The 54,857-nt window shown below is 74.2% G+C and carries 55 protein-coding genes, 3 tRNA genes, 1 pseudogene and 1 riboswitch (2 of these 60 cut by a window edge); of the genes and pseudogenes, 24 read left to right on the top strand and 35 right to left on the bottom strand.

What is annotated here, in order from left to right; all coding sequences use genetic code 11:
* Window positions 1–918 carry the 5' portion of a glutamate ABC transporter substrate-binding protein gene (locus H505_RS0127485; RefSeq protein ID WP_026404552.1) on the bottom strand. 12 nt of this gene lie to the left of the window's left edge, so only the first 918 of its 930 coding nucleotides appear in the window; the start codon lies at window positions 916–918; its stop codon lies beyond the left edge, outside the window.
* A gap of 50 nt (window positions 919–968) precedes the next feature.
* Window positions 969–1,697: an amino acid ABC transporter ATP-binding protein gene (locus tag H505_RS0127480; protein WP_034520054.1), complete on the bottom strand. Its 729-nt coding sequence runs from the start codon at window positions 1,695–1,697 to the stop codon at window positions 969–971.
* Between the two features lie 116 nt (window positions 1,698–1,813).
* Between H505_RS0127480 and H505_RS0127475 the strand changes: the two genes are divergently transcribed.
* A complete protein-coding gene (locus tag H505_RS0127475) occupies window positions 1,814–2,971 on the top strand; it encodes an ROK family protein (RefSeq protein WP_034520051.1) in 1,158 nt (385 codons plus the stop codon).
* Here H505_RS0127475 and H505_RS44645 read toward each other — a convergent pair.
* A complete protein-coding gene (locus H505_RS44645) occupies window positions 2,968–3,306 on the bottom strand; it encodes an STAS domain-containing protein (RefSeq protein WP_051301223.1) in 339 nt (112 codons plus the stop codon). The genes H505_RS0127475 and H505_RS44645 overlap by 4 nt on opposite strands.
* A 273-nt stretch (window positions 3,307–3,579) precedes the next feature.
* Here H505_RS44645 and H505_RS0127465 point away from each other — a divergent pair, with 273 nt between their 5' ends.
* The gene (locus H505_RS0127465; protein ID WP_026404549.1) at window positions 3,580–3,852 is read left to right on the top strand and encodes a sulfurtransferase TusA family protein; all 273 of its coding nucleotides are present in this window, start codon (window positions 3,580–3,582) and stop codon (window positions 3,850–3,852) included.
* Here H505_RS0127465 and H505_RS44640 read toward each other — a convergent pair.
* Both H505_RS44640 and H505_RS0127455 read right to left on the bottom strand, forming a co-directional pair.
* Window positions 3,849–4,151 (bottom strand): hypothetical protein, encoded by a 303-nt coding sequence (locus H505_RS44640; RefSeq protein ID WP_051301222.1) that lies wholly within the window; start codon window positions 4,149–4,151, stop codon window positions 3,849–3,851. The two genes, H505_RS0127465 and H505_RS44640, sit on opposite strands and share 4 nt — an antisense overlap.
* Entirely contained in the window at window positions 4,148–4,774 is a 627-nt protein-coding gene (locus tag H505_RS0127455; RefSeq protein ID WP_026404548.1) for an FMN-binding negative transcriptional regulator, read from the bottom strand. Before H505_RS0127455 ends, H505_RS44640 begins: the two co-directional genes overlap by 4 nt.
* A 62-nt stretch (window positions 4,775–4,836) precedes the next feature.
* On the opposite strand from H505_RS0127455, the gene ligD reads away from it, so the two are divergent.
* Entirely contained in the window at window positions 4,837–5,793 is a 957-nt protein-coding gene (gene ligD, locus H505_RS0127450) for a non-homologous end-joining DNA ligase (protein WP_026404547.1), read from the top strand.
* 65 nt (window positions 5,794–5,858) lie between these two features.
* Here ligD and H505_RS44635 read toward each other — a convergent pair whose 3' ends face one another.
* Window positions 5,859–6,983 carry a hypothetical protein gene (locus H505_RS44635; protein WP_051301221.1) on the bottom strand — a complete coding sequence of 375 codons (1,125 nt, stop codon included), beginning with the start codon at window positions 6,981–6,983 and terminating at the stop codon, window positions 5,859–5,861.
* Between the two features lie 95 nt (window positions 6,984–7,078).
* Window positions 7,079–7,912 (bottom strand): hypothetical protein, encoded by an 834-nt coding sequence (locus tag H505_RS44630; RefSeq protein ID WP_157433145.1) that lies wholly within the window; start codon window positions 7,910–7,912, stop codon window positions 7,079–7,081.
* Window positions 7,913–8,131: 219 nt separating this feature from the next.
* Here H505_RS44630 and H505_RS0127435 point away from each other — a divergent pair, with 219 nt between their 5' ends.
* The 3 genes from H505_RS0127435 (at window position 8,132) to H505_RS0127425 (ending at window position 9,510) form a co-directional block, all read left to right on the top strand.
* Window positions 8,132–8,500, top strand: coding sequence for a hypothetical protein (locus tag H505_RS0127435; protein ID WP_026404546.1), 369 nt, complete (start codon window positions 8,132–8,134; stop codon window positions 8,498–8,500).
* A gap of 43 nt (window positions 8,501–8,543) precedes the next feature.
* Window positions 8,544–8,924, top strand: a complete 381-nt coding sequence (locus H505_RS0127430) for a roadblock/LC7 domain-containing protein (protein ID WP_026404545.1) — start codon at window positions 8,544–8,546, stop codon at window positions 8,922–8,924.
* A gap of 100 nt (window positions 8,925–9,024) precedes the next feature.
* A complete protein-coding gene (locus H505_RS0127425; RefSeq protein ID WP_026404544.1) occupies window positions 9,025–9,510 on the top strand; it encodes a VOC family protein in 486 nt (161 codons plus the stop codon).
* Window positions 9,511–9,624: 114 nt separating this feature from the next.
* Here the strand turns inward: H505_RS0127425 and H505_RS0127420 are convergent, their stop codons facing one another.
* Window positions 9,625–10,461 carry an undecaprenyl-diphosphate phosphatase gene (locus H505_RS0127420; RefSeq protein WP_026404543.1) on the bottom strand — a complete coding sequence of 279 codons (837 nt, stop codon included), beginning with the start codon at window positions 10,459–10,461 and terminating at the stop codon, window positions 9,625–9,627.
* 287 nt (window positions 10,462–10,748) lie between these two features.
* Here H505_RS0127420 and H505_RS0127415 point away from each other — a divergent pair, with 287 nt between their 5' ends.
* Both H505_RS0127415 and H505_RS0127410 read left to right on the top strand, forming a co-directional pair.
* A complete protein-coding gene (locus H505_RS0127415; protein ID WP_157433144.1) occupies window positions 10,749–11,720 on the top strand; it encodes a hypothetical protein in 972 nt (323 codons plus the stop codon).
* The gene (locus tag H505_RS0127410; RefSeq protein WP_157433143.1) at window positions 11,717–13,006 is read left to right on the top strand and encodes an ABC transporter substrate-binding protein; all 1,290 of its coding nucleotides are present in this window, start codon (window positions 11,717–11,719) and stop codon (window positions 13,004–13,006) included. The genes H505_RS0127415 and H505_RS0127410 overlap by 4 nt, the downstream gene beginning before the upstream one ends.
* A 20-nt stretch (window positions 13,007–13,026) precedes the next feature.
* On the opposite strand, the gene H505_RS0127405 is transcribed toward H505_RS0127410, so the two are convergent.
* The 6 genes and pseudogenes from H505_RS0127405 to H505_RS0127385 all read right to left on the bottom strand — a co-directional run bounded on the left by H505_RS0127405 (window position 13,027) and on the right by H505_RS0127385 (window position 18,403).
* Window positions 13,027–13,542, bottom strand: a complete 516-nt coding sequence (locus H505_RS0127405) for an isoprenylcysteine carboxyl methyltransferase family protein (RefSeq protein ID WP_026404540.1) — start codon at window positions 13,540–13,542, stop codon at window positions 13,027–13,029.
* Between the two features lie 4 nt (window positions 13,543–13,546).
* On the bottom strand, window positions 13,547–13,969 hold the full coding sequence (locus H505_RS52520) for a 3-oxoacyl-[acyl-carrier-protein] synthase III C-terminal domain-containing protein (protein WP_267898541.1): 423 nt from the start codon (window positions 13,967–13,969) through the stop codon (window positions 13,547–13,549).
* A 69-nt stretch (window positions 13,970–14,038) separates the two neighbouring features.
* Window positions 14,039–14,632, bottom strand: a pseudogene (locus H505_RS52515) (type III polyketide synthase); the annotation flags it as partial.
* A 30-nt stretch (window positions 14,633–14,662) separates the two neighbouring features.
* The gene (locus H505_RS0127395) at window positions 14,663–16,465 is read right to left on the bottom strand and encodes a thiamine pyrophosphate-requiring protein (RefSeq protein ID WP_026404538.1); all 1,803 of its coding nucleotides are present in this window, start codon (window positions 16,463–16,465) and stop codon (window positions 14,663–14,665) included.
* A 229-nt stretch (window positions 16,466–16,694) separates the two neighbouring features.
* Complete coding sequence (locus H505_RS44625) at window positions 16,695–17,624, bottom strand: alpha/beta hydrolase (protein ID WP_034520048.1); 930 nt, start codon at window positions 17,622–17,624, stop codon at window positions 16,695–16,697.
* 14 nt (window positions 17,625–17,638) lie between these two features.
* Window positions 17,639–18,403 carry a glucose 1-dehydrogenase gene (locus H505_RS0127385; RefSeq protein WP_026404537.1) on the bottom strand — a complete coding sequence of 255 codons (765 nt, stop codon included), beginning with the start codon at window positions 18,401–18,403 and terminating at the stop codon, window positions 17,639–17,641.
* A gap of 44 nt (window positions 18,404–18,447) precedes the next feature.
* Between H505_RS0127385 and H505_RS0127380 the strand changes: the two genes are divergently transcribed.
* A complete protein-coding gene (locus H505_RS0127380) occupies window positions 18,448–19,044 on the top strand; it encodes a PadR family transcriptional regulator (protein WP_026404536.1) in 597 nt (198 codons plus the stop codon).
* On the opposite strand, the gene H505_RS0127375 is transcribed toward H505_RS0127380, so the two are convergent.
* Entirely contained in the window at window positions 19,045–20,586 is a 1,542-nt protein-coding gene (locus H505_RS0127375) for a FadD3 family acyl-CoA ligase (RefSeq protein ID WP_026404535.1), read from the bottom strand. It abuts the gene before it with no gap.
* A gap of 104 nt (window positions 20,587–20,690) precedes the next feature.
* Between H505_RS0127375 and H505_RS0127370 the strand changes: the two genes are divergently transcribed.
* Window positions 20,691–21,185 carry a flavin reductase family protein gene (locus tag H505_RS0127370; RefSeq protein ID WP_026404534.1) on the top strand — a complete coding sequence of 165 codons (495 nt, stop codon included), beginning with the start codon at window positions 20,691–20,693 and terminating at the stop codon, window positions 21,183–21,185.
* A 9-nt stretch (window positions 21,186–21,194) separates the two neighbouring features.
* On the opposite strand, the gene H505_RS0127365 is transcribed toward H505_RS0127370, so the two are convergent.
* The gene (locus H505_RS0127365) at window positions 21,195–21,761 is read right to left on the bottom strand and encodes a PadR family transcriptional regulator (protein ID WP_026404533.1); all 567 of its coding nucleotides are present in this window, start codon (window positions 21,759–21,761) and stop codon (window positions 21,195–21,197) included.
* Window positions 21,762–21,860: 99 nt separating this feature from the next.
* Between H505_RS0127365 and H505_RS0127360 the strand changes: the two genes are divergently transcribed.
* Window positions 21,861–22,982: an LLM class flavin-dependent oxidoreductase gene (locus tag H505_RS0127360; protein ID WP_026404532.1), complete on the top strand. Its 1,122-nt coding sequence runs from the start codon at window positions 21,861–21,863 to the stop codon at window positions 22,980–22,982.
* A complete protein-coding gene (locus tag H505_RS0127355) occupies window positions 22,979–23,710 on the top strand; it encodes a glucose 1-dehydrogenase (protein WP_026404531.1) in 732 nt (243 codons plus the stop codon). The genes H505_RS0127360 and H505_RS0127355 overlap by 4 nt, the downstream gene beginning before the upstream one ends.
* A 129-nt stretch (window positions 23,711–23,839) precedes the next feature.
* On the opposite strand, the gene H505_RS0127350 is transcribed toward H505_RS0127355, so the two are convergent.
* Both H505_RS0127350 and H505_RS44620 read right to left on the bottom strand, forming a co-directional pair.
* Entirely contained in the window at window positions 23,840–24,760 is a 921-nt protein-coding gene (locus tag H505_RS0127350) for a tyrosine-protein phosphatase (RefSeq protein WP_026404530.1), read from the bottom strand.
* Between the two features lie 67 nt (window positions 24,761–24,827).
* On the bottom strand, window positions 24,828–25,658 hold the full coding sequence (locus H505_RS44620) for an IclR family transcriptional regulator (RefSeq protein ID WP_051301217.1): 831 nt from the start codon (window positions 25,656–25,658) through the stop codon (window positions 24,828–24,830).
* A gap of 139 nt (window positions 25,659–25,797) precedes the next feature.
* Here H505_RS44620 and H505_RS50115 point away from each other — a divergent pair, with 139 nt between their 5' ends.
* The 5 genes from H505_RS50115 (at window position 25,798) to H505_RS44610 (ending at window position 29,663) form a co-directional block, all read left to right on the top strand.
* Window positions 25,798–25,953, top strand: a complete 156-nt coding sequence (locus tag H505_RS50115; RefSeq protein WP_199747770.1) for a hypothetical protein — start codon at window positions 25,798–25,800, stop codon at window positions 25,951–25,953.
* On the top strand, window positions 25,950–26,459 hold the full coding sequence (locus tag H505_RS0127335) for a flavin reductase family protein (protein ID WP_026404529.1): 510 nt from the start codon (window positions 25,950–25,952) through the stop codon (window positions 26,457–26,459). Before H505_RS50115 ends, H505_RS0127335 begins: the two co-directional genes overlap by 4 nt.
* 97 nt (window positions 26,460–26,556) lie before the next feature.
* Complete coding sequence (locus H505_RS50705; RefSeq protein ID WP_026404528.1) at window positions 26,557–26,802, top strand: hypothetical protein; 246 nt, start codon at window positions 26,557–26,559, stop codon at window positions 26,800–26,802.
* A 64-nt stretch (window positions 26,803–26,866) separates the two neighbouring features.
* On the top strand, window positions 26,867–28,018 hold the full coding sequence (locus H505_RS44615) for a 3-ketosteroid-9-alpha-monooxygenase, oxygenase component (protein WP_051301216.1): 1,152 nt from the start codon (window positions 26,867–26,869) through the stop codon (window positions 28,016–28,018).
* A 124-nt stretch (window positions 28,019–28,142) separates the two neighbouring features.
* A complete protein-coding gene (locus tag H505_RS44610; RefSeq protein WP_051301215.1) occupies window positions 28,143–29,663 on the top strand; it encodes a bis-aminopropyl spermidine synthase family protein in 1,521 nt (506 codons plus the stop codon).
* Here H505_RS44610 and H505_RS0127315 read toward each other — a convergent pair.
* From H505_RS0127315 to H505_RS0127285, 7 genes are all read right to left on the bottom strand, one after another.
* On the bottom strand, window positions 29,660–31,363 hold the full coding sequence (locus H505_RS0127315; RefSeq protein WP_026404527.1) for an ABC transporter ATP-binding protein: 1,704 nt from the start codon (window positions 31,361–31,363) through the stop codon (window positions 29,660–29,662). The genes H505_RS44610 and H505_RS0127315 overlap by 4 nt on opposite strands.
* Window positions 31,360–33,009, bottom strand: a complete 1,650-nt coding sequence (locus tag H505_RS0127310; protein ID WP_026404526.1) for an ABC transporter ATP-binding protein — start codon at window positions 33,007–33,009, stop codon at window positions 31,360–31,362. Before H505_RS0127310 ends, H505_RS0127315 begins: the two co-directional genes overlap by 4 nt.
* Before the next feature lie 424 nt (window positions 33,010–33,433).
* Window positions 33,434–33,505, bottom strand: a tRNA-Val gene (locus H505_RS0127305).
* Between the two features lie 18 nt (window positions 33,506–33,523).
* A tRNA-Cys gene (locus H505_RS0127300) sits at window positions 33,524–33,594 on the bottom strand.
* Window positions 33,595–33,622: 28 nt separating this feature from the next.
* Window positions 33,623–33,695, bottom strand: a tRNA-Gly gene (locus H505_RS0127295).
* Between the two features lie 40 nt (window positions 33,696–33,735).
* Window positions 33,736–34,707, bottom strand: a complete 972-nt coding sequence (locus tag H505_RS0127290) for a CHAP domain-containing protein (protein WP_026404525.1) — start codon at window positions 34,705–34,707, stop codon at window positions 33,736–33,738.
* A 104-nt stretch (window positions 34,708–34,811) separates the two neighbouring features.
* Entirely contained in the window at window positions 34,812–35,612 is an 801-nt protein-coding gene (locus H505_RS0127285; protein ID WP_026404524.1) for a universal stress protein, read from the bottom strand.
* Window positions 35,613–35,717: 105 nt separating this feature from the next.
* Between H505_RS0127285 and H505_RS0127280 the strand changes: the two genes are divergently transcribed.
* Window positions 35,718–36,299: a YceI family protein gene (locus H505_RS0127280; protein ID WP_026404523.1), complete on the top strand. Its 582-nt coding sequence runs from the start codon at window positions 35,718–35,720 to the stop codon at window positions 36,297–36,299.
* Window positions 36,300–36,341: 42 nt separating this feature from the next.
* Window positions 36,342–38,087, top strand: coding sequence for an SMI1/KNR4 family protein (locus H505_RS0127275; protein WP_026404522.1), 1,746 nt, complete (start codon window positions 36,342–36,344; stop codon window positions 38,085–38,087).
* Here the strand turns inward: H505_RS0127275 and H505_RS44605 are convergent.
* Both H505_RS44605 and H505_RS0127265 read right to left on the bottom strand, forming a co-directional pair.
* Entirely contained in the window at window positions 38,056–38,748 is a 693-nt protein-coding gene (locus H505_RS44605) for a hypothetical protein (protein ID WP_051301214.1), read from the bottom strand. The two genes, H505_RS0127275 and H505_RS44605, sit on opposite strands and share 32 nt — an antisense overlap.
* A gap of 351 nt (window positions 38,749–39,099) precedes the next feature.
* Window positions 39,100–39,861 carry a maleylpyruvate isomerase family mycothiol-dependent enzyme gene (locus H505_RS0127265; RefSeq protein ID WP_026404521.1) on the bottom strand — a complete coding sequence of 254 codons (762 nt, stop codon included), beginning with the start codon at window positions 39,859–39,861 and terminating at the stop codon, window positions 39,100–39,102.
* A gap of 71 nt (window positions 39,862–39,932) precedes the next feature.
* Here H505_RS0127265 and H505_RS0127260 point away from each other — a divergent pair, with 71 nt between their 5' ends.
* The 3 genes from H505_RS0127260 to H505_RS0127250 all read left to right on the top strand — a co-directional run bounded on the left by H505_RS0127260 (window position 39,933) and on the right by H505_RS0127250 (window position 42,631).
* Window positions 39,933–40,847, top strand: a complete 915-nt coding sequence (locus H505_RS0127260) for a MerR family transcriptional regulator (protein ID WP_026404520.1) — start codon at window positions 39,933–39,935, stop codon at window positions 40,845–40,847.
* Between the two features lie 72 nt (window positions 40,848–40,919).
* Complete coding sequence (locus H505_RS0127255) at window positions 40,920–42,008, top strand: LLM class flavin-dependent oxidoreductase (RefSeq protein WP_026404519.1); 1,089 nt, start codon at window positions 40,920–40,922, stop codon at window positions 42,006–42,008.
* Window positions 42,005–42,631, top strand: coding sequence for a CE1759 family FMN reductase (locus H505_RS0127250; RefSeq protein ID WP_026404518.1), 627 nt, complete (start codon window positions 42,005–42,007; stop codon window positions 42,629–42,631). The genes H505_RS0127255 and H505_RS0127250 overlap by 4 nt, the downstream gene beginning before the upstream one ends.
* An 18-nt stretch (window positions 42,632–42,649) precedes the next feature.
* On the opposite strand, the gene cobN is transcribed toward H505_RS0127250, so the two are convergent.
* Window positions 42,650–46,183 (bottom strand): cobaltochelatase subunit CobN, encoded by a 3,534-nt coding sequence (cobN, locus tag H505_RS0127245; protein ID WP_026404517.1) that lies wholly within the window; start codon window positions 46,181–46,183, stop codon window positions 42,650–42,652.
* Window positions 46,184–46,244: 61 nt separating this feature from the next.
* Window positions 46,245–46,362: riboswitch (cobalamin riboswitch) on the bottom strand.
* A 90-nt stretch (window positions 46,363–46,452) separates the two neighbouring features.
* Complete coding sequence (locus H505_RS0127240) at window positions 46,453–47,613, bottom strand: hypothetical protein (protein ID WP_026404516.1); 1,161 nt, start codon at window positions 47,611–47,613, stop codon at window positions 46,453–46,455.
* 191 nt (window positions 47,614–47,804) lie between these two features.
* On the opposite strand from H505_RS0127240, the gene H505_RS0127235 reads away from it, so the two are divergent.
* On the top strand, window positions 47,805–48,584 hold the full coding sequence (locus tag H505_RS0127235; RefSeq protein ID WP_026404515.1) for a maleylpyruvate isomerase family mycothiol-dependent enzyme: 780 nt from the start codon (window positions 47,805–47,807) through the stop codon (window positions 48,582–48,584).
* A 47-nt stretch (window positions 48,585–48,631) separates the two neighbouring features.
* Here H505_RS0127235 and H505_RS0127230 read toward each other — a convergent pair whose 3' ends face one another.
* The 6 genes from H505_RS0127230 to H505_RS0127205 form a co-directional block, all read right to left on the bottom strand.
* Window positions 48,632–49,426 carry an SAM-dependent methyltransferase gene (locus H505_RS0127230; RefSeq protein ID WP_026404514.1) on the bottom strand — a complete coding sequence of 265 codons (795 nt, stop codon included), beginning with the start codon at window positions 49,424–49,426 and terminating at the stop codon, window positions 48,632–48,634.
* A gap of 103 nt (window positions 49,427–49,529) precedes the next feature.
* Entirely contained in the window at window positions 49,530–50,246 is a 717-nt protein-coding gene (locus H505_RS0127225; protein ID WP_026404513.1) for a DUF899 domain-containing protein, read from the bottom strand.
* Window positions 50,247–50,344: 98 nt separating this feature from the next.
* The gene (locus H505_RS0127220) at window positions 50,345–51,022 is read right to left on the bottom strand and encodes a haloacid dehalogenase type II (protein WP_026404512.1); all 678 of its coding nucleotides are present in this window, start codon (window positions 51,020–51,022) and stop codon (window positions 50,345–50,347) included.
* Between the two features lie 75 nt (window positions 51,023–51,097).
* Window positions 51,098–51,952 (bottom strand): carbohydrate ABC transporter permease, encoded by an 855-nt coding sequence (locus tag H505_RS0127215; RefSeq protein WP_026404511.1) that lies wholly within the window; start codon window positions 51,950–51,952, stop codon window positions 51,098–51,100.
* Window positions 51,949–52,851: a carbohydrate ABC transporter permease gene (locus H505_RS0127210; protein ID WP_245592640.1), complete on the bottom strand. Its 903-nt coding sequence runs from the start codon at window positions 52,849–52,851 to the stop codon at window positions 51,949–51,951. Before H505_RS0127210 ends, H505_RS0127215 begins: the two co-directional genes overlap by 4 nt.
* A 92-nt stretch (window positions 52,852–52,943) precedes the next feature.
* Complete coding sequence (locus H505_RS0127205; protein WP_026404509.1) at window positions 52,944–54,233, bottom strand: extracellular solute-binding protein; 1,290 nt, start codon at window positions 54,231–54,233, stop codon at window positions 52,944–52,946.
* Between the two features lie 289 nt (window positions 54,234–54,522).
* Here H505_RS0127205 and H505_RS44600 point away from each other — a divergent pair, with 289 nt between their 5' ends.
* On the top strand, window positions 54,523–54,857 hold the start of the coding sequence (locus H505_RS44600) for a LacI family DNA-binding transcriptional regulator (protein WP_425248270.1). 739 nt of this gene lie beyond the right edge of the window; the window shows 335 of its 1,074 coding nt (coding positions 1–335); the start codon lies at window positions 54,523–54,525; the stop codon falls past the right edge of the window.

The raw sequence follows: 54,857 nt of genomic DNA, 5'->3' as shown, positions 1-54,857 counted from the left end.
CACGGACCCGATCGCGGGCGGCTCGGGCGCCTCGCCCTCGACGACCGTCCCGATCGAGTTCTTCCAGACCTTCGCCCACAGGCCCGACTTCTGGATCTCGCGGAGCCAGTCGTTGACGAACGTCTTGAACTGCTCGTCGCCGTGCTTCAGCCCGATCCCGTACGGGTCGGTGGTGAACGGCTCGCCCTGGATTTTGATCGAGGTGTCCTGCTTCGCGGTGGCGAGCAGGACGGCCTGGTCCTGGACGTACGCGACGCCGCGGCCCTGCTTGAGCGCCTGGACGCACTCGGGGTCGCTGCCGAACGTGACGATCTTCGCGTCCGGGGCGGCCTTCTCGATCGCCGGGATGGCCGGGGTGTTGGCGCCCGCGATGACCGTCTTGCCGTTCAGGTCCGCCGGGGACTTGATGCCGGTCTCGTCCGCCTTGGTGGCGATGACGAGGCCGGAGCTGTAGTACGGGCCCGCGAACGCGACCTTCTCGGCGCGCTCGGGCGTGATGCTGTAGGTCTGCAGGACCACGTCGACGGTGCCGTTGGAGATCAGCGCCTCGCGGGTCTCCGACGCCGAGTTGACGATCTTCACCTTCGGCTCGCCGATGATGTACTTCGCGAGCAGCTTCCCGAAGTCGGCGTCCAGGCCCTCGACCTCGCCGCTGACCGGGTTCTGCTGGGACAGCAGCGGCGCGTCGAGCGAACCGCCGACCAGCAGCTCCCCGCGCTCCTTGATCTTCGCCATCGCGGAGCCGGCCGGGAGGTTCTCGGCGACCGGCGCGGACGCCAGCAGGTCGTCGGTCGTGCCGCCGCCGGCGCCCGGGACGGCCGGGTCGGAGGAGTCGCCGCAGGCCGCGAGGCCCGTCAGCGTCAGCGCGGCGACCGCGGCGACCGCCGCCCGCCGCATCCCCGCAGGGAAACGCACCATGATCTGGAACCTTTCTGGGAGGCGCGCGGGAGCGCGCCGGAAGGGTGTCGCTAGTGGCTGAGGACCTTGGCCAGGAAGTCCCGGGCCCGGTCGCTGGCGGGGGAGTCGAAGAACGCGGACGGCGCGCCGGACTCGACGATCTCGCCGTCCGCCATGAACACGACGCGGTCGGCGACCTTGCGGGCGAAGCCCATCTCGTGCGTGACGACCACCATCGTCATGCCGTCGCGTGCGAGGCCGGTCATGACGTCCAGGACCTCGCCGACCATCTCGGGGTCGAGGGCGGAGGTCGGCTCGTCGAACAGCATCGCCTTCGGCCGCATCGCGAGCGCGCGGGCGATCGCGGCGCGCTGCTGCTGCCCGCCGGACAGCTGCGCGGGGAGCTTGCCGGCCTGCTCGCCGATCCCGACGCGGTCGAGCAGTTCGCGCGCGGTCCGCTCGGCCTCCTCGCGGGACGCGCCGCGGACCTTCGTCGGCCCGAGCGTCAGGTTCTGCAGGACGGTCTTGTGCTGGAACAGGTTGAACGACTGGAAGACCATGCCGACGTCCGCGCGCAGCTTCGCCAGCGCGCGTCCCTCGGCGGGAAGCTCGCGGCCGTCGATGCGCACGCTTCCGCCGTCCGGCGTCTCCAGCCGGTTCAGGCAGCGGCAGAGCGTGGACTTCCCGGACCCGGACGGGCCGATCACCACGACCACCTCGCCCTTGCCCACGTCCAGGTCCACGTCGCGGAGCGCGATGTGGTCGCCGAAGCGCTTGTACAGGCCGCGAACTTCGATCATTCGGTCACCTACGATCCAACTTCCTTCGATATCGAAGCCAAGAGGGAAGATAGAACGAAAAATCGACGTAAGTCAACGCGTTGCTGTACCAAGTTCGCGCATGCTATCTATCTGGGGTGCGCAACAGCAGAGACGACGGACCGGCGGGGCTCCTGCGGCTGGTGGCCACCGGTCAGGCGGAATCGCGGGCCGAGCTCGCCCGGCTCTCCGGCCTCGCCGCCTCCAGCGTCTCGCTGCGGGTCGAGCAGCTCCTCGACGCCGGGCTCTTCGCCGAGGAGGGCGCCGGGGCCTCGCGCGGGGGCCGGCGGCCCCGGCGCCTGCGGCTCGCCCGGGAGGCCGGCGTCTTCCTGGTCGCCGACCTCGGCGCGCACCACGCCCGGCTCGCCGTCGTCGACCTGGCCGGCACGCCCCTCGCGCTGTCCGACCTGACCTGCGACATCGCGGTCGGCCCCGAGCGGACGCTCGCCGACGTCATCGAGGCGCTGCGCGCCCTCGCCCGCGCGCACGGGTTCGGCGACGTCCCGGTCCGCGGCGCCGGCATCGGGCTGCCCGGCCCCGTCGACCCCGCCACCGGCCAGGTCGTCTCACCCTCCCGGATGCCCGGCTGGAACGACTTCCCGGTGCGCGACTTCGTCACCGCGCGGGCGGGCGTCCCCGCCCTGGTCGAGAACGACGCCAACCTCATGGCGGTCGGCGAGCACCGGCACTCCCGGCCCGCCTGCGACAACCTCATGGTGATCAAACTGGGCAGCGGCATCGGCTGCGGCGTCATCGTGGACGGCAGGCTGCACCGCGGGCGCGGCGCCGCCGGCGACATCAGCCACGTGCGCATCCTCTCCGAGGCCACCGTCGACTGCTCCTGCGGCCACCCCGACTGCCTGGAGGCGCACGCCAGCGGCGCCGCCCTCGCCGCCGCGCTCGCCGCGCAGGACATCGCCGTCGAGCATCCCGGGCAGCTCGTCGACCTCGTCGCCGACGGCGTCCCGCAGGCGACCAGCGCGGTCCGCACCGCCGGCCGCCTCATCGGCGACGTCCTCACCGCGCTGGTGAACTTCTTCAACCCCGACGCGTTGATCATCGGCGGCAGCCTGTCGAACGCCGAACCGCTCGTCGCCACGATCCGCGGCGTCATCTACGAGCGCTGCCTGCCGCTCGCCACCCGCAACCTCGAGATCGACACGTCCGCCGCGGGCCGCGACGCGAGCATCCTCGGCGCCGGGCACCTGCTCCTCGACGCGTCCGACGACTGGATCGACCGCGCCCTCGACCGCTAGCGGCGGACGGGCGCCAGCGCCTCCAGCGCCGTCGCGATGTCCGGGGCGATCGCGACCCGCCGCTGCAGCCCCGCGACCTCGCTGATCCGCCGGACGACCCCGCGCGACGGCAGCACGACCCACATCGGCACGCCCAGCTCCGTCGCCCGCATCTGCGACCGGGTGATGACCGCGAGCCCGCTCGAATCGCAGAACGTGCAGCCGCTCAGATCGATGATCAGCGCCGGGACGCCGGAGTCGAGGAGCGCGACGGCCTGGTCGAGGATCACCGCGGCGTTGGCGAGGTCGACTTCGGCCGGGAACGTCAGCGTGCCGCAGACCTCGCTGCTCTCCACACGTGCGACTCCAAGTTCCATGCCTCGCCCCAGACGTCCGTTGACCTCGACCGAATGACAGCGGGGGTGCGTCACCTGCGACTGTAAGCGGCGTAACTGGACGAAACCTGAAAGGAGAGGTCAAGTCTGGGTCGGCGATCTCCCATGATCACGAGGATCCCGTTAAGAAGAAGTTCGTTGCCCGATGGGAAGTCCGTGGTGAAAGCGTGGATCGTCGGCCTCGTCGCGCGCGCTCGCCGCGTGCTGCTAACCTCGCGCCGAGACGGGAGGACGATGAGCGAACCGGTGGTCATCGACGGCGGCGACCGCGCCTGCGTGCGCCTGCTCCTCGAACTCCGCGGCCGGCTCGCGGACCTCCCGCCCGGGACGGTCGTCCACCTCATGGCCGCCGACCCCGCGGCCCCCATCGACATCCCCGCCTGGTGCCACCTGACCGGGCACGCCTACCTGGGCCCGCTGGACGGCGCCCCCACCCCGACCTACGCGCTCCGCGTGGCCGCGGACGCCGTCCCCACCGCCTCGGAATCCCCCTGGCGGACGGCCTAGCCCTCGGGCACCAGGTAGCGGCCCCAGATCTGCGCCTTCCGGTACGGCCCGTCGCCCGCGCCGTCGTACTGCGGCTCGTCGAACACGACCCAGTACTGGAGCTCCCCGGGCAGCGCCCGCGGATGCCGCACGGGCTCGGGCGGCCCCAGGGAGTCGATCGTCCCGGAGAACTCGTTCCGCCACGGCCCGTCCCAGTCGGGATCGCGGACCACCCGGACCCGCCGGCCCGCGGCGAGCGCCCCGGCCGCCGGGTCCGGGCCGCCCGGTCCGCCCCGGCCGTCCCGCGGCCGCGCGCTCACGACGCGGCACCGGCGCGCCGGACGGCCTCGGCCATGCGGGCGTCACCCGCGGCCGCGGAGCCGGCGGCGACGCCCGCGCGGTCGGCGGCGGACCGGTTCTGGCTCAGCTTCGCCTTCGCCTCCACCCGGGTGATCCGCAGTTCCAGCCCGACGACCGCGCGGAACTGCCCCGCGACGAACCCCGCCGGCGCGTCGTCGACCGACCAGGCGTCCGGCCGTCCGGCCTCGTGCAGGTCGGTGAGCCGCCGCACCAGCGACCCGGTCCATTCGGGATCGTCGTGGACGACGAGGTCCCCGTGGACGTGGGCGGTGACGTAGTTCCACGTCGGGACGACCCGCCCGTGCTCGGCCTTGGACGCGTACCACGACGGCGACACGTACCCGTCGGGGCCGTGCAGGATGGCCATCGCCCCGCCGTCGGCCGGCTCCCTCCACTGGTCGTTGTTCCGGGCGACGTGCGCGAGCAGCGCGCCGTGCTCCCCGGCGGACGGGTCGTAGAGGACGGGCAGGAACGTCGCCAGCAGCCCGCGCGGCGTCGCCGTCACGAGGTCGGCGGTGCGGCAGGTCTCCAGCAGGCTGCGGACCTCGGTGTCGTCCATGGAGAAATGGGCCGGTACGTACATGTTCCTCCCGTTCGTTCGTGCGCGGGTGCGACGGTATCGCGGCGGCGTGCGAAGCTGGACGCGTGAGCGCGGAGGAGGAGCGGGACGGTGTCCGGCTGACGAACCTCGACCAGCCGCTGTTCCCGGACGCCGGGGCGACCAAGCGGGACCTGGTCGACTACCTCGACGCGCTCGCGGACCGGCTCGTCCCGCAGTTCGCGGGGCGTCCGCTGTCGGTGGTCCGCGTGCTGCGCGGCCAGAAGCCGTTCATGCAGAAGAACCTGCCCAAGTACACGCCGGACTGGGTGCGGCGCGTGACGCTGTGGGCCGAGTCGTCGCGGCGCGAGGTGTCCTACGCGCTGTGCGAGGACCGCCGGACGCTGCTGTGGTTCGCCAACCAGCGCGCCGTGGAGTACCACCCGCCGCTGATGCGCGTGGACGCCCCCGACCGCCCGACGCACCTCGTGCTCGACATCGACCCGCCGGAGGGCGGCGGGTTCGCCGTCGCCGCGCGGGCCGCGCACCTGGTCCGCCGGGCGCTGGACGACTCGGGGCTGCGCGGCGCCGTGAAGACGAGCGGCGCCAAGGGCGTGCACGTGTTCGTCCCGCTCGCCGGCGGCGATCCGGTGGAGGACGTCGCCGCCGCGACGCGCGCGCTCGCCGCCCGCGCCGAGCGCCTCGACCCGGAGCTCGCCACGACCGCGTTCATCCGCGAGGACCGGGCGGGCCGCGTGTTCCTCGACTCCACGCGGGCGGGGACCGGGACCGTCGCCGCCGCCTACAGCCCGCGCATCCGCCCCGGCACGCCCGTGTCGTTCCCGGTGCCGTGGGACGGCCTGGACGCCGTCGACCCGAAGGCGTTCACCCTCCGCACGGCGCTCGGGCTGCTCGGCGACGGCGATCCGTGGGCCGAAGCGATGCCCGGCCCGCAGGGGCTGCCCGCCGACCTGGTCGAGGAGGGACGGGCGATCCCGGTCGCCCGCGTCCAGGCGATGCACGAGGGCAAGCGCCGCGCCCGCGCCCGCCGCACCGGCGGCTGACGGGCAGGCCGCACCGGCGGCTGACGGGCAGGTCGCGGCGGCGGCCGACGGGCCGGTCGCGGCGGTCAGGGGAGCTTGTGGCGGACCTTGCGCGCGCCGCGGCGGATCGGGGACTCCTGCGGGTGCGGCTCCGCGAACACGGACGCGAGCGCGAGCGCGGCCTCGGCGCCCGCGGCGGCGACCTCCTCGGGCGTGGGGGCCGGGTCGCCGTCGTGCTCGGGGGCGTAGGCCAGGTCGCCGATGTCGCCGACGACGGCGGCGCCCGTGCCGGGGAGCGCGGCGACGTCCTCCCGGCTCCACTCGGCGACCCGTTCGCGCCACTCGGGCGGCACGGCGACGCGGCCGCCGCGCCGGTCGCGGGACCGGAACCGCTCGATCACCGCCTGCCGGGCGCGGTCGGCGTCGCGGCCGGTTCGGTTCTCCGCCCGCACGGCGTCGTTCAGCGCGGCGACGACGAGGGTCTCGGGCGCCGTCAGGCCGGTGTGCGCGGGCCCCTCCTCCCGGACGGGCGGCAGGTCCGCGAGGCCGGGCGCGCCGATCGCCTCGGCGAACCGGCGCCAGAGCAGTGCGGGCGGGCGGCCGGGCGAGGTGACGACGGTGATCCGGGACGCTCCGGCGGCGGACCAGCGCCGGACGAGGCCGCTCAGCGCGAACGCCCGCCAGATGTGCGCGTCGGGGGCGTCCTCGATGTGGCCGGGGCCCTGGTCGCGGTGCGCGGCGAGGCCGGTGAGGTAGCCGCCGAAGGCGGTGCCGCGGCCGTTGCGGATGTGCTGCTGCCACAGCGACGGGAGGGCGCGGCCCAGGCTGCGGGCCGTGACCACGACCTCGACGTCGGCGGTGCCGAGCGACTCCAGCAGCCGCCGGACGGCCGGGCCGCGCACGACCGACAGGGCCTCGGCCGACAGCAGCACCGTCCCGGGCGACTCCCGCACGTCGTCCCGCAGCTCCGCCCAGCCGGGCGCCTCGCGGGCCGCGCGGGCCTCCGACACCCACGGGTACTCGGTGCCGAGCAGGCCGTAGGTCGACCATTCGTGGTTGGCGACGGTCCGGCGCCCGCGGTCCCAGTCCGCCGGGACCGGGTAGCGGACGCCCGCGTCCGCGAGCGCTTCGGCGTTGCTCTGCAGCATGTGCTGGAGGAAGGTCGTGCCCGACTTCTGCAGGCCGATGTGCAGGATCAGCTTGGACGCCACGGACGACTCCCTCGTGGAAACGGCGACGGCAATCATCGCATCCGGACGGCGCGCCGCTCGGCGCGGGCGGGGCACGGAACCGCGGGGACGTCCCGTCAGCCCTGCGTCCGGCGGCGCCGCCGCGGCAGCGCCCCGGGCGCGCCGAACGAGCCGTGCGGACCGGACGGGACGTCGGGCGGGACGGGCCGCGGCGCGGGCACCGGCGGGGGAGCGGGGGCCGGGCCGTCCGGCCGGGCCTCCTCGACGAGGCCGTCCTCGTACAGCGTCGCCAGGTCGGCGAGCACGGAGAACAGGCCGCGGCCGAGCGCGAACGCGATGTCGCGCGGGGTGCGGCGCCCGTCCGCGTGGTCGAGGACGGCCCGGCGGCCGCCGCCGGCGGGGGCGTGCCGGGCGGCGGCGGTGGCGCGCGGGCGGCTGCGCGCCGACAGCGGCGCGGTGCGCGGCACCGGGCTCCACGCCTCCAGGGCGGCCAGCCGCCGCCGCACCTCCCGCGCGACCCGGTCGGCGGGCAGGCCGGGCTCGGCGGACAGGAGCGGCGCGCCGCCGGTCCCCGCGCTCCCGTCGGGGACGGCCGTGCACGTGCGGACGCCGCCGAGGGCCATCGCGAACACCGCGTCGACGAGGGCCGTGCGGGTGACGACCTGCAGCCCCGCGGCGCCGAGGAGGCCGCGCCGGACGAGTTCGTCCCCGAGGCGCCCGCGGGGCGCGCCGGCCGTGAACGCGGCCGTCCAGTCGTCCTCGGAGATGCGGCCGGAGCGCAGCAGCAGCGGTTCCGGGCCGGGCGCCGCCGGGGTGGCCGCCGCCACGACGAGCCCGCCGCGCATCGCGACCGTGCCGCCGGGCGAGCCGTCCACGCGCAACGTGCCGGTGAATCCCCGGCCGCCGCGCCGCTCCAGCGCGGACGGCAGGATTCCTGCGCCTCTGGTCATCGTCCCTCAGCTCCGGAAACGCCCGCGCCCCGCGGACGAAGGTTATTTACGGTGAGATGTCGCGATCGTCGGAAACAACCTGTACCGAGTGTGCGGACAATCCGCTCCCCGGGATGATCTCCAAGATAGATTGTTGCCCGAAATAGGCGATATGCCGCAGTCGGGGGGCGCCGGGCCGTTCTCCGTGCGCGCCGCTCCCGGGGACGACGGAAGGGCTCCATGAACATCGAGACCGCGCTGAAGGAGGCCATGGCGATCGACGGCGCCCAGGGCGCCGCGCTCGTCGACTACGACAGCGGGATGACGCTCGGCGCCTACGGCGGCGGGCAGGGGCTCGACATGGAGATCGCCGCGGCGGGCAACACCGAGGTCGTCCGCGCCAAGATCCGCACCCTGGAGTCGCTCGGCATCGACGACACCGTCGAGGACATCCTCATCACCCTGCACCGGCAGTACCACCTGATCCGCCTGCTGGAGCGCGGCGGACCCGCCCGCCTCTTCCTCTACGTCGCGCTGGACCGCGAGCGGTCCAACCTGGCGCTCGCCCGCCACCACCTGCGGCGCATCGAGGGCGAGCTCAGCGTCTGAGCGGCCCGCCGGCGGGAGCGGCGGCGACACGAGGGGGAGGGTCATGCGGGAAACGGTGCTCGCCGAGCTGCGGGCGCTGCGCGACGAGGTGGCGGGGGCGACCGACGCCGCCGTGGCGTCGTCGGACGGGATGCTCATCGCCGCCGACACCGGCGACGTCCGGCCGGACGTGCTGGCGGCGATGGCCGCCGCCGCGCTCGGCCTCGGCCGCAGCACGAGCGACGAGGTGGGCCTCGGAGAGCTGCGCGAGGTCGTGACCCGCTGCGGGCGCGGCCACATCGTCGTCTACGCGGTCGGGGAGAGGGCGCTGCTGGTCGTCCTCGGCGACGAGGGACTGGACGTCGCGGACCTGCACCTGCGGTCCCGTCCGGCGGTCGAACGGCTCGAAGCGATCGTCCGGCGGGACGGCGTCCCCGCGGGGTAGTCCCGGACCGGCGCGGCCAGTGGAAAACGGTGCGGCGGCCGCGATGATTTCCCGCCGCGGGGCAGGTCTCCAACGAAGACGCCGCAACGAGGAGGCACCGATGGTCGCCGAGGGATTCACCACCTGCCTGTGGTTCGACGGGCAGGCCGAAGAGGCCGCGAACCACTACGTCTCGATCTTCAAGGACTCCGGGATCGGGCCGATCGCGCTCGCCCCGGAAGGCACGCCGGGCGCGACGCCGGGCCAGGTCCTGACGGTCGAGTTCACGGCCAACGGGCAGAAGTTCGTCGCGCTGAACGGAGGCCCGCTCTTCAAGTTCAACGAGTCCGTCTCCTTCGAGATCCGCTGCGCGGACCAGGAGGAGGTCGACTACTACTGGGACCGGCTGCTCGAAGGCGGCGGCGAGGAGAGCGTCTGCGGCTGGCTCAAGGACCGGTTCGGAGTGTCCTGGCAGGTCACCCCGGAGGAACTGAACCAGATGTTCCTCGACCCCGACCAGGAGAAGACGGCCCGCGTGAACAAGGCGATGATGACGATGCGCAAGCTCGACCTCGCCGCCCTGCGCAAGGCGTACGCCGGCGAGTGACCGCGCGGGCGGCCGCCCGGACCACCGGACGGCCGGGCCGCCGGACGGCCGGGCCGCCGGAAGACGCGTGCGCCCCGGCCCGTCACCGGGTCCGGAGCGCTGCGCGGAGCCCGCTCAGGTCACGATGGCGCCGCCGCTCAGCAGGCCGAACAGCAGCAGGCCGATCACCACGCGGTAGACCACGAACGACGTGAACGAGTGGCTGGCCACGAACTTCAGCAGCCACGCGATCGAGGCGTACGCGACGAGGAACGACACGACGGTGCCGACGAGCAGCGGCAGCACGCTGTTGCCGGTGCCGAGCGCGCCCGGCAGCTGGTAGAGGCCCGCGCCGGTGAGCGCCGGGATCCCCATGAAGAACGACAGCCGGGTCGCGGCGACCCGGTCGAGGCCGAGCAGCAGCCCGGTGGAGATCGTCGCGCCCGACCGGGAGAACCCGGCGAACAGCATCGCGAGGATCTGCGACGAGCCCACCAGCATCGCGTCCTTGAAGCCGGTGTCGTCCTCCCCGCGCTTGTGCCGGCCGTACCGGTCGGCGAGCCACATCACGACGCTGCCGCCGATCAGCGACCCGGCGACCACCCACAGCGACGCGAGCGGCCCCTCGATCAGCGGCTCGGCGGCGAGGCCGACGGCCACGACGGGAACGGTCGCGAAGATGACCCACCACCCGAACTTGTAGTCGTGGTGGTACCGCTCGGACGGTTTGACGATCCCCGTCCCCCACGCCTTCACGATGCGGAGAATGTCTTTGAAGAAGTACACCAGGACGGCGGCGATCGCCCCCACCTGGATCACGGCGGTGAAGCCCACGACCGACTCGTCGTCCACCGGGATGCCCATCAGCCCCTCGGCGATCTTGAGGTGGCCGGTAGAGGACACCGGCAGGAATTCGGTCAGACCCTCCACGATGCCGAGGACGATGGCCTGGCCTACGCTGATCGCGCTCACGTGACTCGTTTTTCCCTCTCATGCCCGGTTACGCGCCGTGAGCCTATCGCCGCCGCACGGGCCGAACCCGCATATCGGCCGCGCGTTATCCCACCGGCCATCGGTTGTTCATCCACCGGACGGCGGCCCAATACGCCTCGCTCGCTCGATCGTCCAGCATAAATGCCTCCGAAGCGGCGGTCCCGTCCGCTTATCATGCTCGCGTGTCGCTCGCCCCGGTCCGTTCCCGCGCCGTTCGTAAGGAATGGAGCACGCCGCGCTGGCTAATGTCAATGCTGGTCTTTTCCGTGGGAATCGCCCTGTTGTTCTGGATCGCCGCGACGGGCGTGCTCGTCGGCGGCCGGACCGCGGTGGAATCCGCGCGGGAAAAGGGCGTCCCCGCGTACATCGGCGCCCGGACGGCCCACGCCGCGCTGTCGGACGCCGACCGGGCCGCGTGGCAGAGCTTCCGGTCGGGCGCCGCGCAGCTCACCGGCCCGGGGCAGCGGTTCCGCGACGACATCACCACCGCGGGCGACAGCCTCTCGCGCATCGCCGAGGTCGACGCCGGCGGCGAGGCCGGCCGCGACCTGCTGCGCTCGGTGAACGCGCAGGTCGTGACCTACCAGGGCCTCGTCGAGCAGGCCGACGCCACCTACCGCAAGGGCCTGGAGGAACTCGGCTACGCCTACCTCACCTACGCCTCCCGCATGCTGCACGCCGACGGCGGGCTCCTCGACCGCATCGACGAGATCGCCGAACGCGACCGCCGCGCCGTCGGCGAGCGGCACGGGTCGTTCTGGGTCACCGACGCCGCCGTGGCGGCCGTCTGCCTGATCGCCGGCGCGCTCCTGGCCGTCCTCGGCTACGTGCAGGCCGCGATGGCCCGGCGCTTCCGCCGCGTCCTCAACCTCCCGCTGCTCGCCGCGTCGGTGCTGCTGCTCGGCCTGACGGCCTGGGTCGCCGCCACGTTCCTGCGGGCCGGCGACGCGTTCGCCGCCGCGGCCGAGCGGGGCCTGCCCGCGTTCGACCGGACGGTCCGGGCGCAGATCGCCGAGGCCGACGCGGGCGCCCGGGCGCTGCGCGAGGACCGGCCCGCCGCGGCCGGGGGCGGGCTCGACCTCGCGGCGGCCGAACGCGCGCAGCGCCCGCTGGCGGCCCGGCTCGGCGGCGCGACCGACACCCGCGGGCTCGTCGCCGGGCTCCCGGCGGGCACCGCCGCCGTCGCGGGCCTCGCCGCGCTGGGGATCTGGCTCCGACTCCGCGAGTACCGGAGGTGACCGTGCGCCCGCCGCCCGCCCGTACCTTGCCCGCCCGCGCCCTGTGCGCCCTCGTCGTGCTGTGCGCGTCCCTGCTCACCGCCTGCGGCGGCTCCGGAGGCGACCGGACGGTCACCGTGCTGGGCTCGTGGACGGGCGCGGAACGCGAGGCGTTCGGCGCGATGCTGGCCGGGTTCGAGCGGGAGACCGGCATCGACGTGAAGTACACCGGCACCCGCGACGCGCGCGCCGTGCTGGCCAGCGAACTGCACGACGGGCACCCGCCCGACACCGCCGTGCTCGCCAACCTCGGCGACCTGCGCGCCTACGCCGCCGACGGCCACCTGCACCCCGTCGGCTCCGCGTCGCGGGGCATCGCCGCCGCGCTGACCACCGCCGCCGGCCCGGACGGCGGCCGCCGCCCGTACGGGATCGTCCTGAAGGCGTCGGTGAAGAGCCTCCTCTGGTACGCCCCGGACACGCTGCCCGGCGGGCTCGCCGAGCGCCTCCGCGACCCGTCCCTCACCTGGGACGACCTCGCCGCCGCCGTGCCGGGGACGGCCGACGCCCCCTGGTGCCTCGGCCTCGAGGACACCTCGCAGTCGGGCTGGCCCGGCACCGACTGGATCGAGGATCTCCTGCTCCACCTGTCCGGCCCGGAGGTCTACGACGCGTGGGTGTCCGGGCGGCTCGCCTGGACGTCGCCTGAGGTGCGCCGCGCGTGGCGGGAGTTCGGGGCGGTCGTGCGGGACGCGCACGGCGGGAACGGCGGCATCCTGCTCACCGGCTACGGCGAGGCCGGGCACGGGATGTTCGCCGACCCGCCCGGCTGCCGCTTCGACCACGCGGGGTCGTTCATCCCCGCCTTCTACGCGCAGGCCGAGGGGAGCCCCGAGCCCGGCCGCGACTTCGACTTCGTGCCGTTCCCCGGCCGGGGCACCGTCGAGATCGGCGGCGACCTGCTCGGCATGTTCAGCGACACGCCCGCCGCCCGCCGCCTCGTCGCGTACCTGACGTCGGAGGAGGCGCAGCGCACCTGGGTGGAGCGGGCCGGGTCCGGCGCGTACTCCCTCAACCGGGACATCCCGCCGGACGACTATCCGGGCGACGTCCCGCGGCGCATCGCCGGGCTGCTCGCGGGCGCGGAGACCGTGCGGTTCGACGCGTCCGACTCCATGCCGAGCGTCATGGCCGCCGCGTTCAACCACGCCGTCCTCGAGTACGCCGCCGACCCGGCGGACGAGCGCCTCGACGCGATCCTCACCGCGCTCGACAAGGTCCGCCGCACCACCGACTTCGACGCCTGACCGATGGCGGGAGCGGCGGTCTAGGCGCGCGGGGCGGTGCGGAGGGCGGCGTTCTCCACGCGGATCCGCGTCCGCAGCAGCCCCAGGTTCACGACGGTGAACAGCGCCGCCGTCAGCCAGGCGGTGTGGACGAGCGGCAGCGCGACGCCCTCGGCGACCACGGCGGCGTAGTTGGGGTGCGGCATCAGCCGGTAGGGGCCGCGGGCGACCGGCGGCAGCCCCGGCACGATCACCACCCGGGTGTTCCAGCGCCGGCCCAGCGTCGCGATGCACCACCAGCGCAGGCCCTGCGCGAGCACGGCGACCGCCAGCATCGGCCAGCCCAGGGCGGGCAGGAACGGGCGGCCGAGCAGCCACGCCTCGAGCGGCGCCCCGGCCAGCAGCCCGGCGTGCACCGCGACGATCCCCGGGAAGTGGCCGCGCCCGTGCTCGACCCCGCCGAGGCTCCGCGCCCACGCCAGGTTGCGCCGCGCGACGACCAGCTCGGCGAGGCGCTCCAGCGCGACGAGCCCGATGAGCAGCGCGAACCAGGTCACCGGGTCACCAGCGCAGCAGGACGAGCTCGGCGGAGAACCCGGGCCCGAGCGCCATCAGGACGCCCGGGACGCCCGCGGCCGGACGGCGCTCGGCGATCGTCCGCTCGAGCACGTTCAGCACCGACACCGACGACAGGTTCCCCGCGTGCCGCAGCGACGCCCACGTGACGTCCAGCTCGCCGCCGTCCAGCCCGAGGACCTCGCCGATCTTCTCGATCACCTTGGGGCCGCCGGGATGGCACACCCAGGACGGCACCGCGTCCCGGGACAGCCCGTGGTCGCGCAGGAAGGCGTCCACGTCCCCGGCGAGCTCCTTCTCGACGAGGTCGACGAGGTCGGCGGCGAGCACGATCCGGAACCCGTGCGCGCCGACCTCCCAGCCCATCAGCCGCCGGGTGCCGGGGTACAGGCGGCTCCGGGACGCCACGACCCGCGGGCCCGCGGCGCCGTCGGGCGGCCGCCCGGCCGTCCGGTCGTCGCCGAGCGCGACGGCCGCCGCGGCGCCGTCCCCGAACAGGCCGCTGCCGACGAGGTTGGGCGCGGACACGTCCCCGCGCTGGACGGTCAGCGAGCACAGCTCCACGCACACCAGCAGCGCCGCGCCGTCCGGGCGGCCCCGCAGGTGGTCGTTCACCCGGGCGAGGCCCGCGGCCCCGGCGGCGCAGCCGAGCCCGAACACCGGGACGCGCACGACGTCCTCGCGCAGCCCGACGCGCTGCGCGATCGTCGCGTCCAGCGAGGGGGTGGCCAGCCCGGTGGACGAGCAGAACAGCAGGTGGTCGATGTCGGACGGGGCGAGCCCGGCGGCGTCGAGCGCGGCGCGGGCCGCGCGCTCGCCGAGGTCGGCCGCCCGGTCGATGTAGGCGTCGTTCGCGGCGGTGAAGTCGGCGAGCAGGTCGTACTCCTCGATCGGCAGCGCCAGGTTGCGGCCGCCGACCTGCGTGTTGGTGTGGAACCGGGCGAGCAGCCGGGGGTCGGCGTCGGTCCGGGCCGCGACGGCTTCGGTGATCTCCTGCTGCGCGTACCGGTGCTCCGGCAGCACGGTCCGCACCGCTGCAACGCGCATGGCCGCCTCCCCCCGATGGCGCCCGGCCCGCCGCGCGGACCGGGCGCGGTGTCCTCAATCGTGCCTGCGTCCGGGCAGGTTCTCGTACATGTCGGTGAGCTTCTGCCGGAGTCCGCGGGCGGCGATGCCGGCCTTCTGCGGGTCCCTGGCGCCGGCCTTGACGGTCTTCTTGGCCTGCTCCTTCGGGACGTGCGGCGGGATCGGCGCGATCTGGTCGTCCACGACGAACTCCAGGACGACCGGCCGGTCACTGGACAGCGCCTCCTGCCACGCGCTCTTCACCTTCTTCGGCGAGTCGCAGTAGATGCCCTTCAGGCCGCACAGTTCCGCGTACTTCGCGTACGGGAAGTCCGGGATGGACTGCGAGCCCTCGTACTTCGGGTCGCCGCCCATGGCCCGCTGCTCCCAGGTGACCTGGTTGAGGTCGCGGTTGTTGAAGACGCAGAAGACCAGCGGCGAGCCGCCCATCCGGTCGGCGTACCGCTTCACCGTGAGCATCTCGTTCATGCCGTTCATCTGGAACGCGCCGTCCCCCACGAACGCGATGACCGGGCGGTCGGGGAAGGCGAACCGCGCGGCGATCGCGTACGGGACGCCCGGCCCCATCGTCGCGAGCGTCCCCGACAGCGACGCCTTCATGCCCTCGCGGATCCTGAGGTGCCGCGCCCACCAGTTCGTGCCCGAACCGGAGTCGGCGGTGAGGACGGAGCCGTCCGGCAGCAGCGGCGACAGCTCGTGCGCGACCGCCTGCGGGTTGATCTTGCCGTCGAAGCTCTGCCGGGCCCGCTTGTCCAGCACGGCGTCCCAGGCGCGGACGTTCTTCTCGATCTCCTTGCGCCAGGAGCGGTCCTTCTTGCGCCGCAGCAGCGGGATCAGCTCGCGGAGGGTCTCCTTGGCGTCGCCGACGACGTGCGCGTCCATCGGGTACCGGATGCCGATCATGCGTCCGTCGATGTCGATCTCGACGCCGCGGCAGCTGCCCTCGTCCGGCAGCCACTCCGCGTACGGGAAGCTGCTGCCGATCATGAAGAGGGTGTCGCAGCCCGCCATCATCTCGTCGCTGGCCTTCGAGCCGAGCAGCCCGATCGGGCCGGTGACGAACGGCAGGTCGTCCGGCAGGACCTCGCGGCCGAGCAGCGCCTTGGCGACCCCGGCGCCGAGCAGTTCGGCGACCTCGACGACCTCCTCGCGGGCGCCGGCCGCGCCCTGCCCGATGAGGATCGCGACCTTCTCGCCCTCGTTGAGGACGTCGGCGGCCTTGCGCAGCTCCTCGGGGTTCGGCAGCACGCGCGGGCGGCTCCACCCCACGCTGGAGAACACCGCGCCGTGCTCCTTCGGCGGCGACGGCATCGCGTCCGCCTCCTGGACGTCCTCCGGAACGATGATCGTCGCGACGCCCCGGGCGGTCAGCGCCGTCTTGAACGCCCGGTCGATCACGTGCCGCATCTGCCCCGGGTGCATGACCACCTGGCAGTACTCCGAGACGTCGGAGAACAGGTCCTCCAGGTTGACTTCCTGCTGGTAGTGGGTGCCCTGCGCGAGCCGCTTCTGCTGCCCGACGATCGCGACGACCGGCTGGTGGTCCAGCTTCGCGTCGTACAGGCCGTTCAGCAGGTGGATCGCCCCCGGACCGGACGTCGCGACGCAGCAGCCCACCTCGCCGGTGAACTTCGCGTGGCCGCACGCCATGAACGCCGCCATCTCCTCGTGGCGCGTCTGGACGAACTCCGGCCTGCCCTCGGCGCGGTCGAACGCGCCCAGCATGCCGTTGATGCCGTCCCCCGGATATCCGTAGACCCGCTCGACGCCCCACTCGGTCAGGCGCTGGAGGACATAGTCGGCTACCTGCTGGGCCATGTCTCGTACTCTCCCGATCGTCGTCGGTGGCTCGGCACCCGTCTCCACCTCCCGAGTCCCCGGGGAGCCCGCACCCAAACAACGCGGCCGAGCCCCCGCGACGGTCGTTTCGCGGCGTCCACCGGAGGCAGGCAGGGCGCGTCGCCGACGGGAGGGGCGCCGATGCCCCGGGGGAGGACGCCGTACCGGCCAAAGCGTGCCGGCCGGAACCGTGTGCAGGGGGCCCGTCTCAGGTGAGGGCGTCCAGCAGCGCCTCGACCGACAGCCTGCGGGCCTCCCGGGCCGCCGGGAGGACGTGGTCGAGCCCGTAGAACCCGTGGAACGCGCCGTCGAACCGGCGCGCGCGCACGGCGACGCCCGCGTCCACCAGGCGCGCGGCATACGCCTCGCCCTCGTCGCGCAGCGGATCGCACTCGCCCGTGATGACGCAGGCCGGGGGCAGCCCCGCCAGGTCGGGCGCGCGCAGCGGCGACGCGCGCGGGTCCGCGCCGCGCGCCGGGTCCGGCAGGTACCGCTCCCAGTACCAGCGCATGTGGTCGGCGGTGAGGAACGGCCCGGCGGCGAACTCGCGGTAGGACGGGCTGTCCCGCGCGGCGTCGGTGACCGGGTAGACGAGCAGCTGGAACCGGATCGGCGGGCCGCCGGAGTCGCGGGCGTCCAGGCACGCCACCGCGGCGAGGTTGCCGCCCGCGCTGTCCCCGGCGACCGCGAGCCGGCCGGGGTCGCCGCCGAGCGCGGCGGCGTTCGCGTGCGCCCACGCGACGGCCGCGCCGGCGTCCTCGACCGCCGCCGGGAACGGGTGCTCGGGCGCCAGCCGGTAGTCCACCGACACGACGATCATCCCGGTGTCGGCGGCGAGCGCCCGGCACGTCCGGTCGTGGGAGTCCAAGCCGCACAGGACGAACCCGCCGCCGTGGAAGAACACGACGACCGGGACGGGCGCGGGGGAGTCCGGCCGGTAGATCCGCACCGGGACGGGGAGGGGCGCGTCGATGACGCGGTCCTCGACGGCGGCGACCGGGATCGGGTCGAGGTCGGGCCGGGGCGCGGCGGCCAGGATCCGCCGCGCCTCCGCCGCGTCCGACACCTCGGTCCCGATGCGGGGGAAGGTCGCGGTCATCGCGTCGGCGATCTTCGCCGCCAGGGGGTCGAGAGGCATACCGGGGGTCCTCCTCAGCCGGCCGCCGCCTGCGCCATCATGACGACCTCGCCCGCGGTCCAGCCGCCGTCCACGGCCAGCTCGGCGCCGGTCACGTAGCGGGCCGCGTCGGAGATCAGGAACGATACCGCCTCGCCGATCTCCTCCGGGAGCCCGACCCGGCCGAGCGCGGCCAGCGGGAAGCCGCCCTCGCCCTCGGTGGCGTGCTCGGAGGTCATCGGCGTGTACGTCATGCCGGGGTGCACCGAGTTCACCCGGATCCGGTGCATCCCCAGCTCCGTCGCGGCGATCTTGGTGAGGCCGCGCACGCCCCACTTGGCCGCCCCGTACGCGCTGGTCAGCGGCAGCGCGGTGAGCCCCGCGGCGGACGAGATGTTCACGATGGACCCGCCGCCGACCGCCTTCATCGGCTCCAGCACGGCCTTCATGCCGAGGAACACCCCGGTCAGGTTGATCCGCAGGACCTTCTCGAAGTATTCGAGCGTCTCGTTCTCCAGCAGCGCGTTGGACGAGACGCCCGCGTTGTTGACGAGCCCGTCGATGCGCCCGTACTCCTCCAGCGCCGCCGCGGTGACGGCCGCCCAGCCGTCCCGGTCGGCCACGTCGTGCCGGACGAACAGGCCGCCGACCTCGGACGCGGTCTCGGCGCCCGGTTCCTCGAGCAGGTCCGTGACGACGATCTTCGCGCCGTCCCGGGCCATCCGCCGCGCCGCCGCGGCGCCGAGGCCGCGGGCACCGCCCGTCACGATGACCACCTTGTCCTGCGGTTCTGCCGACATCGCCGTCTCCTTGATCATGTTCGGTCGGGACTACGCTGAGGCGCATGGTGAACCCCCCGCCCCGGTCGCGCGCCGAGCCCGCGACGCTCCCCGCCACCGCGTGGGCCGTCCTCGGCATGCTGTCCTTCGGCGAGGAGCTGACCGGGTACGAGATCCGCAAGTGGGCCGAGCACATCCTGCGGTTCTTCTACTGGTCTCCCGCGATGAGCCAGATCTACGCCGAGCTCAAACGCCTGGAGAAGGCCGGGTACGCGACGTCCCGGACGGACGTCGCCGACGACGGCCGCCCCCGCCGCGTGTACGCGATCACCCCGGAGGGGCGGGACGCGCTCGCCGGGTGGGCGTCCGACGCGCCCGTCGGCCCGCCCGTGCTCAAGCACGGCCCCGCCCTGCGCGTGTGGCTCGGCCACCTCGCCGGGCCCGAGCGGCTGCGGCAGGTCGTGACCGAGCAGCGGGACCGGGCGCAGCGGCTGGTCGAGGAGGCGGAGTACTCCCGCCGGGTCGCCGCGACCGGCACGGGCTGGACGCACGCCGAGCTGGTGGCGCGCTGGGCCGTCCGCTACCACGAGGCCGAACGGGACCTGGCCGAGCGGATGCTGGCCGACCTGGACGAACTCGCCGCGCGCCGCGCGCCCGGATGATCACGCGCGCCTCCGCAGCGCGTCCTTGACGACCTTCCCGCCCGCGTTGCGGGGCAGCGCGTCCACGACGTGGAAGTGCCGGGGGACCTTGAAGTTCGCCAGGCGCTCCCGCAGCCACGCCGTGAGCTCCTCCGGCCCGACCTCCGCGCGGGTGACGAGCCACGCCGCGCCGACCTCGCCGAGCCGCGCGTCCGGGACGCCCAGCACCGCGGCCTCGACGACCGCCGGGTGCGTCACGAGCACGCTTTCGATCTCGGCCGGGTAGGCGTTGAACCCGCCGACGACGAACATGTCCTTGAGCCGCCCGGTGACGGTGAGGTAGCCGCGGGCGTCCAGCCGTCCGAGGTCGCCGGTGCGCAGCCGGCCGTCCGCGTCGATGGCCCGCGCCGTGGCCTCCGGGTCGTCCAGGTAGCCGCGCATGAGGTGCCGCCCGCGCACCCGGATCTCGCCCTGCTCGCCGGGCGGCAGGGCCCGGCCGTCCGGGGCGGCGATCCGGATCTCGGTGCCGGGCAGCGCGGGCCCGCTGGTGCGCGCGACCGTCTCGGCGTCGGCGTCCACCGGGCACACCGACACCACCCCGGCGGCCTCGCTCAGCCCGTACGCGGTGAAGACGTGCGGGACGCCCAGCTCGCCGCGGATGCGGCGGATCAGGTCGACGGGGATGTCGGCGGCGCCGGTGCCCGCCAGCCGCACCCGGTGTGCGGGCCGGTCGGGCAGCTCCAGCAGCGAGGTGAAGATCGTCGGCGGTCCGAGGAGCACGCTGACCCGGTCGGCGGCCAGCCGCTCCGCCACGGCCGCGGCGTCGAACACCGCCTCGGGCAGCATCGTCGCGCCGTTCAGCAGGCACGCCAGGATGCCCGCCTTGTAGCCGAACGTGTGGAAGAACGGGTTGATCAGCAGGTACCGGTCGCCCGCGCGGAGCGTGGAGACCTCGCTCCACGCCCGGAACGCCCAGAGCGTCGCGTCGTGCGTCGACATCGCGCCCTTGGGGCGTCCGGTGGTGCCGGAGGTGAAGACGATGTCGGCGATGTCGTCCGGCCGGACGCCCGCCGCCCGGTCGCGGGCCGCGTCCGCGCCGACCGCCGCGGCGCCGGCGAGGAAGCCCGCCCAGCCGAGTTCGCCGCCCGCGGGCTCTCCCTCCAGCAGGACGGTCCGCCGCAGCTCGGGCAGGTCCTCGCCCGCCAGCATCGCCGGGTAGTCGTTGCCCAGGAACCCCCGGACGGTGAACAGCGCGCTCGCCCGGCTCCGCCGCAGGACGTCGGCGGCCTCGGCGCCCCGGTACCGCGTGTTCAGCGGCACGAGGACGGCGCCCGCGCTCACCAGCCCCAGCGCCGCGACGATCCAGCCGGTGCCGTTGGGCGCCCAGATCGCCGCCCGGTCGCCGGGCCGCACGCCGGCCGCGATCGCCGCGCGCGCCGCGGTCTCGACCTCGTCCCGCAGCCGGGCGAAGGTCCAGCGCACCTCGCCGGCGGCGACGGCCTCGCGCCGGCCGTGGACGCGCGCCGCGTGCTCGACCAGCGCGGGGATCGTCTCTGCGGTCATGGGTGCACTCCTTCGGGCCGGGTCGCCTTGACATCGAACCACACCAATGCTTCTAATCGGAATGTTCCTAATAGAAATATGTCGGTTCGAGACCTGGAGGCGTCATGACGGTGCGCACCGCAACGGCGGGGGAGATCGACGGGGAGCGGATGCGGCGGGTGCTCGGCGCGTTCTGCACCGGCGTCGTCGCGGTCACGGCCGTGGACGGCGGCGAGCCGGTCGGGATGGCGTGCCAGTCGTTCGCGTCGCTGTCGCTGGACCCGCCGCTCGTGTGCTTCTGCCCGTCCGGCGCGTCGACGACGTGGCCCCGGATCCGCGCCGCCGGGCGGTTCGCGGTGAACGTGCTGGCCGCCGACCAGGGCGACCTGTGCCGGGCGATGGCCGGCCGCGACAAGTTCGCCGGGGTGCCCTGGACGCCCGGCCCGGGCGGCTCGCCCCTGCTGGACGGCGCCCTCGCCTGGATCGAGGCCGACGTCGAGCGCGAGCTGCCCGGCGGCGACCACACGATCGTCGTCGGGCGGGTGCGGCACCTCGCGTCCGTCCGGGAGGCCGGGCCGCTGCTGTTCTTCCGGGGCGGGTTCGGCGCCCTGGCGGCGTGACCGGGGGCGTCAGTCCTCGCGGGCGGCCAGCTCGTCGAGGTCGGCGAGCATCTGCCGGGTCAGCTCCTGCTCGGCCTCGTAGTGACGCGCCGACCAGCGCAGCACCAGCTCGGGGTAGGCCCACTCGGCGACCTCGGCGGCGCCCTCGGCGTCGGCCTCCGCCCGCCGGCGCATCGTGGCGGCGTAGGCGCCGTGCTCCTCCAGCACCTCGCGGAGCCGCTCGGGCGTCATGAGGTGGCCGAGCCAGGCGCGCAGCATCACGCCGTGCTTGAGGACGGGCGGTTCGACGGGCGCCTCGCGGGCCCAGCGGGTGACGGCGTCCAGCCCGTCCGGCGTGATCGCGTAGACGCGCTTGCCGCGGGTGCTCTCGGTCAGCTCGACCCGGGACGTCGCGTAGCCGACCTTCTCCAGCCGCTTGAGCTCGCCGTAGATCTGGCTGAACGACGGGCTCCAGTAGAAGAACTTCAGGCTCCAGTCGGCCCACTTCTTCAGGTCGTAGCCCGACAGCTCCTCCCCGAACGAGAGCAGCCCGAGGACGGCCCAGCTGGTCGGCGGCAGGTGCGGGTGGTCGGTCACCCGGCCAGCGTAGCGCTCCCCGCCTACCGGACCGTGATGTAGCACCGCCCCGATATATCTGTAAGAAGTATTCCTATTCGAAAGACCGGAGGTACCCCCATGGAGTTCTCGATGATCTTCGAGGCCCAGCTCGCGAAGCCCACCCCCGAACGCGAGCGCCGCGTGCTGCTCGACTGCGTCGAGCAGGCCGTCTACGGCGAGGAGATGGGCTTCGACCGCGTCTGGGCCGTCGAGCACCACGGGCTGGAGCGGTACGCGCACATGACGGCGTCCGAGATCTTCCTGTCGTGGGTCGCGGCGAAGACGTCCCGCATCCGCATCGGGCACGGCGTCGTCTGCATGCCGTTCCGGTACAACCACCCGGTGCGGGTCGCCGAACGGGTCGGCATGCTGGACGCCCTGTCGGGCGGGCGCCTCGACGTCGGCGGCGGCCGCGGCTCCACCCGCATGGAGATGGGCATGTACGGGGTCGACCCGTCCGACACCTACCCGCAGATGGAGGAGTCGCTGCGGTTCCTCGCGAACGCGTGGCGCAAGGACGAGGTCGACTGGCACACCGACCTGCTCGACGTCGGCCCCGCCAAGATCATGCCGCGCCCCGTCCAGACGCCGCACCCGCCGCTCTACATGGCGTGCAGCAAGCGCGACACCGTCGGGCTCGCCGCCGAACTCGGCGTCGGCGCGCTCGTGATGGGCTTCGCCGGGCCCGAGGAGGTCAAGGAGATGTACGACCTCTACCACGCCACGATCCGCACCCGAAGCGCCGACCGGCTCGTCGGCCCCGACACCAACGACAAGTTCGTCGCCCTCTGCCCCACGATCGTCCTGGACGACCCCGAGCGCGCCCTGCGCATCGGCGCCCGCGGGCAGCGGTTCTTCGCCGAGGCCATCGCGCACTGGTACGGCAACGGCCCCGCCCCCGCCGAGGACACCGAGGACGACGACAACATCGCCGCCCTCGCCCGCGACAAGGAGGCGCTCGTCGCCAAGCTCAACGAGGCGAACATCCCGGCCCGCCCGCAGGACACCGGCGCCTTCAACGCCGAGCACGCCTACGGCACCGCCGGCGACGCCATCGAGTACGTGGAGCGGCTCGCCGCGATCGGCGTCGACGAGATCATGTGCCTCGTCCAGATGGGCACCGTCCCCCAGGACGTGGCCATGGAGACCATCCGGCAGTGGGGCGAGACCGTCATCCCGCACTTCCGGACCAAGGCATGAGCACCCTGGACGGCAAGGTCGCGATCATCACCGGCGCGGCCCGCGGGCAGGGCGCCGCCGAGGCCCGGCTGCTCGCCGCGGCCGGCGCGCGGGTCGTCCTCACCGACGTCCTCGACGGGACGGACGTCGCCGCGTCCATCGGCGCCGCGGCGGCGTTCGTCCGGCACGACGTGACCTCGGCCGGCGACTGGGCGCGCGCCGTCGGCACGGCCCGGGAGCGGTTCGGGCGCGTGGACGTCCTCGTCAACAACGCGGGCCTGTGGCGGACCGCGCCCGTCGAGGAGGAGACCCGCGCGCGGTTCGAGCTGATGCTCCAGGTCAACCTCGTCGGCCCGTTCCTCGGCGTGCAGGCCGTCGCGCCCGCGATGCGCGCGGCCGGCGGCGGGTCGATCGTGAACGTGTCGTCCACCGCCGGGCTGCGCGGCATCCGCGGCCACGCGGCCTACGGGGCGAGCAAGTTCGGCCTGCGCGGCCTCACCCGCTCGGCGGCGCTCGACCTGGCCGCCGACGGCATCCGCGTCAACTCGGTCCACCCCGGCGTGGTCGACACCCCGATGATCGCGGAGCTCGGCGTCGAGCGTGGCGCCGGGAAGGCCCCGCGCGTCCCGCTGGGCCGCGCGGGCGTCCCCGAGGACGTCGCGGGCCTCGTCCTCTTCCTGGCCTCCGACGCGTCGTCCTACATCACCGGCACCGAGCTGGCGGTCGACGGCGGCCTGACGACGAACTGACCCCGCGCGCGAAAGGCCGCCGGGCTCCCGAACCGGCGGCCCGTCCGCGTGCCGCGCGGCGGTTCGCGGGCGGGCGCGCGAAAGGCCGCCGGGGGTGCGGAGGCCGGCGGCCTGTTCGCTCGGGGCGGGTCAGTGGCGGGTCAGGAGGTGGTGGCGGAGCTTCGCGCGGGTGCGGCCGTCGAGGCCGAGGCCCTTGCGCAGGTAGCGCTCCACGGAGCCGTACTCGCGCCGGACCTCGTCCAGTGCCGCCTCCAGGTACTCGTGACGCACGTCCTGGATCGGCTTCAGCAGTTCGGCGTTCTGCATGTACCCGGCGGCCTTCAGGCGCGCGCGCACGGCCGCGTCCGCCTCGGCCCGGTACTCGTTGGACAGCAGGTAGTCGTGCATCGCCGTCCGGTGCGGGACGCCGACGGCCCGCAGCAGCAGGTAGCTCATCCAGCCCGTGCGGTCCTTGCCGCTGGTGCAGTGGAAGACCAGCGGCGTGTTCGCGCGGCCGGCCGTTTCGCGCAGGGTGCGGCCGAACGCCGCCGCCGACTCGGGATCGGTGACGAAGCTCCGGTACAGGGTCCGCATGATCGCGGCGCCCCGGCCGTCGCCGAGCACGGCCTCCTGCCGCGCCGGGTCCTTCGATCCGATCGCCGCGTTCACGGCGGCGAACATGCCGGTGTCGCCGATCGGGCGGGCGGTGGCGCGCAGGCCGTCCGGCAGCCGGTCGGGCCCGTCCGTCGAGACCTCGAGGGGCGTGCGGAAGTCGACGACGCGCTCGACGCCGAGGTCCCGGAGCTTCGCCAGGCCCGCGTCCGTGACGTGGTCGAGCGCGTCCGCCCGGTAGATCACGCCGGACCGGACGCGGGCGTGGAAGTACGTCTCGTACCCGCCGAGGTCGCGGAGGTTGATCGTGCCCTCGACGCCGACGAGGCGGGACCCGTACCCGTGGCCGCCGTGCCGCTGGACGATCCCGGGCGGTGCGGCCGGCGCGGCGAGCGCGCTCGGGACGGTGAACAGCGGCGCGGCGAGCACCGCGGCGGCGAGGACGGGGGTTCTGCGCATGGGGGCTCCCGAAGGTCGTGACCGGGGAAAACGGCCTCAACGTAAGGAGCGTCACACGCGCCCGGCGTCACCCCTTCCCGATGACCGGGAAACCGGAATCGGCCCTCGGGGGCGCGTCCGCCCGGCGCCGCCCGGGCGCGAACAGCGCCCGCCACACCGCCCGCGACGTCGTCAGCAGCGGCGGGACGAGCCGCTGCGGATCCATCTTCGCGGGCGGCCCGGAGATCGAGATCGCCGCGACCGGGGCGCCGCCGGCGTCCCGCAGCGGCGCGGCGATGCACGCGATGCCCCGGTAGCCCTCCTCCCGGTCGAACGCGACGCCGTGCTCGCGGATCCGCGCCAGCTCGCGGCGCAGCACCCGCTCGTCGGTGATCGTGAACGGGGTGCGGGCGGGGAGCCCGGCCGCGAGCGCCCCGGCGAGCCGGTCCGCGTCCGCGAACGCCAGGATCGCCTTGCCCGCGCCGGTGCAGTACGCCGGCTGGCGGCCGCCCAGCCGGGACGGGGCGCGCCCGCCCGCCGAGCCGCCGATCTTCTCCAGGTAGACGATCTCGTGGCCGTCCAGCACGGCCAGATGCACCAGGACGCCGGTCGCCGCGTGCAGGGCGCGCAGGTGCGGCAGCGCCGTCTCGCGCAGCCGGTTCTGGTGCACCGCGAGCGCGCCCAGCTCGAGCAGGCCGAGGCCGAGCCGGTAGCGGGAGCCGGTCCGCTCCAGCGCCCGGAGTTGGACGAGCTGGTCCATGATCCGGTGCACCGAGGAGCGGGGCAGCCCGGTGCGCCGGACGACGTCGCTCATCGACAGCTCCGGCGTGGTCGCGGTGAAGGCGTACAGGATGCGGGCCGCCCGGGCCAGCATCGAGGACTCCAGGGGCGGCGCGGTCGCCGCTGCGGGTGCCGGCATGGGGTCGTTCCTTTCTCCCCGTCCCGAGCGGCCTTCCCGGTGACCGGGAAGGCCGTATTTCTAATTGGAACACCTCGCCTAGCGTGCTCGCAAGCCGCCGAGTGATCCGCATCACCCGGCGCGGGAGCGAGGAGCGAGTATGAGCGAACAGGTTCTCGAGGCCGTCCGGGGCCTCGTGCCCGGCATCGCCGAGCGGGCGGCGGAGGCCGAGGCGGCGCGGCGCGTCCCCGAGGCGACCGTCAAGGAACCGGCGGACGCCGGGTTCGTCCGGCTGCTGCAGCCCGTGATGCTGTGACGGCGTCCGCCCGGGCCCCCGACGAGGCCGCGTTCCGGGACGCGCTGGAGCGGTTCGCGTCCGGGATCACCGTCGTCACCTCGATCGACGCCGCGGGACGCCCGGCGGGTTTCGCGTGCCGGTCGTTCGCGTCGCTGTCGCTGGACCCGCCGCTCGTCCTGTTCTGCGTCGCGCGGACGTCCACCGGCTGGCCGAAGACGGCCGCGACCGGACGGTTCGCGGTGAACGTCCTCGCCGTCGACCAGCGGGACGTGTGCCGGGCCTTCGCCGTGAGCGGCGGGGACGCGTTCGCGGGCCTCGCCTGGACCCGCTCGCCGCACGGCACCGCGCACCTGGACGGGGCCCTCGCCACCGTCGACTGCACCGTTGCCGACGTCCACGAGGCGGGCGACCATCTGATCGTGGTCGGCTCCGTCCGGGAACTGGACGCACGCGACGGCGGCGGCCCGCTGCTCCACTACCGCGGCGACTTCCACACCAGCGACCACGTCGCGGCCGACGCCTAGCCGGAGAAGCACATGGACACAGTGGACACGGACACACCGCACCCTGTACCTGGAGCAGGCGGGGCAGCGCGACACCCCCGAGAACGTCCGCTCGTACATGGACGCGGCGGTGGGGGAGCGGGTGCCCGACGCGCGCAAGGACGCCAAGCTCGGCCCCGAGTTCGCGCGGATGCGCCGCGCCGGGCTCCCCACCTACGGCCTGATGGACAAGGTGCGGGGCGCGCCGTCGGTCCCGACGCCGGACGGCCCGCCCAGCGCGGGCCTGTACGCCACCGGGAACTGCTCGGCCGCCGTGACCGGCGAGACCTACCCGGGCCGGGCGCCACGATCGGCCCCGCGATGACGTTCGGCTACGTCGCCGCCTGCATCGCCGCAGCACAGAACCCCGTCACACAGGGAGGAAAGGCATGAACCACCGCGTCATCGAGGCCGCGCCGCCGCCCGAGCGGTTCGCCCGGGGCTGGCACTGCCTGGGCCTGGCCGACTCGTTCAAGGACGGGAAGCCGCACGCCGTCGAGGCGTTCGGCACCACGCTCGTCGTCTTCCGGGGCGAGAGCGGCGGGCTGCACGTCCTCAACGGCTTCTGCCCCCACATGGGCGGGAACCTCACCCAGGGCACCGTCAAGGGCGACGCGATCGCGTGCCCGTTCCACGACTGGCGCTGGGGCGGGGACGGCCGCTGCGCCGGCATCCCGTACGCCAAGCGCGTCCCCCGCGCCGCCCGCACCGCCTCCTGGCCGACGCTGGAGGAGAACGGGCAGCTGTTCGTCTGGAATGACCCGCAGGGCGGCCCGCCGCCCCCGGAGGTGACGATCCCGCGCATCGACGGCGCGTTCAGCGACGAGTGGAGCGACTGGACGTGGAACACGCTCCGCGTCGAGAACTCCCACTGCCGCGAGATCGTCGACAACGTCGTCGACATGGCGCACTTCTTCTACGTCCACTACGCGCTGCCGACGTACTTCAAGAACGTCTTCGAGGGGCACGTCGCGACCCAGTACTTCGACGGGACGTCCCGCGACGACGCGCACCTCGGGATGATCCCCGGCCCCGCCGACCAGAAGATCGACCAGCGGTCGGAGGCGGCGTACTACGGGCCGTCCTACATGATCGACTACCTGTGGAACGAGGCCGAGGGCGTCACGGTCGAGACCGTCCTGATCAACTGCCACTACCCGATCACGTCCAACAGCTTCATGCTCCAGTGGGGCGCGATCGTCAAGAAGTTCCCCGGCATGTCCGACGAGGAGGCCGACGCGATGGCCGCGCAGGTCGCCGAGGGCGTCGGCCTCGGCTTCCTCCAGGACGTCGAGATCTGGAAGAACAAGGCCCCCGTCGACAACCCGCTGCTGTGCGAGCAGGACGGGCCCGTCTACCAGCTCCGCCGCTGGTACGAGCAGTTCTACGTGGACGTCGAGGACGTCACCCCCGAGATGACGAACCGGTTCGAGTTCGAGATCGACACGTCCCGCGCCGTCGAGACGTGGCGGCGCGAGGTCGACGAGAACGTCGCCAACGGCGTCTCGTTCTCGATGATCCCGGCGTCGCAGCGCACGTGAGCGCGCGGCCGGGAAGGCCGCCGTCGAGCCGACGAAGGCGTCCGGGCACCGGCACGGAGACCCTCGCCGACGGCGGCCTGCTCGGCGGACCCGGCTACTGACGGGCGGGCAATAAACTGCCCGGATGGACGAACCCGGGGCCCATGAGGTCGGCGAGGGCGGGGGCGGCGCGGCGCTGCCGGTCGTGGACGGCATGGAACCGGTGCGGGTCCACGCCGCGCTCGCCCTCCTCGCCGAGGGCTGGCGCACCCGCGCCGAACTCGTCCGCGCGACGGGCGCGCCGCGCCGCTCGATCGAGGCGCTGCTGCGCACCGTCCCGGTCGAGCGGTCCGGCGACCGCTACCGGCGCACGCCGCCCGCGCCCGTCCCGGAGCACGCCGCCCCGGCCGACCCCGTCGGGCACCTGCTGCCCGCGCACGCGCCGGTCGTCGAGCGCCTCGCCGACGCCATCGCCCGCGCGCCCCGCGCGCGGCGCGCCCTCGACCACGTGTCCGCCACCCCGGAGACCGTCGTCCGCCGGGCGCTGTTCCTCGGCGCCCGCTTCCGCCCGCCGGGCGCGCCCGCCCCCCGCCTGCTGTGCGTCGGCGACCACGACCTGACCTCGCTCGCCGTCGGCCTCGTCCACCCCGGCGTCCGGACGACCGTCGTCGACATCGACGACCGCGTCCTCGCCCACATCGACGCCGAGGCGGAGCGGCTCGGCCTCGACGTCCGCACCCGCTGGGCCGACCTGCGGCTCGGCCTGCCCCCGTCGGCCCGCGACCACGACCTCGCGATCACCGACCCGCCCTACACCCCGGACGGCGTCGGCCTGTTCGTCGCCCGCGCCGTCGAGGGCCTCGGCGACCTCGCGCGGGGCCGGGTCCTGCTCGCCTACGGCGCCGGCGACCTCACCCCCGCGCTCGCCCTCAAGGTGCAGCACGCCCTCGGCGAGCTGAACCTCCTCTCCGAGGCGATCTACCCCGACTTCAACCGCTACTTCGGCGCCGAGGCGATCGGGTCGGCCGCCGACCTGTACGTCCTGCGCCCCACCGCGAAGACCCTGCCCGCCGCCGTCGCCCGCGCCGACCGGTTCGCCGCCGCCATCTACACGCACGGCCCGCAGTCCGTGGAGTCGGCGGCCGCGCGGGACCTCACGGCCGGGTCGGTCGCCGACCTCGGCCCCGACGTCCTCGTCGGCGCGTGGCCGAAGGACGTGCTGCCGAACGTCCCGCGCGTCCGGCTGGCGACGTGGCTCGCCAAGCCGTACGCCGCGACCGTCCGCCGCGCCGCGATCGCGCTGCCGCCCGGCCTCGAACCCGCGCTCGTCCGGGTCCTGCTCGCCACCCGCGCCGAACGCGTCCGCGTGTTCACCGCCGCCGACCCCGCCGAAGCCGCCGAGATCCTCGCGCCCGTGTACGAGCTGACCGCCCGCGGGACGCACGTGGACGCCGTCCGGCGCCCGCCGTCCGGCACGCCGGCCCGCACGCTCATGGACCGCGCGCACGGGAAGGTCGCCAACGCCTGGCGCGACGCGCTCATGCGCACCCATGGCCTCACCAAGCGCGAGGCGCGCGCCGAGGTCCCCGCCTGGGCGCACGACGTGACCGCCCTGGAACTCCCGGCGCACCGCCTCGCAACGCTCGCCCTCAAGTCGTCCGGCTAGGCGCCGCGCGACCCCGACCACGCCGCCCAGAGCGCGGCGTAGGCGCCGCCCGCCGCGCGGAGCTCGTCGTGCGTGCCGCTCTCCACGACGCGGCCGCCGTCCATCACCACCACCCGGTCGGCGGACGCGGCCTGCGTCAGCCGGTGCGCGACCACGAGCGCCGTGCGTCCCTCCACGGCCCGCTCCGCCGCCCGCTCCAGGACCTTCGCGCCCGCGCTGCCCGCCTCCGCCGTCGCCTCGTCCAGGACGGCCACGCGGGGGTCGGCGAGGACCAGCCGGGCCAGCGCGAGCTGCTGCGACCGCGCGCTCGTCAGCCGGTGCCCGCCCTCCCCGACGACGGTGCCGAGCCCGTCCGGCAGGGCGTCCGCCCACTCCAGGGCGCCGACCCGCGCGAGCGCGTCCCGCAGCCGCTCGTCCGGCGCGTCCGGGTCCGCGAGCCGCAGGTCCTCGGCGAGCGTCCCGGCGAACACGTGCACCTCCTGCGTCACCAGCGCGACGCCGTCCGCCCGGACCGTGCCGCCCGTCGGCGCGTGCACGCCCGCCACCAGCTTCGCCAGCGTCGTCTTCCCGGCGCCGCTCGCGCCCACCAGCGCGACCCGCTCCCCGGGCCGCACCCGCAGGTCGATCCCGTGCAGCACCGGACGCCCGGGCACGTACGCGTGCTCGACCGCCGCGGCCGTCACCGAGCCGTCGCCCGGCGCGGTCTCCGCCGGGGCGCCCGGCGCGGGCCGGTCGGCCACCCCGACGAGCCGCGCGAGCCCCGCCCCGGCCGCCTGCGCGTCGTCGATCAGGACGAGCACCGTGTTCATCGGCGCGAACAGGTTGTGGAAGTACAGCGCCGCCGCCGTCGCCGTCCCGATCGACGCGTGACCGCCGCCGACCAGCACGAACCCGGCGACGAGCACCGCCGCGAGGCCGGTGTACTCCGCCACGTGCAGCCGGCAGTAGAACCGCAGCACCAGGTGGATCGTGCGCATCGTCAGCTCGACCAGCGCCCGCGACTTCCGCGCGACGAGGCCCGTGTGCTCCTCCTCCAGCCGGAACGCCCGCACGGTCGCCGCACCGCCGATGCCGTCCAGCAACTGCTGCTGCTGCGCCCCGTTCGCGACCCGCTGCTCCGCGTACAGCGGCACCGCGCGCCGCACGTACCAGCGCGCCGTGTACGCCTGCACCGGCGCCGCGCACAGCGCCGCGAGCAGGAACCGCCAGTCCAGCAGGGCGAGCGCCCCCAGCGTCAGAACGATCGCCAGCGACGACCGGACCAGCTCGGGCAGCGCCCGCCGCACCGCCTCGGCGACCAGCGACACGTCCCCGGTGACCCGCGCGACGAGGTCGCCCGAGCCCGCGCGCTCCAGTTCGTCCAGCGGAAGGTGCAGCGCCCGCTCGACGAACCGTTCCCGCAGCCTCGCCAGCACCGTCTCGCCGAGGCGCGAGACCAGCGACAGCCCCGCCGCCGTCGTGACGCCCTGGACGACCGCCACGGCGATCAGCCCGGCGACGATCCACGTGATGACGTCCGGGTCCCGCCGCTGCGCGACGGCGTCGACGATCCGCCCGACGAGCGGCGCGGTCAGCAGCCCGGTCGCCGTCGCCGCGGTCAGCACCCCGAACCCGGCGGCCGCCAGGCCCCGGTGCGGCCGGACCAGCTCGCCCAGCACCGCCCGCGTCCGGGCGCCGCTCGCGGTGGGAAGCAGCGTCACGACAGCACCGCCGTCCGGTAGTCCGCGCGCCCCGCCAGTTCGGCGTGGGTGCCGGTGGCCGCCACCCGCCCGTCCGCCAGCAGCACCACCCGGTCGGCGACGGCCAGCAGCGCCGGGCTCGCCGTCACCACGATCGTCGTCCGCCCGGTACGGATCGCCCGCAGCCCGTCGGCGATGCGCGCCTCGGTGACCGCGTCCACCGCCGTCGTCGGGTCGTGCAGCACCAGGACGTCCGCGTCCGCCGCGAGGGCGCGCGCCAGCGCCACCCGCTGCCGCTGCCCGCCCGACAGCGTCCGGCCCCGCTCCCCGAGGACGGTGCCCCGCAGGACCTCGTCGGCGCCCGCGGCCGCCATCGCCTTGCCCACGTCGATCCGCGCGACCGCCGCCACGTTGTCCTCCAGTCCGCCCGCGAACAGGTCGGCGTCGTGCGGCGCCACCAGGATCGACTCGCGCACCGCGCCCGGCGCCAGCGTCGCGAGCGGCACCCCGTCCAGCTCGACGGCGCCCGCGTCCGGGTCGGCCTCCCGGCCGAGGCAGCGCAGCAGGTTCCCCGCGTCGGCCGCGTCGGCCACGACGCCCAAGAGCTCGCCGGGCTCGGCCTCGAAGCTCACCCCGGCCAGCGATCCGCACGCGACGTCGCGCAGCCGCACCCGTCCGTCCACCGCGCCCGGGGGCTCCGCGGTCCCCGGCGGCACCGCCTCGGGCGCCGCGAGCACCTCCGCGATCCGCGCCGCCGACGCCCGTCCCTGCGCCAGCTCCGTGTTGACCCACGACAGCGTCGACAGCGGCCCCAGCAGCAGCAGCGCGAGCCCCACGGCGCTCACCAGCTCCCCGAGCCCGATGTCTCCGGCGGCGGCCAGCCGGCCGCCGACCAGCGCGACGATCGCGATGAAGATCCCCGTGAGCGCCAGGACCGTCCCGTTCTGCCACGCCTCGGCCCGCGCCGCCCGCAGCGTCGCCTCCAGCGACCGGGCGCTCGTGGCCCGGTACCGTTCCACGGCCGCGCGCTCCGCGCCGATGCCCTTCAGCACCCGCAGCCCGCCGACCAGGTCGGCCGCGACCGCCGACGCGTGCGCGCCCCGTTCCTGCTCCGCGCGGCTGCGCCGCTCCAGCGGCTTGCTGAGCAGATGCCCCGCCCACAGCAGCGGCGGCGCCCCGAGCAGCACCAGCAGCCCGAGCGGCACCGAGATCCCGAGGAGCACGACGGCGCTCACGACGAGCGCGACGACCGCGGCGATCCCGGCCATCAGCGCGACGTTGACCGCGCCGACCCGGCGGGCGTCCTCCGTCGCGATCGACGCGAGCGCCCCGGGCAGCCGTCCCCGTTCGGCGCCGCCCCGCGGGTCCAGCACCCGCGCCACGACCGCCGTCCGCAGGTCGTGCGCCGCCCGCGCCCCGGCCCGTTCGCCCTTGTAAGCGCCGAGCCGGAACGACCACGACAGCCCGAAGTACACGACCGCGAGGACGCCCAGCCACACGAGCAGCGCGCGTCCGTCTCCCGGCCCGACCGCCTCGTCGATCGCGATCCCGATGAGCACCGGCACGAACGTCTCGCCGACCTGGTGCCCCGACGCCAGCAGCGCGGCGATCGTCACGTCCCCGCGCTGCCCGCGAACCGCGCCCCACAGCACGTCCCGCCCGCCCATGACGCCCCCTCGACCATAAAGTTAGGCAAGCCTAATAGTCATGGCCGAAATCGGCACGTCCGGGGCGAACCACCCGCCGACCGGGTGCACGCGGTGGTGGAACGATCATGGGGGATGCGGGCGGACGGCGACCGGCCGCTACCGCCTGGAGAGCCCATCGGCCGGGGCGACGTGAACAAGATGCGCCGCGCAACAAGCCTCACGCGCACAGAGGCCCGAACCAGCCGAGCGCACGATCAACGAATACCGAACGCACGATTGCGACCGCCGAACCGGCCGAGTGCACGGTTGCGACCGCCGAACCCCCGAATGCCGGGGGCGTGGGGGCGGAGCCCCCACATCGGGGGTCTGGGGGTCGTCCCCCAGATGACACCTCGGGCCGTGGCGCGGATGCCTGCATCAAGCAGGCCGCACCGCCTCGAAGTGGGCGATACTGGGATTGAACCAGTGACCTCTACCGTGTCAAGGTAGCGCTCTCCCACTGAGCTAATCGCCCTTGCGCAAACGCGTCGCGAGGTGGAGACGGGATTTGAACCCGTGTACACGGCTTTGCAGGCCGTTGCCTCGCCTCTCGGCCACTCCACCAGAGCGAGGCCGCCTGGACCTCATTCAGAGCGGACGACGGGATTCGAACCCGCGACCCTCACCTTGGCAAGGTGATGCTCTACCAACTGAGCCACGTCCGCCTGTCTGCCTGGGGTTTGCCCCCTGGCGACATGGACAACTCTAGCGGAACTTCAGACCGGTTGCGTACTCGTCGGCGGACGAGTCGGTGGTCTCGGCGTGCAGGGAGTTCCAGAACGCGAGCTCGCTGTCCTCCTCGAGGTGGGCGATGCGGCCCCAGAACTCCCGGTCCTCGGCCTCGTGCGCCGCGGCCAGCGAGAGCGCGGGCATGACCGTGGTGCCGGCCTCGGCGGCGTCCAGGTCGGCCGGGGTGACGTCGGCGGGCAGGGCGGCGGGGACGGCCGGGCGGTGGTGCTTGCCGCGCTTGCGGACGCGGATGGGCGGGGCGGCCGGGGTGCGGGCGGCGGCCGCGCGGCCGATGGCCAGGGCGGCGGTCCCGCACAGGACGAGGGCGAGGACGCCGCCGAGCGCGACCTCCTGGACGGGGAGCTGCTGCTCGGCGGGCGCGCCCCGGTCCTGCTCGTGGGAGCCGGTGGCGGCGCGCGGGTTCGCGAGCTGGTCGATCTTGGGGGCGGGCGCGGCGTGCTTGGGGGTGTACTTCTGCGCGACCTGCACCTTGCCGGGGTAGCCGAACCCGACGACCTGGTCCATGTCGCGGGTCTTGCGCATCAGCTTGTACCCGTCGGCGTTGCCCTCGATGGTGTGGAGGGTCTTGCCGTCGACCTTCTCGACGATGCCGACGTGGTCGATCTGGTCGAGGTCCTTCGAGCCGCTCCAGTCGTAGAAGACGATCGCGCCGGGCTCCGGCTCGTCGCCCCACGCGTCGTGCTCCTCGAACCACTTGGCGTGGTCGGGGGTGGCGGCGAACTGCCCGGCCTGCTCGGTGACGCCCGCCTTGTCGGCGGCCCAGGCGAGGAACATGTCGCACCATGGGGCCGTCGTGAAGTACGCGTCGTGGTCGTCGTCGACGTTCTCGGTCCACCAGTCGCCGAACTTGGTGTAGCCGTCGTCCTTCTCGGTGTAGCCCAGTTCCTTCCGGGCCACTTCGAGCAGCTTCTCGCCGATGGGGTCCAATCCGCGCTCCCCCCGATCAAGGTCACGTTCTGATCTCGACGGAATGTAGCGGAGGTAAAGAGCGGGCGGCAAGCCGATCCGGGGAAGCCGTCATTTCCGACTACTCAGAAGTAGCCCCTCGGGAGGACGGTCACCGGGCAGGGCGCCGCACGCAGGACCTTCAGCGCCACCTCGCCCAGGAAGACGCGGTGGGCGGCGGCGTCCTCGCTGGACGCGCAGACGAGGAGCTCGCCGTCGGCCCAGGCGACGTCGTCCATCGCGGCGGCGACGTCGGCGCCCTCGGCGAGCTCGGCGGTGACGTCCTCGGACGGGAGGTCCGCCGACTCGAGCGCGAGCCTGATCGCCAGCGCCTGGTCGTCGCGGAGCCGTTCGGGGTCCTCGCCGAGGCAGAGCGTGACGAGGCGGAGCGGGACGCCGAGCCGCTCGGCGGCGACGGCCGTGCGCACCACCGCCTCGTCGCACTGCGGGCGGCGCACGTACATGACGGTGATCCGGTCGAGGCCGTCCCGCGCGCCGTACCCGGACGGGGCGAGCATCACGGCCTCCGTCGCCGAGTGCAGCAGGTGGTCGGCGGCGGCGCCGACGCCGATGCGCCCGTGCGCGCCGCCCTCGGGGGAGCCCACGACGATGACGTCCGCGCCGATCCGCCCGGCGAGCGCGGTCAGCCCCCGCCCCACGCTGCGCCCCTCCTGGGCGTGCAGCTCCGCGGGTTCCTCCTCCAGGAGCGCGGCCGCCTGCTCCAGGACGGTCTGCGCCTCGCTCGCCGCGCCCGGCCGGTCGGGCGCGTGGACGTGGGCGACGCTCAGCCGGCCGCCGGTCACCGCGACGATCGCCTGCGCGAGGTCGATCGCCTCCCGGCCGCCGGCGTCATGGACGTATCCGGCGAGGACGTGGTCTCCGATCACATGCGGAGCATTCCCCTCGAACGGCAGGTCAGACCCCTCCGTGTTAGGCGATCTTGTGGTGTTGTGAGGTAGTTTTTCGGGGTTGTCACTATTTGGGGGGAATCCATGGGGGCCGAGGTGTCCGACCTCGAAGCCGGGCGCTGGACCGTCGACCCGGTGCATTCGGAGATCACGTTCACGGTGCGGCACCTGATGACGACGGTGCGCGGTTCGTTCACCGACTTCGGCGGGGAGGTGGAGATCGGCGAGGACCCGCTCGACTCCCGGGCGCACGCCGAGATCCGGATGGACTCGCTCGACACCCGCAGCGCGGAGCGGGACGCGCACGTCCGCTCGGCCGACTTCCTCGACGTCGACAACCACCCGGTCATGACCTTCACGGGCCACGGCGTCGAGCGGGCCGCGATCGGCCGCCGCGCCCGCAACCCGCGCTACCACGTCGACGGCGAGCTGACGATCAAGGACGTCACCCGCCCGGTCCGGCTGCTGACCGAGTTCCACGGCATCAGCCCCGACCCGTGGGGCGGCACCCGCGCGGGCTTCACCGCGACGACGTCCATCAGCCGCAGCGATTTCGGCATCGAGTTCAACGTGCCGCTGCAGGGCGACAAGGTCATGCTCGGCGACACCATCGCCATCGCCCTGGAGATCCAGGCCGTCCTCGCCACCGCCGACTCCCGCGCCTGAGCCGGCGGAACCGCCGGGGGCGGTGATCCGTCCGATCCGGTGATGATCGAGGAGCGACTGGCCCGCACCGCGGCGAAGCTGGCCGCGCTGCGGGGGCGGCTCGCCCCGTTCGGCCCTCCCCTCGCCGAGGAGCGCGTGGCGGCCTTCGAGGAGCGCAACGCCGTCCGCCTCCCGGACGCCTACCGGCGGTTCGTCACCACGATCGGCAACGGCGGTCCCGGCCCCTACCGGGGCCTCCTCGCCCTCGACCCCGACCTGTACGACCCCGGCTACGCCGGCACGTTCCCCTGCGGACCGGACGACCTGCCGGAAACGTGGCCGCGGGAGACGTTCGAATGGGCGTACCGGCACCCGTACCGGGGCACCCTCCGGCTCGCGCGCCAGCACGACATCGAATGGGAGTACCACGACACGGCCGAGCCGGAGTCGCGGCTCGTCCTCTCCGGCCCGGGCCGGGGCCGCGTCGTCATGGTGGACGCGGACGGCGACCGGTTCCCGCCGATCCACCACCCGGCCCCCGACTTCCTCGCCTGGTACGACGAGTGGCTGGACGACCCGTTCTCCCGGGTCCACCGGTACGGTTCGGACTTCGACCGCCGCGGCGTCCGGCTCGACGACCTCCGCGACGCCGACCCGGACGAGGCCGTCCGGACCGTGCACGTCGTGGCCGCCCGCATGGGCAACCGGCGGACCGAGCAGGCGCCGCCGCACGTCTGCGAGGCCTTGGCGGACGCCGCCCTGCACGCGCCGTCCGCGCGCGTCCGGGCGGCGTCCGCCTGGGCGCTGCGCCGGGCGCGGTGGGACGTCGGCCGCCACGCGCTGCCGCTGCTGCGCGGCGGCGACCCACGCGTCCGCCGCATCGCGGTCGGCCACGTCGCCGCCTCGCGCGCACTGGACCGCGCGGCCGCCGGGTCGGCGATCCGCGGACTGCTCGCCGACCCCGACCCGGGCGTCCGGGCCGCGGCGGCGACGGCCGCGGGCGACGCCGCCGTCCTGCGCGCCCTGCTGGTCGCCCCCGCCTCCCGAGCCCGCCTGGCGGCCCGGGAGCAGGTCCCCGCGCTCGTCCGCAGGGCGCCGGACGGACGGGACGCGCTCGTGCGGGCCGCCCGTCCGCTGCTGCGCGACCCCGATCCGGACGTGCGGGCCGCGGCCGTCGCGGCGCTCGGCGCCGTCCGCGCCGCCGTGCCGTGGGCCGGGCCCATGCTGCACGCCGCCCTGACCGACCCCGCCGCCGCCGTGCGCCGCGCCGCCGCGCACCGCCTGCTGCACTCCGCGGAGCGGGGCGCGGGCCCGCAGGCCGCGTCCGTCCTGCTCGCCGACCCGGACCCCGTCATTCGGCACGAAACGCTCGTCCGCCTCGCCCCGCGCGTGCACGTCCGCCACTGGGGCGCCGAGGCGCGGGCCCTGCTCGCCGACCCGGACCCGCAGGTGCGCGCCGCGGCGCTGGACGCGCTCCTGGAGGCGGGGACGCCGCCGCCCGACGACGCGTGGGCGCCGCTGCTCGCCGTCCCGTGCGGCCCCGTCCGGCACCGGGTCCTGCGGTCGACGGTGCGGCGCGGCGGGCCGCGCCCCGGCGGCGCGGTGCACGAGGAGCTGCACCGGATCCTGACCGCCCCCGACCGCGGCCTCCGCTCCACGCTGAGCTTCGCCCTGGAGCGGACGTGCACCGCCGAATGCCGTCCGGTGATCGCCGCGGCCCTGGCCGCCGAGGACGACCGCGTGATCCGCTACACCCTCGGGGCGTTCCTCGAGACGGTCAGCCCCGGCGGTACGCCCGCAGATCCTTGATCAGGAGATGCGCGTCGGACAGGCGCTCCGCGTCCTTCAGGGAGCGGTAGATGCCCCATTTGGGGGCGATGTCGCCCTTGTTGTTCCACAGGTCGAGGCCGTCCCGGGCGACGTCCGCCGCGACGCCGTCCGCGGACGACACCCGCCACCGGACGGCCCCGGCCTCGGCGAACCGGGCCTCCAGCTCGACGTCGATCCACCGGCTCCGCAGCGGCCGCAGGTCGGCCTCCCCGGCCACGACGCCCGCGTGGATCGCGTTCAGCTCCAGGAGGTCGCGGCCGCCGCGCCGGCGCAGCGACGTCACCAGCACGGGCGAGCCGCCCTTCCCGCCCGCGAAGAACTGGTGCACGTGCGTGAAGCTCGTCGTGGCCCGCAGCGCGCCCGTCAAATACCACGACCAGGTGAACCGCCACGTCTCGCCCCGGCCCGCGACCAGCGTCCGGCCGCCCGCCCGCATGCCCTTGACCTCCTGGCGCTGCCGGTCGGGGGAGCGGTCGACGTCGCCCGGGTAATGGATGTCGAACCGGTACATCGTCCCGAGCGCCCTGATGTGCCGGACGCCCGGGTGCGAGCCCGCCCGGTCGTCCTCGACGCTCGCGAACGCGTCGAGCCCGTCCCGCCCCGGCACCGCGTCCCACACCGGCCGCCACCCGTCCGCCATCGCCCCATTGTGGCGGACGGACGACCCGAGGCGCGCGCCTCCGCACGCCCCGGCCCGACCACGCAGCGGGAAGTGCCCCCGACACCCCGGCAGGAGGCGGCCGTCCGACCGACGGACTCCGCAAGGCTGGGCTGCGCAGCGGTGGGGGCCGCCGGTCAGACGTGTCGCTGTGGTGGCGTCCCCCAGAGCTCCCCGGCTGGGGCGGCCGTTTGACCATCGGCCTCCATTCGGTTGTGCTGCCCTGCCTGGGGCCGCCGGTCGGACGTGTCGCTGTGGGGGCGACCCCCGGCACCCCCGCAGGGGGCGGCCGTCTGACCGTCGGCCTCGACTGCGCTCCGTTCCGGTCGGCGGTCAGACGGCGGTGTGCTCCAGCCAGTGGTCGAGCAGCGCGCGGTCGCCGGTGATCTTCACTGCGGCATCGTCGGGGGAGAGGCGGCGCGCGAACACCAGCATCAGGTCGCGGACGGGGCCCGCGATGGTCATGTCGGCGTCGCGGGTCTCGTACTCGACGACGGCGGCGTCCGGGGTCCGGGTGATCAGCCAGCCGGGGACGGACGGCTCGTCCGCGCGCAGGCACAGCGTCTCGCCCGAGCCGCGCAGTTCGCCGAGCTCCGGCTTGAGGTGCGCGGCGGCGGGGGCGGTGAGCAGGCCGAAGGTCTCGGTCAGCTCGTCGGCCGCCAGGTCGGGCGCGATCGCGAACGGCGTCCCGGCGGTGATCGTCGCGTCGGCGTGGTGGACGGACGTGTCGTGCAGCATCCGGCGCAGCCACATCGCCGACGGGGCGTCGCCCATCACCGGGTGCGCGACGGCGCCCGGGTGCTCGGCCTGCGCGGCGATCGCCTCGGCGGCGCCCTCGCGCAGCCACGCGCCCCAGTCGGCCTGGTCGGCGGGCGTGTCGCGGGGCAGCTCGTCCGTCACGCGGGTGCCGCCGCGCCGGAACATGGCCGCGGCCCAGCGGTGCGCCTGGCCGACGTGCCCGACGAGGTCGCGCAGCGTCCACTCCGGGCAGGTCGGGACGACCGTGTCGGGGGCCCGGCGGGAGGCGGCGTCGGCGAGCCCGGCGGTGTGCTCCCGCAGCCCTTCGGCGATGCGCGTGATGTCCAGGACGTCCATGTCCTGCTCCTCTCTTCCGGTGAGTGCACGCGTACCGTAGGAACTCCAGCCCGGTGGAGGTTCAAGTAGTTGTGACGGACGGCACATCGCTCGCGATCGGCGACCTGTCGGCGCTCACCGGGGTGCCGGTGCGCACGATCCGGTTCTACTGCGACGAGGGCATCCTGGAGCCGGTCCGCAGCGCGGGCGGGCACCGGCGGTTCGACGCGGCCGCGGCCGACCGGCTGCGGCTCGTCCGGCGGCTGCGCGGGCTCGGGCTCGGGCTGCCCTCGATCACGGACGTGCTGGCCGGCGCGCGGTCGCTGGACGAGGCGGTCGCCGCGGAGCGGGCCGCGCTGGACGCGGAGCTGTCGGCGCTCGCGTGGCGGCGGGCGTCGCTGCGGGCGGTCGAGGACGCGGACCCCGCCGAGCGCGCGGCGCGGCTCGACCTGCTGGCGGCCGTGCAGGACGGGCCCCGGGCGCACGAGGCGCTCATGGACTTCTGGCGCCGCCGGATCGTGGTGTCGGTGCCGGAGGACGTGGTGCGGGTGCACCTGGAGATGACGGTGCCCGCGCCGCCGGCCGACCCCACGCCGGAGCAGGTCGTCGCGTACGCGGGGATGGTCGCGCTGACGGGGGACCGTGCCCTGTTCCGGCGGCTGCGCGAGCGGAGCCGCCGCAACGCCGAGGCGGTCGCGGACGAGCCGACGCTGCTGTACGGGATGCGCGAGGCCGTCGAGCTGGCGATGCCGCTCGTGCGCGCGGGCCGGGAACCGGAGGACGGGCCCGCCCTGGAGCGGTTCGTGGAGGCGCACGCGCTGGGCCGGCGCGAGCGCGACTCGGTGGAGTTCCGCCGTTCCCTCCTGCCGGCCGTCGAACCGGAGCGGGACCCGCGGATGCGCCGGTACTGGGCGCTGAACGGCGAGGTGATCGGGGACGCGGCCGCGCCGGGCGCGGTCGTCCTGTGGCTGATCGACGCCCTCCGGCGCAGCGCGGACACGGCCTGACCGGCGGCGCGGAATAGGCCCCCGCCGGACCGGGTTAGGATGGTTGAACGTTCTACTATTTGGGAGGCCGGCATGCAGTTCGGGATCTTCTCGGTCGGCGACGTCACCACGGATCCGACCAACGGCCGCACGCCCACCGAGGCCGAGCGCATCAAGGCCATGGTCGCGATCGCGCTGAAGGCCGAGGAGGTCGGGCTGGACGTCTTCGCGAGCGGCGAGCACCACAACCCGCCGTTCGTCCCGTCCTCGCCGACGACGATGCTCGGCTACATCGCGGCCCGCACCGAGCGGCTCGTGCTGTCCACCGCGACCACGCTGATCACCACCAACGACCCGGTGAAGATCGCCGAGGACTTCGCGATGCTCCAGCACCTCGCGGACGGCCGCGTCGACCTGATGATGGGGCGCGGCAACACCGGCCCGGTCTACCCGTGGTTCGGCCAGGACATCCGCAACGGCATCCCGCTCGCGATCGAGAACTACCACCTCCTGCACCGGCTGTGGCGCGAGGACGTCGTCGACTGGGAGGGCAAGTTCCGGACGCCGCTGCAGTCGTTCACCTCCACGCCCCGCCCGCTGGACGGCGTCCCGCCGTTCGTCTGGCACGGCTCGATCCGCAGCCCCGAGATCGCCGAGCAGGCCGCCTACTACGGCGACGGGTTCTTCGCGAACCACATCTTCTGGCCCACGACGCACTTCCAGCGGCTCATCGGCCTGTACCGGCGGCGCTTCGAGCACTACGGGCACGGCTCCGCCGACCAGGCCATCGTCGGGCTCGGCGGCCAGGTGTTCATGCGCAAGAACTCCCAGGACGCCGTCCGCGAGTTCCGCCCCTACTTCGACAACGCCCCCGTGTACGGGCACGGGCCGTCGCTGGAGGAGTTCACCGCCGAGACGCCGCTCACCGTCGGCAGCCCGCAGCAGGTCATCGACCGGACGCTGACGTTCCGCGACCACTTCGGCGACTACCAGCGCCAGCTGTTCCTCATGGACCACGCGGGCCTGCCGCTGAAGACCGTCCTGGAGCAGCTCGACATCCTCGGCGAGGAGGTCGTCCCCGTGCTGCGCAAGGAGTTCGAGTCGCTGCGCCCCGCGCACGTCCCGGCCACCGCCCCGACGCACGCCGAGCGCGCGGCGAAGACCCGGGAGGAGGCCCGATGAGCGGCCCCCGCACCCTCGCCGTCGTGTCGGCCGGCCTCGGCCGCCCGTCCTCCACCCGGCTGCTGGCCGACCGGCTCGCCGGCGCCGCCGCGGACGCCCTGCGCGCCGAGCACGGCGCCGACGTCGTCATCGAGCCGGTCGAGCTGCGCGACCACGCCCACGCGATGGTCGACGCGGCCCTCACCGGCTTCCCGTCCGGCGACTTCCGCGCCGCCGTCGAGACCGTGGCCGGCGCGGACGGCCTCGTCGCCGTCACCCCGGTGTTCAACGCGTCCTACGGCGGCCTGTTCAAGACGTTCTTCGACGTCCTCGACCGCGACGCCCTGGACGGGACGCCCGCGCTGATCGGCGCGACCGGCGGCACCGAGCGGCACTCGCTCGCCCTCGACTTCGCCGTCCGCCCGCTGCTGGCGTACCTGCGGGCGAACGTCGTCCCGACGGCCGTGTACGCGGCGTCCGCGGACTGGGGGAGCGGCGACGGGCGCCTCGGCGACCGCGTCCGCCGCGCGGGCGCGGAACTCGCCGCCCTCGTCGCCGGCCGCCCGGCCCCCGCCGCCGAGGACCCGTACGAGAACCCCGTCCCCTTCGAAACCCTCCTCGGCTCGCCCGACCGCGCCGGGTAGCGCCGGGCTCCTCGGGGGTCAGCCGTCCTCCAGGTCGCCTTCGACTTCCAGGTAGAGGCGCTTCAGCGCGTCGAGGGTGCCTTGCTCCGGGTGCTCCCACATGCCCCGGTCGGCGGCCTCCAGGAGGCGTTCGGCGATGCCGTGCAGGGCCCACGGGTTCGACCGCTCGAAGAACGCGCGGTTCTCCTCGTCCAGCGCGTACGTCCGCGCGAGCTTCTCGTACATCCAGTCGGCGACGACGCCCGCCGTGGCGTCGTACCCGAACAGGTAGTCGACGGTCGCGGCCAGTTCGAACGCGCCCTTGTACCCGTGCCGGCGCATCGCCGCCAGCCACCGCGGGTTCACCACCCGCGCGCGGAACACGCGGGACGTCTCCTCGTCGAGCGTCCGCGTCCGGACGGCGTCCGGGCGGGTGCTGTCGCCGATGTACGCCTTCGGTGCCCGGCCGGTCAGCGCCCGCACCGTCGCGATCATCCCGCCGTGGTACTGGAAGTAGTCGTCGGAGTCGGCGATGTCGTGCTCGCGCGTGTCGGTGTTCTTCGCGGCGACGCTGATCCGCCGGTACGCGCTCTCCATGTCGCCGCGCGCCGGGACGCCGTCCAGGCCGCGCCCGTACGCGTAGCCGCCCCACACCGCGTACACCTCGGCGAGGTCGGAGTCGTCGCGCCAGTTCCGGCTGTCGATCAGCGGCAGGATGCCCGCGCCGTAGGCGCCCGGCCGCGACCCGAACACCCGCATCGTCGCGCGCCGCTCGTCGCCGTGCGCCGCCGTGTCCGCCCGGACGTGCGCGCGCACGAAGTTGTCGTCGTCGCGTTCGTCCAGCCCGGCGACCAGCAGGACCGCGTCGTCCAGCATCGCGACCGCGTGCGGGAACGCGTCGCGGAAGAAGCCGCTGATCCGGACGGTCACGTCGACGCGCGGGCGGCCCAGTTCGTCCAGCGGCACGGCCTCCAGCCCGGTGACCCGCCGCGACGCCTCGTCCCACACCGGGCGGACGCCGAGCAGCGCGAGCACCTCCGCGATGTCGTCGCCCGACGTCCGCATCGCGCTGGTGCCCCACACCGACAGCCCGACCGAGCGCGGCCACCCGCCCGTCTCGTCCCGGTACCGCGCGAGCAGGGAGTCCGCCATCGCGCGGCCCGTCTCGTACGCCAGCCGGGACGGGACGGCCTTCGGGTCGACCGAGTAGAAGTTGCGGCCCGTCGGCAGGACGTTGACCAGGCCCCGCAGCGGCGAACCGCTCGGCCCCGCCGGGACGTAGCCGCCCTCCAGCGCGTGCAGCACCATGCCGATCTCGTCGGACGTCCGCGCCAGCCGGGGCACGATCTCGGCGGCCGCGAACCGCAGGATCTCCGCGGCCTTCCCCTCGGCGACCTCCCCGGCCGCCGCCGGGTCCCAGCCGCGTTCGTCCATGGCCTCGACGAGCGCGCGCGCCCGCGCCTCGAACGCGTCGACCCGCGCGCGCTCCGAGGAGCTCTCGTCGAGCCCCAGCGCCTCGCGCAGTCCCGGCAGCGCCTGCGTCCCGCCCCACAGCTGCCGGGCCCGCAGCATCGCCAGCACCAGGTCGACCCGGGCGCCCCCTTCCGGGGCGACGCCGAGCACGTGCAGCCCGTCCCGGATCTGCACGTCCTTGACCTCGCACAGCCACCCGTCCACGTGGAGCAGGAAGTCGTCGAACTCCGCGTCGTGCGGGCGGTCGTCCAGCCCGAGGTCGTGGTCGAGCCGGGCCGCCCGGATCAGCGTCCAGATCTGCGCCCGGATCGCCGGCAGCTTCGCCGGGTCCATCGCGGCGACGTTCGCGTGCTCGTCGAGGAGCTGCTCCAGCCGCGCGATGTCGCCGTAGCTCTCCGCCCGCGCCATCGGCGGGATCAGATGGTCGACGAGCGTCGCGTGCGCCCGCCGCTTCGCCTGCGTCCCCTCGCCGGGATCGTTCACCAGGAACGGGTAGATCAGCGGCAGATCGCCCAGCGCCGCGTCCGGCCCGCACTCCGCGGACATCCCCGCCGCCTTGCCCGGCAGCCACTCCAGGTTGCCGTGCTTGCCGACGTGCACCACCGCGTGCGCGCCGAACACGTCCTCCAGCCACCGGTACGCGGCGAGGTAGTGGTGGCTCGGCGGCAGGTCCGGGTCGTGGTAGATCGCGACCGGGTTCTCCCCGAACCCGCGCGGCGGCTGCACCATCACCACCGTGTTCCCCGACCGCAGCGCCGCGAGGACGATGTCGTCGCCGTCCACGAACAGCTCGCCCGGCGGCGGCCCCCAGTGCCGCTCGATGCCCTCGCGCAGCCCGGCGGGCAGCGTCCGGTACCAGGACTCGTACTCCGCCCGCGGGACCCGCACCGGGTTCCGCCCGAGCTGCTCCTCGGTCAGCCAGCCGGCGTCCTGCCCGCCGGCCTCGATCAGCGCGTGCATCAGCGCGTCGCCCTCGTCCGGCAGCGCGTCCCCGACGTCGTACCCCCGCTCGCGCAGCGCCGCGAGCAGCCGCACCGTGCTCGCCGGCGTGTCCAGCCCGACGGCGTTGCCGATCCGCGCGTGCTTCGTCGGGTACGCCGACAGCATCAGCGCGACCCGCTTCTCCGCGGCGGGCACGTGCCGCAGCGCCGCGTGCCGCACCGCGATCCCCGCGACCCGCGCGGCCCGCTCCTCGTCGGCCGCGTAGACGCTGAGCCCGTCCTCGTCCGTCTCCTTGAACGAGAACGGCACCGTGATCAGCCGCCCGTCGAACTCCGGCACCGCCACCTGCGTCGCGGTGTCCAGCGGCGACAGCCCGTCGTCGTTCCGCTCCCACGCGGCCCGCTCGCTCGTCAGGCACAGCCCCTGCAGGACCGGGACGTCCAGGTCCGCGAGCGCGCCGACGTCCCACGCCTCGTCGTCCCCGCCGGCCCCGGCGAGCGCCGGCTTCGTCCCGCCCGCCGCCAGGACCGTCACGACCAGCGCGTCCGCCCGTCCGAGCGTCTCCAGCAGGCCGTCCTCGGCCGTCCGCAGCGAGGCGCAGAACACCGGCAGCGCCCGGCCGCCCTTCGCCTCGATCGCCCGGCACAGCACGTCCACGAACGCGGTGTTGCCGGCCAGGTGGTGCGCCCGGTAGTACAGCACCCCCACGACGGGCCCCTCGCCGTCCGCCGCGTCCCGCTCCAGGACGCCCCACGTCGGCGTCTCCGCGGGCGGCGCGAACCCGAACCCGGTCAGCAGCACGGTGTCCGACAGGAACCGGAACAGCTCGCCCAGGTTCCCGGGACCCCCGTGCGCGAGGTACGCGTGCGCCTCCGCCGCGACCCCCGCCGGAACCGTCGACAGCCCCATCAGCTCGGCGTCCGGGACCTGCTCCCCGCTGATCACCACCACCGGCCGGGGGCCCGCCAGCAGGGCGTCCAGGCCCTCCTCCCAGGCCCGGCGCCCGCCGAGCAGCCGCACCACCACGAGGTCGGCGCCCTCGACGAGCGCGGGAAGGTCCTCGACCCCGACCCGGGCCGGGTTCGCCAGACGGAAATCGGCGCCACTGGCGCGCGCGCTGAGCAGGTCAGTGTCGGAAGTCGACAGCAGAAGGATCACGCGGATCGCGTCCTCACCCGGGGTCCTCGCCCCGAATCGCAGGGAAACGGCGGCGACACGGAGTCTCCTGGCTCCCGGATCGGCGCTCGCCCCGGCCTTCCCGCTCGCGCAGTGGCCTTGGGTGGGGTCCGCTCCCCGGTGACAGTTGCGGGACAGCGCCGGATTCGCACCGGCTTCCTCCGCTTGTCGCCGCCCACACCCTAACGCGCCCCGCCCCCCGCACGGCAGCACGCCTCCGAGCGATCTCCACCGCGGCGCCCGCGCGGGCCTCACCAGTCGCGGACGGTCTCCACGCCCGACGCGAGGCTCTCGAACACCCACCGCGGTTCGACGCCGAACGCGGCCGCCGCGTCCCGCGCGATGCGGTCCAGGGCGTCGAACAGCTCCTCGCGTTCGACGGTCTCGATGAAGCCCGTGCGCCGGTCGAGGCCGTTGAACGCCTCGCCGAACCCGCGCCCGACCCCGGTCAGCTGCGCCGGACGATCGTCCGCCGGACCCTCGGCGAGCACGGCCATGACCGCACGCCGCGTCGCCTTGTACTGCGCGACCGACTTCGTGAAGGTCGTCTTGCCGATGGTGCCGCGGCCGTCCCAGTCGCGCAGCGGGTTGTCCCGGTTCTCGGCGACCCACTCCGGTCTGCGGGCGTCGCGGATCTCGACGCGCGTCCCGTTGGGGATCTCCGGCCGCCACGTCGAGCGCATCGCGTTCGCGTACTCGGCCGGGACGCTGTACAGGTGGAGCGACTCCAACTCGGGCGTGCACCGCGGCTTGAGGCGATCCTCCTTCGTCATCCCGAACAGGTCGAAGACGGCGAGTTCCTTCAGCGACGCCAGCTCGTTCAACCGCCCCGCCGCCGCGAGCAGCCCCAAGTCGCCGCGCAGACCGAGCTCCGTCAGGTTCGGGAACAGCCGGACGATCCGCCCGCAGTCGAGCGTCCCGATCTCCCGGACGTCCAGGCGGGTGACATCCGGACGGGCCTCGGCCATCCCGTCGATTTCCGCGCCGGTGCACGCCAGCTTCCACGGTGCCGGCGGATCCTCCCGGACACCCGCGTCCCACCGCCGCTGCCGCGCGAGATCGTCCCCGAGCCGCCAGCCGAAGCCGTAACTGGGCGACGGCCCCTCGTGCAGCGGCGGCATCCGTCCGACGACCTTGTGGCTGCGCGGAAGCACCCATGGGAGGTTCCGGTACGCGAGGCTCCCGTTCCACGCATGGTGCGTGAGCCGCAGCGGCGACACGTCGCCGAGGTCGTCGACCGACATGGGCTCGGGCCCGGACCAGTCCAGTTCGAGCACCGCCGCCTTCTGCCGCTCCGCGTCGATCCCGACGATCTGCGCCGCCGTCCACGCGCCGAGTTCGGCGGAGAACGCGGCCACGACGTCCCCCGCCGCGATCGGCCGCGGCGGACCGGCCTGCTTCGTGACTGCCATGTCCGGTGAGAGTAGGACCGTCGGGTGACATTCCGACCGGAGCGAGCCGGACCGCCCCCGCCCACCGTGCCGAGGGCCTCGCGACCCCACCGGACGGTCGCCGCCGCGCCTGAACGACTCGCGTGCGGCGTCTGGCGGGGGCATGGACGCGCTTTCTAGAATGCCGCGACCGAGCACCTGGAGGTGCAGCGATGGACACGTCCATGTATCTGAACGCCGTCGTCGACCAGACGAGGACGCTCGCCGATTGGGTCCACGGCCGGGACGCGGCGGCGCCGGTCCCGACCTGCCCGGGGTGGACGCTGGCCGACCTCGTCGACCACGTCGGCGCGACCCAGCGCATGGTGACGATGCTCGTGGGCGAGCGGATGACCGAGCCGAGCGGGGCGTTCGCCGGCTACGTTCCCGGGCCGGCGGACTCGGCCCGGTGGCGCGGCTGGTTGACCGACGGTGCGGCCGAGGCGGAGCGTGCCTTCGCGTCGGTCGCCGACGACACGCCGGTGTGGGACCCGTCCGGCGCCGCCGCGGGCGTGCCGTTCTGGTCGCGCCGGCTGTTCGGCGAGGTCTGCGTGCATCGCGCGGACGCGGCCGCGGCGCTCGGCATGCGGTACGAGCTGGACCCGGAGCCCGCCGTCGCGGCCATCGAGGACTGGCTGGACACGATGACGTCCCGCGGCTACTGGGAGAACAGGCGGGGCTTCGCCGAAGCGATGCGCGGCGTCGGCCAGACCCTGCATTTCCACGCGACCGACGCGCCCGGAGAGTGGCTGGTGCGCCGGGAACCGGACATGGTCGTCCTCGAACACGGGCACACCAAGGCGGACGTCGCGGTCCGCGGCCCGGCCGCCGATCTGCTGCTCGTCCTCAGCAGGCGCCGTCCGCTGGACGCGGCCCCCGCACTGGAGGTGCACGGGGACCGGGCGCTGCTCGACCACTGGATCGAGCACATGGACTGGGTCGCCGACGGCTGACCCGCGCCGGACGCGGTGCGTCCGGCGCGGTCCCGCGGATCTCCGGGTCAGGGCTTGCGGGCGACGCCGCAGAACTCGTCGATCTCCTCGACCGTGCCGATGTCGGCGGGCCGCGGGTGCCACAGCGGGCAGGAGACGACGCCGGGCGGCAGCAGCTCCATGCCCTCGAAGAAGCCCGCGAGCTGGTCCGGCGTCCGCAGGACGTAGGGCGGCTCGGCGGACCGGTTCCAGATGTCGATGGCCTCAGCGGTCGCCGGGTCCACGACGTTCGTGGCGTCGTACAGGGCGAGGTAGCTGCCGCTCGGCAGGGCGTCCACCAGCCGCCGGACGATCGACCGCCCCTCGTCGTAGTCGGTCATGTGGCCGAGGATGCCCATCAGCAGGAGCGCGATCGGCTCGTCGAAGTCCAGCGTCTCCGCCGCCCCCGCGATGACGTCCTCCGGTTTTCGCAGGTCGGCGGGCAGGTACGCGGTCTTCCCCTCCGGGGCGCTCGTGAGCAGGGCCCGCGCGTGCGCCAGGACCAGCGGGTCGTTGTCGACGTACACCACGCGGGCTCCCGGGGCGGCGGCCTGGGCGACCTCGTGGGTGCGGTCGACCACGGGCAGGCCGGCGCCGACATCGAGGAACTGCTGGATGCCCTCGTTGTCGGTGAGGTGGCGCACGGTGCGGTGGAGGAACGCGCGCGAGTGCAGGACGGTGTCCCGCAGGTGGGGGACGAGCCGGGCGGCGAGGTTGCCTGCTCTGACGTCGGGTTCGTAGTTGTCCTTGCCGCCTAGCCAGTAGTTCCAGATGCGGGCGGTCTGCGGGATCTCGGTGTTGACCGGGGAAGCCTCGTCCGTCACGGTGTCTTCCTCACTCGGGGGTGCTCGGACTGTCAGGACCCATCTAACAACCAAGATCGACTTCGTGTCGACGCCTACCCCGAACGGGCCGGCGCGCCCGCCTCTACGGCCCCGCCTCCGCGCCGGCGTCCGCGGGGCCGTAGAGGCGGGCGACGTCGGGGGAGTCCAGCCACTTGGAGTAGGTGGGGGACTTCGGCCAGCCGTCGGGCGAGTCCTGCCACTCCTCCTGGCGGCCCCACGGCAGGAGGTCGATCAGCGCGAACGTGTGGCTGAGCTGCTCGGTGCCGCGGCCGCCGGTGTGCCAGGTGCGGTACACCGTGCCGCCGTCGCGGAGGAACACGTTCACCGCGAACCCTCCGCCGGGCGGCGCGTCCATGTCGGCGCCGAACGTGCTCTCCGACGAGGAGTACCAGTCCATCTTGTTGCCGACCTTGGCCCTGTAGGCGAGCGCCTCGTCGATGGGCCCGTTGGTGACGACGACGAAGCGGGCGTCGTAGTTGTCCAGGAAGTCCAGCCGGACGAACTGCGACGTGAACCCCGTGCAGCCGCCGCACTGCCATTCCGCGCCATCGGACCACATGTGGTTGTAGACGATGAGCTGGGAGCGCCCGTCGAAGACGTCGACCAGCCGGACCGGGCCGTCCGGGCCGGTCAGCGTGTAGTCGGGGAGCTCGACCATCGGCAGCCTGCGGCGCTGCGCCGCGATGGCGTCGAGCTCGCGGGTGGCGGCCTTCTCCCGCGCCCGCAGGTCGTCGAGGGCGGCCCGCCAGGTCTCCCGGTCGACGACCGGGGGCAGGGCGCCCGCCGTCTGCTCGGTCATGGTTCCTCCTCGGCTCGTTCGTTCCTGCTCTCGTCGAGTCCGACCAGCGGCGGCGGCGGAACTCATCGCGAGCGGACGCGCCCGGGAGGCGAACCCGGTCAGCGGGCCGGGACGCCCAGGACGTCCGGGAGGTCGCGGAGGTCGGAAACGGTGTGGTCGGGAGGCTCGAACATCGACGGGTACGGGAGGGCGCCGCGGTTCAGCCAGGCGGCGCGCAGGCCCGCGCGGCGGGCGCCGTCGACGTCCCACGGGTGCACGGCGACGAGGAGGAGCCGGTCGGGCGGGACGCCCAGGGCGTCGACGGCGTGCCGGTACGCGGCGGGCGCGGGCTTCCACGCGCGCGGGGCGGAGACGTCGAGGAGCGGGTCGAACCCGGCGCGGAGGCCGGCGCGCTCCAGCAGGCGCTCGGTGACGGCGACGGACCCGTTGGTGAGGGTCGCCAGCCGCAGCCCGGCGGCGTGCAGGGCCTGGACGGCGTCCGGGACGTCGGGGTGCACGTCGAGGTCGGTGAAGCCGCTGACGACGTGGGCCGCGGCGCGGCGCGCGTCGCCGGCCCAGCCGTCCAGCCCGGTGAGCAGGCTCCGCAGGCCGCACTCGGCGACCTCGGCGAAGTCGGCGTAGGCCCCGGCGGCGGTGAGCCCCACGCCGTCGCGCAGGACGCCCGCGAACCAGGTGGGGAGGAGGTGGCCGGGCGCGCCGACGTCCTCCAGGCGTCCGCGCAGGCAGGACAGGTCGCCCAGCGTCCCGTTGACGTCGAACAGCACCACCTGGATCATCGGTCGCCGCCTCCTCTGCGGGCCTCGTAGGGCCCCGTACCCAGCGGACGGCCGTTTCGTGCATGCCCGTGTGGTTCATCCCTTCGTGGCGCCCGCGGTGAGGCCGCCGATGAGCTGGCGTTCGGCGACGGCGTAGAACGCGAGCGCGGGGATCATCGCGAGGACGATGTAGGCGAACACCAGCGCGTAGTTCGTCGAGTACTGGCCCTGGAACTGCTGGATGCCGACCGGGATGGTGTGCCACTTGGGGTTCGTGAACACGAGCAGCGGCAGGAAGAAGTTGTTCCAGCTCGTGACGATCGCGAGGACCGACACCGTGCCGATGGCGGGGCGGGCCATCGGGAGCAGGATGCGCCAGAAGAACGCGAACCGGCTGCACCCGTCGATGATCGCGGCCTCCTCGAGGTCGCCGGGGATCGTCCGGAAGAAGCCCCGCAGGATGATGATCGTCATCGGCAGCGCGAACGCCGCCTGCGGGAGGATGACGCCGAGCGGGTTGTCGAGCAGGCCGAAGGCGCGCAGCAGGACGAACAGCGGCAGCACCGCGACGGCGGGCGGGAACATCAGCCCGACCGCGAACAGGGTGAAGAACGCCTCGCGGCCGCGGAACGCGTAGCGGGCGAACGCGAACGCGGCGAGCGCCGAGACCGCGACGGTGATCAGCGCGGTGGCGGCCGCGATCGCGATGCTGTTGCCGACCTGCCGCCAGAAGTCGCCGGACCCGAGGATGCCGGTGTAGTTCGACACCCGCCAGGGCGACGGCAGCCCGAACGGGTCGCCGGTCAGGTCCCCGGTCGACTTGAACCCCGACAGCACCGCGTACAGCAGCGGGACGACGATGAAGGAGCCCAGCACCCAGACGGCGGCGTGCCGCGACAGGCCGCGCAGCGTCGCCCCGCGGCGGCGGCGGCTCCGGTCGGTCGTGGTCATCGCGGCCCTCCCGTCGACGTCATGGCGCCCTGCAGGTCGCGGCGCAGCGCGAAACGCTGGTAGAGCAGGGAGAACACCAGGCTGATGGCGAACATGACGACGCTGATCGCGCTCGCGTAGCCCATCTGGTAGCGCTGGAAGCCGAACTGGAACATGGAGACGGCCATCGTTTCGGTGGAGTGCGTGGGCCCGCCGCCGGTCGTGACCCACACGAGGTCGAACAGCTGGATCGCGCCGATGACCGACAGGAACACGCTGATCCGGAGGGTCGGGGCGAGGAGGGGGAGCGTGACGTGGCGGAAGCGCTCCCACGGGCCCGCGCCGTCGATCGCCGCCGCCTCGAGGACCTCCTTGGGGATGCCCTGCAGGCCAGCCAAATAGATCATCATGTGGAAGCCGAAGTACTTCCACGTCATGACGGCGAACAGCGTGGGCAGGGCGGTGTCGGGATCGGAGAACCAGGTGCCGGCGAGGCCGCCCACGAGCGGGAGGTCCTCGATGAGGGCGTCGGCGAGGCCCGAGCCGGGCAGGAAGATCATCCCGAACAGCACGCCCGCGATGACCTCGGACAGGATGTAGGGCGCGAAGAAGACCGCCCGGTAGACCGCCCGGCCGCGCATCCGCTGGTTGAGCAGGACGGCCGTGCCGAGCGCGAACGGCAGCTGCACCGCGACCGACAGGACGACCAGGACGAGCCCGCGCCACAGGTCGCCGCGGAACACCGGGTCGGCGAACAGCTCGCGGAAGTTGCCGAGCCCGACGAAGTCCTCGGGCCACCCGAACCCGCCCCACCGGAAGAAGCTCGTGTAGAGGGCGATCACGATCGGGATCAGGACGAACAGGACGAAGACCAGCAGCGCCGGGACGAGGAACCAGGTGGTGGCGAACCAGCCGCGCACCCGCCGTCCGCGGGCCGGGCGCCGGTGCGCCGGCGGGCCGCTCCGCGGGGGCGCGGCCCGCTTCGGCGACGATGTCGATGTGGACGGCGGCGTCATGCCTTCTTGGCCGCCTCGGTGATCGCCTGCGTGATCTCCTGCGGGGTGCCCTGCCCGCCCATGAGCTCGGCCACGCCGTCGTTGACCTCCTGCCCGACGGCGGGCGGGAACGCCTGGTCCAGGTAGAGCTGGAACCCGGACGCGCCGTTCAGCATCCCCGCGACCTGCTTGCGGTTGGCGTCCTCGATCGCGCTCTCGGCGCCCTTGACGACGGGCATGAACGCGCCGGACGACACGAGCCGGGCCTCGTTCTGCTCGTTCATCAGGAACTTGAGGAAGTCGAGCGCCTCGGGCGGGGCGTCCTTGCCCAGCGCGTGGCCGTTGCCGCCGCCGAACACGTCGGTGACCTTGCCGGGGCCGCCCTCGACGGAGGGGAACGGGAAGAAGCCGAGCGCGTCGCCGAGGTCCTGCCCGGAGGCGTCCTTCTGCACGACGGGCGCCCACTGGCCCATCAGCTCCATGCCGGCCTTGCCCGCCCCCATGGTGGCGGCCTGCCCGCCCGGGGCGTCGTACGCGGCGCCCTGGAAGCCCTGCTGGAACGGGTCGAGATCGACGAGTTCCTTGAGTTTCTGCCCGGCCTGGACGAACGGGGGAGTGCCGAAGTTCTGCGCCTCGGCCGCCTGCCGGACACCGTCCGGCCCGGCGAGGCGGAGCGCGAGGTAGGCCCAGTAGTAGTGCCCGGGCCACTTGTCCTTGCCGGCCAGGGCGATCGGGGTGATCCCGGCGGTCTTCAGCTTGCGGACGGCGTCGAGGAACTGCGCCCAGGTCGCGGGGGGCTCGGCGATCCCGGCCTTCTCGAAGTGGTCCTTGTTGTACCAGAACCCGACCATGCCCATGTCGTACGGGACCGCATAGGTCTTGCCGTCGAACTCGTACGGCTGCAGGGAGACCGGCATGAAGCCGTCCAGGAAGGCGGAGTCGTCGACGGGCTTGACGAGCCCGGCGTCGATCCGCTGCTTGAGGACGCCCCCGCCCCAGGTGACGAAGATGTCGGGGAGGTCGCCGGACGCCGTCACGGCCGTCATCTTGGCCTTGAACGCGTCGTTCTCCATGTTCGTCAGCTTGATGTCGACGTTCGGGTGCGCCTTCTCGTAGGCCGCGGCGATCTCCGGGTAGATGCTCTTGGACGGCTCGGTCGTGGCGATGTCGAGCCATTCGATCGTGACCTTGCCGGAGTCGGATCCGTCGCCGCCGCAGGCGGAGAGCGCGGGCGCGGCGACGGTGAGCGCGGCGCCCGCGGAGAGCGCGGTCAGCAGGGAGCGTCGGGACGGTCGTGAGAAGCCCATGGTGGCCTCCTGGAGGGGTGGGCGGTGGACGGGACCGGGCCTGAAGAGCGAAAGGGGGAAGGCGAGGTTCTCGAAACTTTTCGAAATCCTTCGGTTAGTCTGTTGCCGAGAAACTCTAAGAAGGGCACCCCGTTCGGTCAAGGCTTCGCGGTGGATTCGTGTGTGCTCCATCACTCCATGGACGGAGCCGCTGGAACGATCGCCGGACGATCGGCGGACGATCGGGGCTAGGAGCGATCGAAATATTGCGATAACGTTCGCAATCGTTTCCTCGGGGAGGAGAAGCAGCGTGACCGTGCGCACCACCGAAGACCCGCCGGACCCGCCGGACCCGCGGGCCGCGCCGTCCCGGCCGACCCTCGCGCTGATCGCGGCCGAGGCCGGGGTGTCGCAGGCGACCGTCTCGAAGGTCCTCAACGGCCGGACGGACGTGGCCGCCGCGACCCGCGAGCGCGTCGAGGCCCTGCTGCGCGACCACAACTACCCGGGCCCCGGCGGCTCCCGCCGCGCCCGCCGCTCGGGGCTGATCGACCTCGTGCTGGCCGGGCTCGACAGCCCGTGGGCGGTGGAGATCCTGCGCGGCGTCGAGGCCGAGTGCGCCGAGCAGGGCACCGGGGTGGTCGT

This window comes from Actinomadura rifamycini DSM 43936, assembly GCF_000425065.1.
GTDB lineage: Bacteria > Actinomycetota > Actinomycetes > Streptosporangiales > Streptosporangiaceae > Spirillospora > Spirillospora rifamycini.
Note: the sequence above shows the minus strand (reverse complement) of the source record. Positions and strands in the feature narration are given on the sequence as shown.

What these genes read in the sequence shown, in the direction of transcription:
- H505_RS0127480 (WP_034520054.1), bottom strand. Translation starts at nt 1,697, where the DNA reads ATGATCGAAGTTCGCGGCCTGTACAAGCGCTTCGGCGACCACATCGCG.
- H505_RS0127465 (WP_026404549.1), top strand. Translation starts at nt 3,580, where the DNA reads ATGAGCGAACCGGTGGTCATCGACGGCGGCGACCGCGCCTGCGTGCGC.
- H505_RS0127455 (WP_026404548.1), bottom strand. Translation starts at nt 4,774, where the DNA reads ATGTACGTACCGGCCCATTTCTCCATGGACGACACCGAGGTCCGCAGC.
- H505_RS44630 (WP_157433145.1), bottom strand. Translation starts at nt 7,912, where the DNA reads ATGACCAGAGGCGCAGGAATCCTGCCGTCCGCGCTGGAGCGGCGCGGC.
- H505_RS0127435 (WP_026404546.1), top strand. Translation starts at nt 8,132, where the DNA reads ATGAACATCGAGACCGCGCTGAAGGAGGCCATGGCGATCGACGGCGCC.
- H505_RS0127430 (WP_026404545.1), top strand. Translation starts at nt 8,544, where the DNA reads ATGCGGGAAACGGTGCTCGCCGAGCTGCGGGCGCTGCGCGACGAGGTG.
- H505_RS0127425 (WP_026404544.1), top strand. Translation starts at nt 9,025, where the DNA reads ATGGTCGCCGAGGGATTCACCACCTGCCTGTGGTTCGACGGGCAGGCC.
- H505_RS0127395 (WP_026404538.1), bottom strand. Translation starts at nt 16,465, where the DNA reads ATGGCCCAGCAGGTAGCCGACTATGTCCTCCAGCGCCTGACCGAGTGG.
- H505_RS44625 (WP_034520048.1), bottom strand. Translation starts at nt 17,624, where the DNA reads ATGCCTCTCGACCCCCTGGCGGCGAAGATCGCCGACGCGATGACCGCG.
- H505_RS0127385 (WP_026404537.1), bottom strand. Translation starts at nt 18,403, where the DNA reads ATGTCGGCAGAACCGCAGGACAAGGTGGTCATCGTGACGGGCGGTGCC.
- H505_RS0127380 (WP_026404536.1), top strand. Translation starts at nt 18,448, where the DNA reads ATGGTGAACCCCCCGCCCCGGTCGCGCGCCGAGCCCGCGACGCTCCCC.
- H505_RS0127375 (WP_026404535.1), bottom strand. Translation starts at nt 20,586, where the DNA reads ATGACCGCAGAGACGATCCCCGCGCTGGTCGAGCACGCGGCGCGCGTC.
- H505_RS0127370 (WP_026404534.1), top strand. Translation starts at nt 20,691, where the DNA reads ATGACGGTGCGCACCGCAACGGCGGGGGAGATCGACGGGGAGCGGATG.
- H505_RS0127360 (WP_026404532.1), top strand. Translation starts at nt 21,861, where the DNA reads ATGGAGTTCTCGATGATCTTCGAGGCCCAGCTCGCGAAGCCCACCCCC.
- H505_RS0127355 (WP_026404531.1), top strand. Translation starts at nt 22,979, where the DNA reads ATGAGCACCCTGGACGGCAAGGTCGCGATCATCACCGGCGCGGCCCGC.
- H505_RS0127350 (WP_026404530.1), bottom strand. Translation starts at nt 24,760, where the DNA reads ATGCGCAGAACCCCCGTCCTCGCCGCCGCGGTGCTCGCCGCGCCGCTG.
- H505_RS44620 (WP_051301217.1), bottom strand. Translation starts at nt 25,658, where the DNA reads ATGCCGGCACCCGCAGCGGCGACCGCGCCGCCCCTGGAGTCCTCGATG.
- H505_RS50115 (WP_199747770.1), top strand. Translation starts at nt 25,798, where the DNA reads ATGAGCGAACAGGTTCTCGAGGCCGTCCGGGGCCTCGTGCCCGGCATC.
- H505_RS50705 (WP_026404528.1), top strand. Translation starts at nt 26,557, where the DNA reads ATGGACGCGGCGGTGGGGGAGCGGGTGCCCGACGCGCGCAAGGACGCC.
- H505_RS44615 (WP_051301216.1), top strand. Translation starts at nt 26,867, where the DNA reads ATGAACCACCGCGTCATCGAGGCCGCGCCGCCGCCCGAGCGGTTCGCC.
- H505_RS44610 (WP_051301215.1), top strand. Translation starts at nt 28,143, where the DNA reads ATGGACGAACCCGGGGCCCATGAGGTCGGCGAGGGCGGGGGCGGCGCG.
- H505_RS0127310 (WP_026404526.1), bottom strand. Translation starts at nt 33,009, where the DNA reads ATGGGCGGGCGGGACGTGCTGTGGGGCGCGGTTCGCGGGCAGCGCGGG.
- H505_RS0127280 (WP_026404523.1), top strand. Translation starts at nt 35,718, where the DNA reads ATGGGGGCCGAGGTGTCCGACCTCGAAGCCGGGCGCTGGACCGTCGAC.
- H505_RS0127275 (WP_026404522.1), top strand. Translation starts at nt 36,342, where the DNA reads ATGATCGAGGAGCGACTGGCCCGCACCGCGGCGAAGCTGGCCGCGCTG.
- H505_RS44605 (WP_051301214.1), bottom strand. Translation starts at nt 38,748, where the DNA reads ATGGCGGACGGGTGGCGGCCGGTGTGGGACGCGGTGCCGGGGCGGGAC.
- H505_RS0127265 (WP_026404521.1), bottom strand. Translation starts at nt 39,861, where the DNA reads ATGGACGTCCTGGACATCACGCGCATCGCCGAAGGGCTGCGGGAGCAC.
- H505_RS0127255 (WP_026404519.1), top strand. Translation starts at nt 40,920, where the DNA reads ATGCAGTTCGGGATCTTCTCGGTCGGCGACGTCACCACGGATCCGACC.
- H505_RS0127250 (WP_026404518.1), top strand. Translation starts at nt 42,005, where the DNA reads ATGAGCGGCCCCCGCACCCTCGCCGTCGTGTCGGCCGGCCTCGGCCGC.
- H505_RS0127240 (WP_026404516.1), bottom strand. Translation starts at nt 47,613, where the DNA reads ATGGCAGTCACGAAGCAGGCCGGTCCGCCGCGGCCGATCGCGGCGGGG.
- H505_RS0127235 (WP_026404515.1), top strand. Translation starts at nt 47,805, where the DNA reads ATGGACACGTCCATGTATCTGAACGCCGTCGTCGACCAGACGAGGACG.
- H505_RS0127225 (WP_026404513.1), bottom strand. Translation starts at nt 50,246, where the DNA reads ATGACCGAGCAGACGGCGGGCGCCCTGCCCCCGGTCGTCGACCGGGAG.
- H505_RS0127220 (WP_026404512.1), bottom strand. Translation starts at nt 51,022, where the DNA reads ATGATCCAGGTGGTGCTGTTCGACGTCAACGGGACGCTGGGCGACCTG.
- H505_RS0127215 (WP_026404511.1), bottom strand. Translation starts at nt 51,952, where the DNA reads ATGACCACGACCGACCGGAGCCGCCGCCGCCGCGGGGCGACGCTGCGC.
- H505_RS0127205 (WP_026404509.1), bottom strand. Translation starts at nt 54,233, where the DNA reads ATGGGCTTCTCACGACCGTCCCGACGCTCCCTGCTGACCGCGCTCTCC.